At 33.2% G+C, this 57,671-nt stretch carries 47 protein-coding genes (2 of these 47 running past the window's edge); 22 read left to right on the top strand and 25 right to left on the bottom strand.

Annotation, left to right across the window (positions count from 1 at the left end; genetic code table 11):
* On the top strand, positions 1-1,154 hold the 3' portion of the coding sequence (locus Q7C23_RS15325) for a DUF5723 family protein (protein ID WP_375033359.1). The gene continues 169 nt to the left of window position 1, outside the view; the window shows 1,154 of its 1,323 coding nt (coding positions 170-1,323); the start codon falls outside the window, past its left edge; it ends in the stop codon at positions 1,152-1,154.
* A gap of 296 nt (positions 1,155-1,450) precedes the next feature.
* A complete protein-coding gene (gene guaB / locus Q7C23_RS15330; protein WP_072975780.1) occupies positions 1,451-2,923 on the top strand; it encodes an IMP dehydrogenase in 1,473 nt (490 codons plus the stop codon).
* 56 nt (positions 2,924-2,979) lie between these two features.
* On the opposite strand, the gene Q7C23_RS15335 is transcribed toward guaB, so the two are convergent.
* The 21 genes from Q7C23_RS15335 to Q7C23_RS15435 all read right to left on the bottom strand — a co-directional run bounded on the left by Q7C23_RS15335 (position 2,980) and on the right by Q7C23_RS15435 (position 24,325).
* Positions 2,980-3,813, bottom strand: a complete 834-nt coding sequence (locus Q7C23_RS15335; RefSeq protein WP_375033360.1) for a hypothetical protein — start codon at positions 3,811-3,813, stop codon at positions 2,980-2,982.
* A 100-nt stretch (positions 3,814-3,913) separates the two neighbouring features.
* Positions 3,914-4,210, bottom strand: coding sequence for a hypothetical protein (locus Q7C23_RS15340; protein ID WP_375033361.1), 297 nt, complete (start codon positions 4,208-4,210; stop codon positions 3,914-3,916).
* A 38-nt stretch (positions 4,211-4,248) separates the two neighbouring features.
* Positions 4,249-5,133, bottom strand: a complete 885-nt coding sequence (locus Q7C23_RS15345) for a L,D-transpeptidase (protein WP_375033362.1) — start codon at positions 5,131-5,133, stop codon at positions 4,249-4,251.
* 90 nt (positions 5,134-5,223) lie between these two features.
* The gene (locus Q7C23_RS15350; protein WP_375033363.1) at positions 5,224-5,787 is read right to left on the bottom strand and encodes a hypothetical protein; all 564 of its coding nucleotides are present in this window, start codon (positions 5,785-5,787) and stop codon (positions 5,224-5,226) included.
* A 6-nt stretch (positions 5,788-5,793) separates the two neighbouring features.
* Entirely contained in the window at positions 5,794-6,288 is a 495-nt protein-coding gene (locus Q7C23_RS15355) for a hypothetical protein (protein ID WP_375033364.1), read from the bottom strand.
* A 161-nt stretch (positions 6,289-6,449) separates the two neighbouring features.
* Positions 6,450-7,403, bottom strand: coding sequence for an alpha/beta hydrolase (locus tag Q7C23_RS15360; protein ID WP_375033365.1), 954 nt, complete (start codon positions 7,401-7,403; stop codon positions 6,450-6,452).
* Between the two features lie 45 nt (positions 7,404-7,448).
* Positions 7,449-8,030, bottom strand: a complete 582-nt coding sequence (locus tag Q7C23_RS15365) for an NUDIX domain-containing protein (protein ID WP_375033366.1) — start codon at positions 8,028-8,030, stop codon at positions 7,449-7,451.
* A 54-nt stretch (positions 8,031-8,084) separates the two neighbouring features.
* Positions 8,085-9,356 carry an adenylosuccinate synthase gene (locus Q7C23_RS15370; protein WP_375033367.1) on the bottom strand — a complete coding sequence of 424 codons (1,272 nt, stop codon included), beginning with the start codon at positions 9,354-9,356 and terminating at the stop codon, positions 8,085-8,087.
* A gap of 95 nt (positions 9,357-9,451) precedes the next feature.
* Positions 9,452-9,910 (bottom strand): Fur family transcriptional regulator, encoded by a 459-nt coding sequence (locus tag Q7C23_RS15375; protein WP_026981862.1) that lies wholly within the window; start codon positions 9,908-9,910, stop codon positions 9,452-9,454.
* A gap of 184 nt (positions 9,911-10,094) precedes the next feature.
* Positions 10,095-10,637: a hypothetical protein gene (locus Q7C23_RS15380; RefSeq protein WP_375033368.1), complete on the bottom strand. Its 543-nt coding sequence runs from the start codon at positions 10,635-10,637 to the stop codon at positions 10,095-10,097.
* Between the two features lie 14 nt (positions 10,638-10,651).
* Entirely contained in the window at positions 10,652-12,871 is a 2,220-nt protein-coding gene (locus Q7C23_RS15385; RefSeq protein ID WP_072975766.1) for a bifunctional (p)ppGpp synthetase/guanosine-3',5'-bis(diphosphate) 3'-pyrophosphohydrolase, read from the bottom strand.
* Between the two features lie 149 nt (positions 12,872-13,020).
* Positions 13,021-14,559, bottom strand: a complete 1,539-nt coding sequence (locus tag Q7C23_RS15390; protein WP_375033369.1) for a serine hydrolase — start codon at positions 14,557-14,559, stop codon at positions 13,021-13,023.
* A 13-nt stretch (positions 14,560-14,572) separates the two neighbouring features.
* Entirely contained in the window at positions 14,573-15,364 is a 792-nt protein-coding gene (locus tag Q7C23_RS15395) for a TrmH family RNA methyltransferase (protein ID WP_375033370.1), read from the bottom strand.
* Positions 15,365-15,561: 197 nt separating this feature from the next.
* Positions 15,562-16,488 carry a DUF2167 domain-containing protein gene (locus Q7C23_RS15400; RefSeq protein ID WP_375033371.1) on the bottom strand — a complete coding sequence of 309 codons (927 nt, stop codon included), beginning with the start codon at positions 16,486-16,488 and terminating at the stop codon, positions 15,562-15,564.
* 45 nt (positions 16,489-16,533) lie between these two features.
* Entirely contained in the window at positions 16,534-17,619 is a 1,086-nt protein-coding gene (locus Q7C23_RS15405) for a phosphoglyceromutase (protein ID WP_375033372.1), read from the bottom strand.
* A 61-nt stretch (positions 17,620-17,680) separates the two neighbouring features.
* Positions 17,681-18,622: a hypothetical protein gene (locus Q7C23_RS15410; RefSeq protein WP_375033373.1), complete on the bottom strand. Its 942-nt coding sequence runs from the start codon at positions 18,620-18,622 to the stop codon at positions 17,681-17,683.
* Between the two features lie 214 nt (positions 18,623-18,836).
* Positions 18,837-20,165, bottom strand: a complete 1,329-nt coding sequence (locus Q7C23_RS15415) for a DUF58 domain-containing protein (protein WP_375033374.1) — start codon at positions 20,163-20,165, stop codon at positions 18,837-18,839.
* A 71-nt stretch (positions 20,166-20,236) separates the two neighbouring features.
* Positions 20,237-21,250, bottom strand: a complete 1,014-nt coding sequence (locus Q7C23_RS15420; RefSeq protein ID WP_375033375.1) for an AAA family ATPase — start codon at positions 21,248-21,250, stop codon at positions 20,237-20,239.
* 110 nt (positions 21,251-21,360) lie between these two features.
* Positions 21,361-22,566 (bottom strand): DUF4350 domain-containing protein, encoded by a 1,206-nt coding sequence (locus Q7C23_RS15425; protein WP_375033376.1) that lies wholly within the window; start codon positions 22,564-22,566, stop codon positions 21,361-21,363.
* Entirely contained in the window at positions 22,559-23,332 is a 774-nt protein-coding gene (locus tag Q7C23_RS15430) for a DUF4129 domain-containing protein (RefSeq protein WP_375033377.1), read from the bottom strand. Before Q7C23_RS15430 ends, Q7C23_RS15425 begins: the two co-directional genes overlap by 8 nt.
* Before the next feature lie 12 nt (positions 23,333-23,344).
* Entirely contained in the window at positions 23,345-24,325 is a 981-nt protein-coding gene (locus Q7C23_RS15435) for a stage II sporulation protein M (protein WP_375033378.1), read from the bottom strand.
* A gap of 20 nt (positions 24,326-24,345) precedes the next feature.
* On the opposite strand from Q7C23_RS15435, the gene Q7C23_RS15440 reads away from it, so the two are divergent.
* The 7 genes from Q7C23_RS15440 (at position 24,346) to Q7C23_RS15470 (ending at position 31,375) form a co-directional block, all read left to right on the top strand.
* Positions 24,346-25,089, top strand: coding sequence for an RDD family protein (locus Q7C23_RS15440; protein WP_375033379.1), 744 nt, complete (start codon positions 24,346-24,348; stop codon positions 25,087-25,089).
* A gap of 265 nt (positions 25,090-25,354) precedes the next feature.
* Positions 25,355-26,206, top strand: a complete 852-nt coding sequence (locus tag Q7C23_RS15445) for a hypothetical protein (RefSeq protein WP_375033380.1) — start codon at positions 25,355-25,357, stop codon at positions 26,204-26,206.
* 134 nt (positions 26,207-26,340) lie between these two features.
* The gene (locus Q7C23_RS15450) at positions 26,341-26,943 is read left to right on the top strand and encodes a trimeric intracellular cation channel family protein (protein WP_194657611.1); all 603 of its coding nucleotides are present in this window, start codon (positions 26,341-26,343) and stop codon (positions 26,941-26,943) included.
* A gap of 127 nt (positions 26,944-27,070) precedes the next feature.
* On the top strand, positions 27,071-28,021 hold the full coding sequence (locus Q7C23_RS15455) for a FemAB family protein (RefSeq protein ID WP_375033381.1): 951 nt from the start codon (positions 27,071-27,073) through the stop codon (positions 28,019-28,021).
* Entirely contained in the window at positions 28,018-29,136 is a 1,119-nt protein-coding gene (locus tag Q7C23_RS15460) for a DegT/DnrJ/EryC1/StrS family aminotransferase (protein WP_375033382.1), read from the top strand. Before Q7C23_RS15455 ends, Q7C23_RS15460 begins: the two co-directional genes overlap by 4 nt.
* 3 nt (positions 29,137-29,139) lie before the next feature.
* Positions 29,140-30,648, top strand: a complete 1,509-nt coding sequence (locus tag Q7C23_RS15465; protein ID WP_375033383.1) for an oligosaccharide flippase family protein — start codon at positions 29,140-29,142, stop codon at positions 30,646-30,648.
* Positions 30,629-31,375: an acyltransferase gene (locus tag Q7C23_RS15470; protein WP_375033384.1), complete on the top strand. Its 747-nt coding sequence runs from the start codon at positions 30,629-30,631 to the stop codon at positions 31,373-31,375. Before Q7C23_RS15465 ends, Q7C23_RS15470 begins: the two co-directional genes overlap by 20 nt.
* Before the next feature lie 212 nt (positions 31,376-31,587).
* Here the strand turns inward: Q7C23_RS15470 and Q7C23_RS15475 are convergent, their stop codons facing one another.
* Complete coding sequence (locus Q7C23_RS15475) at positions 31,588-32,487, bottom strand: glycosyltransferase family 2 protein (protein WP_375033385.1); 900 nt, start codon at positions 32,485-32,487, stop codon at positions 31,588-31,590.
* Positions 32,488-32,541: 54 nt separating this feature from the next.
* Here Q7C23_RS15475 and Q7C23_RS15480 point away from each other — a divergent pair, with 54 nt between their 5' ends.
* The 3 genes from Q7C23_RS15480 to Q7C23_RS15490 are packed head-to-tail and all read left to right on the top strand — an operon-like array spanning position 32,542 to position 35,132.
* A complete protein-coding gene (locus tag Q7C23_RS15480; protein WP_375033386.1) occupies positions 32,542-33,633 on the top strand; it encodes a glycosyltransferase in 1,092 nt (363 codons plus the stop codon).
* A 3-nt stretch (positions 33,634-33,636) separates the two neighbouring features.
* Complete coding sequence (locus Q7C23_RS15485) at positions 33,637-34,041, top strand: FdtA/QdtA family cupin domain-containing protein (protein WP_375033387.1); 405 nt, start codon at positions 33,637-33,639, stop codon at positions 34,039-34,041.
* Positions 34,038-35,132: a glycosyltransferase family 4 protein gene (locus tag Q7C23_RS15490; protein ID WP_375033388.1), complete on the top strand. Its 1,095-nt coding sequence runs from the start codon at positions 34,038-34,040 to the stop codon at positions 35,130-35,132. Before Q7C23_RS15485 ends, Q7C23_RS15490 begins: the two co-directional genes overlap by 4 nt.
* Here the strand turns inward: Q7C23_RS15490 and Q7C23_RS15495 are convergent.
* Complete coding sequence (locus Q7C23_RS15495; RefSeq protein ID WP_375033389.1) at positions 35,125-35,988, bottom strand: glycosyltransferase family 2 protein; 864 nt, start codon at positions 35,986-35,988, stop codon at positions 35,125-35,127. The genes Q7C23_RS15490 and Q7C23_RS15495 overlap by 8 nt on opposite strands.
* Positions 35,988-36,671 (bottom strand): cell division ATP-binding protein FtsE, encoded by a 684-nt coding sequence (locus Q7C23_RS15500; protein WP_074656568.1) that lies wholly within the window; start codon positions 36,669-36,671, stop codon positions 35,988-35,990. The genes Q7C23_RS15495 and Q7C23_RS15500 overlap by 1 nt, the downstream gene beginning before the upstream one ends.
* 422 nt (positions 36,672-37,093) lie before the next feature.
* On the opposite strand from Q7C23_RS15500, the gene Q7C23_RS15505 reads away from it, so the two are divergent.
* The 10 genes from Q7C23_RS15505 (at position 37,094) to secDF (ending at position 56,986) form a co-directional block, all read left to right on the top strand.
* Positions 37,094-40,108: a tetratricopeptide repeat protein gene (locus Q7C23_RS15505; protein ID WP_375033390.1), complete on the top strand. Its 3,015-nt coding sequence runs from the start codon at positions 37,094-37,096 to the stop codon at positions 40,106-40,108.
* A gap of 92 nt (positions 40,109-40,200) precedes the next feature.
* Positions 40,201-41,064, top strand: coding sequence for a PhzF family phenazine biosynthesis protein (locus Q7C23_RS15510; RefSeq protein WP_375033391.1), 864 nt, complete (start codon positions 40,201-40,203; stop codon positions 41,062-41,064).
* Positions 41,065-41,222: 158 nt separating this feature from the next.
* The gene (locus Q7C23_RS15515; protein WP_375033392.1) at positions 41,223-42,974 is read left to right on the top strand and encodes a TonB-dependent receptor; all 1,752 of its coding nucleotides are present in this window, start codon (positions 41,223-41,225) and stop codon (positions 42,972-42,974) included.
* A gap of 155 nt (positions 42,975-43,129) precedes the next feature.
* On the top strand, positions 43,130-43,579 hold the full coding sequence (locus Q7C23_RS15520; RefSeq protein ID WP_375033393.1) for a hypothetical protein: 450 nt from the start codon (positions 43,130-43,132) through the stop codon (positions 43,577-43,579).
* 319 nt (positions 43,580-43,898) lie between these two features.
* Complete coding sequence (asnB, locus tag Q7C23_RS15525) at positions 43,899-45,575, top strand: asparagine synthase B (RefSeq protein ID WP_375033394.1); 1,677 nt, start codon at positions 43,899-43,901, stop codon at positions 45,573-45,575.
* 310 nt (positions 45,576-45,885) lie between these two features.
* Positions 45,886-47,502: an asparagine synthase B gene (asnB, locus tag Q7C23_RS15530; protein WP_375033395.1), complete on the top strand. Its 1,617-nt coding sequence runs from the start codon at positions 45,886-45,888 to the stop codon at positions 47,500-47,502.
* A 239-nt stretch (positions 47,503-47,741) separates the two neighbouring features.
* A complete protein-coding gene (locus tag Q7C23_RS15535) occupies positions 47,742-50,477 on the top strand; it encodes a M16 family metallopeptidase (RefSeq protein WP_375033396.1) in 2,736 nt (911 codons plus the stop codon).
* A gap of 326 nt (positions 50,478-50,803) precedes the next feature.
* Positions 50,804-52,744 (top strand): DNA topoisomerase (ATP-hydrolyzing) subunit B, encoded by a 1,941-nt coding sequence (gene gyrB, locus Q7C23_RS15540; protein ID WP_375033397.1) that lies wholly within the window; start codon positions 50,804-50,806, stop codon positions 52,742-52,744.
* 107 nt (positions 52,745-52,851) lie between these two features.
* A complete protein-coding gene (gene mdh / locus Q7C23_RS15545; RefSeq protein WP_072975713.1) occupies positions 52,852-53,787 on the top strand; it encodes a malate dehydrogenase in 936 nt (311 codons plus the stop codon).
* Positions 53,788-54,013: 226 nt separating this feature from the next.
* On the top strand, positions 54,014-56,986 hold the full coding sequence (secDF, locus tag Q7C23_RS15550; protein ID WP_375033398.1) for a protein translocase subunit SecDF: 2,973 nt from the start codon (positions 54,014-54,016) through the stop codon (positions 56,984-56,986).
* Positions 56,987-57,494: 508 nt separating this feature from the next.
* Here secDF and lgt read toward each other — a convergent pair.
* Positions 57,495-57,671: the 3' portion of a prolipoprotein diacylglyceryl transferase gene (gene lgt, locus Q7C23_RS15555; protein ID WP_375033399.1), read on the bottom strand. It continues 756 nt past the right edge of the window; 177 of the gene's 933 nt are visible here — the last part of the coding sequence; its start codon lies beyond the right edge, outside the window; it ends in the stop codon at positions 57,495-57,497.

Below are 57,671 nucleotides of genomic sequence, written 5' to 3' on the forward strand. Positions count from 1 at the left end.
ATAAAGTCCGAAAGATTGTAAACAACTCATCAAACAAAGACAAAGCTCAGGTTAATGAACAACTAGAATTATTTTCCGGAGGCTTTAGAATTGGAGGAGAAGACAGTCAGTCTTATATTTCATTCGGAGCCTATCAGGAGTTTGATTTTTTGATGTACGTCCCAAAGGATCCTGCCATATTTGCCTTATACGGAAACAAAGATTATGTCGGAAAATCATTTGATTTGGCTGATATCAATGTGAGGGCCGAAGTGCTTTCTGTTCTTCATGTTGGTTTTCATAAAAAGCTAAGTGAGAAATTTGTTTTAGGAGGTCGTGCCAAGTTGTATTCAAGTGGTGCCAATGCTACCTCTACACGAAATTCCGGGTTTATTTATACAACTCAAATTCCGGGAACTCCAAATCTTTATACACAAGTAATCTCGTCAAATCTGGAACTTAAAACTTCTGGAATTGCCAAATTTACCAAAGATGAATATGAAGGAAATGTTGCAAAAGATATTGCGCATAACACCTTTTTTAACGGTAGTTTAGGTTTGGGTTTAGATGCTGGATTTACTTACTACTTCAGGGATAATTTACAGTTTACGGCCAGTATCATCGATCTCGGATTTGTAAATCAGTCTAAAGATATTGAAACGATAACCTACAAAGGAAATTATAGATACGAGGGTGCAAATCCTATTTTCGAATTTACAGATGATCCCAAAGATGTTTTTGATGATTTCGAAAAAGCTATTCCACGCGATACGCTTTATAATAAATACACTACCTGGCGGCCAACCAAATTGTATTCTTCCATTCAGTATTCCTTTGGAGAATCCCGATCAGATGAAGAGTGCAACTGCAGAGCATCCTCTAAAAGAAGATATGTCAATGCAATTGGAGGACAAATGTTTGCCATGACAATGCCAAACGAGCCTTTTATAGCTTTTACGGTTTTTTACAAAAGAAGCATTTTCGAAAAATTAGATTTCAAGGCCACTTATACATTAGATTCTTATTCAAGTAAAAACATTGGTTTAGGGCTTTCTGGAACGATTGGAAAAGTCAATATCTATGCTCTCGTCGACAATGTTCTTGAATATCGAGATGTCTCGAAGGCGAATAGCCTGGCGTTTCAATTCGGAATCAATTTTATAGTCCCTGAATAATTTTCCACCATATAAGTAATATAAGTTCATTTTATTTTGTTGCGTGATAACATAGCGATCATATAAATAAGAGAAATCATTTCTTATATGATTAAAAAAAAACGCGGATTAAATTGAACTGCCCCCAAAAACTTATATCACTGCTATGAACTTATATGGTTTTAGAAAAAAATAAGACAAAAATCTTATATCACTGCTATGAACTTATATGGTTCAAAAAAAATTAAGAATAAGTTAGTATTCTTGTTTCCAATTTATTCACTATATTTGCACGCAATTCAACTAGAAATTGCAACATGATAGCACACAACTCCAAGATTATCGGCGAAGGTTTAACTTACGATGATGTATTATTAGTACCTAACTACTCGAATGTGCTTCCTCGCGAAGTGAGTATCAAATCAAAATTTTCAAGAAATATAACACTAAACGTTCCTATAGTATCAGCTGCTATGGATACCGTTACAGAGAGTGCAATGGCAATCGCTATGGCGCAGGAAGGCGGAATTGGTGTTTTACATAAAAACATGACCATCGAGCAACAAGCTGGAAAGGTTAGAAAAGTAAAACGTGCAGAGTCCGGAATGATTATCGATCCGGTAACATTACCAATGACTTCGACAATTGCAGATGCAAAAAATGCAATGAAAGAATTCGGAATTGGCGGTATTCCAATTGTTGACGAAAACAAAATTCTAAAAGGTATCGTTACTAATCGTGACTTACGTTTCGAGAAAAACGGTGCAAGACCAATTGCAGAGGTAATGACAAGTACTAACTTAGTTACTGTTGCCGAAGGAACTTCATTAGAACAAGCAGAAGTAGTTTTACAAGGTCACAAAATTGAGAAACTACCGGTTGTAAATGCTAAAAATGAATTGGTTGGTTTAATTACTTTCAGAGATATCACTAAATTGACTCAAAAACCAATCGCAAACAAAGACGTTTACGGACGTTTAAGAGTTGCTGCTGCTATTGGAGTTACAGGTGATGCTGTCGAAAGAGCTGCTGCACTAGTTGCAGCTGGTGTTGATGCTATTATTATCGATACTGCTCACGGACATACTGAAGGTGTTGTAAATACATTAAAAGAAGTAAAATCAAAATTCCCACAAATAGATGTAATTGTTGGAAACATCGCAACTCCTGAAGCCGCTAAATATTTAGTAGCCAATGGTGCTGACGGTGTTAAAGTTGGAATCGGACCTGGTTCTATCTGTACAACCCGTATTGTTGCCGGTGTAGGTTTTCCTCAATTCTCAGCAGTTTTAGAAGTTGCTGCAGCGATTAAAGGAACTGGAGTTCCTGTTATTGCTGATGGTGGAATTCGTTATACAGGAGATATCCCGAAAGCGATCGCTGCCGGTGCTGATTGCGTAATGTTAGGTTCATTACTGGCAGGAACAAAAGAATCTCCTGGAGAAACTATTATTTTCGAAGGAAGAAAATTCAAATCTTACCGCGGAATGGGTTCTGTTGAAGCAATGCAAACTGGTTCAAAAGACCGTTATTTCCAGGACGTTGAAGACGACGTTAAAAAATTAGTTCCGGAAGGAATTGTTGGTCGTGTTCCTTACAAAGGTGAATTAAACGAAAGTATGCTACAATTCATTGGTGGTCTTCGTGCCGGAATGGGATACTGTGGTTCAAAAGATATTCCAACTTTACAGGAAACTGGACGTTTTGTTAGAATCACGTCAAGCGGAATTACGGAAAGTCACCCACATAACGTAACTATCACAAAAGAAGCTCCAAATTATTCAAGATAATTTTTAGTTTTCATTATAAAACAAAGGGCATAAGAGTTTTAACCTTATGCCTTTTTTTATTTGTTTTTCGAGACCTCGGAAGTTTGTTTGAAATCACTTTTTGATTTTAATTGTAAAGTAAAATCGGTACTTTTTAGATCAAGATTAAAATCCATTACTAAAGTATTTCCGGTAATAAAATGATTTGGAATATCATAAATTAAATCCCCTTTTCCTATTCCGGCTCCATTTGTTTCAAATCTACTGTCCGACATTTTCATAGTATAGGTTTGTGTTATATCAAAGAATGCATTTTTTGAATTCATGCTTTTCAAACTGTATGTTGTGGTAATTTGCATTTCAATATTAATACCTGCAATGGGTAATGTTAAAGGGCTTTCCTGAATAAAAGATTCACCTATTTTTAGTTTTTTCTGCGGCATAACCAACTGTGAAAATGTGCTTTTAACGGTTTGGAAAATGATGTTTTTAAAACTTTCTTCCATGCCTTTTGAGACGATAGAATCCATTTCAGGCATAGTAGAAGATGACGTTTTACCATACAACAACGTACCGTTTGGAATTATAGTTTTTCCATTTGCGTCAATCGACTTTAAGTACTCAATTGTTATCGGAAAGTTTCCGCTTTTATCAGTTTTACCCGTTTTAGAAAGTGTTTCTAAATTAAAGCTATTTTTTATTTTCGTTGGATTCACTATTCCATTTTGCTTTAAATTTTCTAAAAATTTTTCGCTGCCGGAATACAAAACTTCGTAATCTGAAGAGTTAGATGTGGTTTGATTGTAAGTAGTTTCAGGTGAAGACCCTGCTTTGAAATCTAAAATTTGATTGGATTGTCCGTAATTAAAAACAGGAAATGAAATAAGAAAAAGTAGAAGTGTATTCTTCATGGTTTTAACCTTAAAACTATTTTGGTTTTAGATGTTTTAAGTGAGACGAAATTAGGAAAATAAAAAGGATCAGAAGTAAAAAAGAGATAGATTTTAAAGTTTAATCTTCTCGAAAGTTTAGACTATGCTTTTTCAATTCTGCTAATAGTTTCGGGATTGAACTTGGGCCAATTCCGTGTAATGACATAATTTCTTGTTTGGAATATTTTGATAAATCATGGGCAGTTTCGATTTCTTTATTTTCTAAAGCTCGTCTTGCCGGAGCTGACAATGAAGATAAAAGTTCGGATTGTGGTTTGCGTTCCTGCTCACAAATTGGACAAGTAGGGCAGTCACTAGTTTTGAAATAGTGATGCCCTTTTTTGCAAGTCCTGTTATTTTTTGAATTAGATTCCATCTGAAAGGTTGAAAATCTAAATTAGAAAAAAAATTTCACTAAAGAGCCGCTGTCTGTTTTTCTGTTTCTCTAATTTTCTGATTTTCTAAGATCTTTTGAATAAAAGGCTGCACCTGAGTTTCAATTTCAGACTCTGAGATATTTAATGCCTTAGGATCGTTTACTAATTCCAGCCATGGCTTTGGTCCATCAAAATTGTAGCTTCCAAAAACGATAACCGGAGTTCCTTTTACTTTTACATTTTCACTGTCTTTCAGAACCCATTCGTCTGCCCATTTATAAAGGTATTTTGCATCTTTTTCTAATAAACGCAAACAAGAATGCGAGGCAGGATAACCAGGTAATTCATATTGGTGAAAACCGACTCCCAGTTTATTCTCGATATTAAAATTCCATTTTAAATCCCATTCGTCATTAAAAGTACTTGTTGTTTTTTCAGCTTTCCAGTTGGTGAAAAACAATCCGGTTGGTGTTGGGTCTTTTTTTCTTCCCATATTGGTTGGTCCGGTATAAACTAGTTCGCCGTTTTCATAAGCGGCAAAAGTCTGCGTAGGGTAGGAGAAAATCAAAACTTTAGAAACATCTTCTAAAGCTGATACGTGTATTGGAAATGGCAAATAATAAACCAAATCGCCACTAAAATCATTCGGAATTACAACCGAGTCCATTTTGGTAATATTTGCTTTATCCGTTCTATTTATAGCATAGGCAATATGAAGTTTGGTTGAATCACCTTTGATGGAATCAAGCCATTGTTTTGTTTTTTCAAATTTAAAAGCAACAGTTGATTCTGGTTTTTTGTATTCAACGGTTTTGCGAATTTTTACTTCAGTTTGTCTTATAGTCTTCTTTTGTTCACAAGAACCTAACAAAACTACAACAAGTAGGCACAAAACATTTGATGTGTAATATAACTTTTTCATAAAAACTGGTTTTTTATATGATGTAAAGTTATTTTATTAATTGTCCAAATTAATTACACAATTTGCTGAATAGTTTATTTGATTATCATTCTAAGAAATTAAATTCATCTGATGTAAGTCGTCTAAAATTAGTTTGAAAAGCTGCAGTAGTGATTTCAAAGCCTCAAAGTCATGAATTTCGCCATCGATGAAATAGGACAATTCGTATTCACTCTCAGGAAGTTTTTCTTCCCAGATTCCCTTCTGATCTGAAATCATTAGATTTACTTCTTCTTGAGATTCAAGAAGAGTTCTAATTTCTTTGTTTTGTAATAATGTTTTTATTTTAAATTTATTATTACTCTTAATGGTAAAAGCTTTGTCAAATTCAGGATATCCAATTTCTACATCTTGTGCCCCAAATATTTTCTCTATTTTTCGAATAAAGCCTTCGCGATATATTTCGAATCTAAAGTTGTTTGATAAAGTAAGCGGAACGATAATTCTTGTAGTTTGACTGCTATATTTCCCTGACCAAACCGTAAAATTATCAAAAGTTATTTTCCATTTTCTGTATTCAATTTCAGTTGAGTCTGATCGCCAGGAATAGCCTTCTTTAAAAGTCCCGCCAGTTTCTTTTGAAAATTCTTGCCAGATGTTAATTTGATTTTTCATAAAACTTTAAGTTGATTGCTCTTTCCATGTTTCTAAAAACCATTTGCCACCAATTTTTTCAAAATAGAAATCTGAATATATTCCATTATCAACACCTCTGATTTCTACAACCGTTATGTTTTTTTTGATTTTTATCTTTTGTGTATAACGATCTAATTCACGAGTCAAAGCATCTTTTGGATAGGTGAAATCTAGTTTTGTGTAATCAGATTTTAAGATAGTTCGCTCTTTAAATTCGGACTTGTTTTTATCTAATTCTACCATAGATTCCAAGTCAATTTCCTTTACTTTTAACGGGAATTTTACTCGGCTAATTTGGAAAACCGAATCACGATTAAATTTAGCTAAAAATGTTTCAAAATTTTCCTCATTGACCATTGGAATTTGTTTTTCAGTCTTTTTACTCTCTTGTTTTAAAACTTCCGGTTTCACAATTTCATTTTTGCAATTGAAAAAAAGAAATGAAATAAGGAAAAGCAGTCCAATCAATTTTTGATTCATATCAAATTAGATAAAGTTCTTGATGTAGTTTTTTTTGAACTAATATACTTATAAAAACTTTAAGTCAATCCTTTTATCTTGGCGTGTTGTAAGAAAATGATAGTTTTTTTTCTACAATTTCGCATTTTCCGATCAAAAAAAGTTTTCTCTTTTTTAATGGTTTAAGTACCAATGGTTATATTTATAAAATCAGAAATGTTTTTAATCCATTCTATTTTGTTTTTCTTGAGATAGTTCTCGTGTCCTGTGTTTTTGTAGATATTAAGCTCCTTTTGTACTTTGAGGTTTGCATAAATTTCATCAATTTCTTTGCGACTAACACTTTTGTCTTTTTCTCCATAAAGAAGTAAAGTAGGACAATTTATATTTTTTGCATATTCAGTTGGATTGTGGCTAAATCCCCAAAATCCATTTTGAACGCCACCCCAGAAAAGTAAAATTCCGGCCATTGGAAAACTGGGTGCATTCATTTTTTTAAATCTGGTACATACAGTTGTGTACATCGAGCCGAACGGGCATTCAATGATTATTCCTTTTGGTTTTATTTTAGTATCACTAATGCATTTCATGATAGCAACAGCTCCCATTGAAGTACCAAATAAGTAAATATTTTTTTCTCCAGTTTGACTTAAGTAATCAAATGAAGTCTTCACTTCTTCGGCTTCATCAAAACCAATCGTGGTCTGATTTCCTTGAGAATTGCCACTTCCCATAAAATCGACAAGCATAGTACTGAAACCTAATTTTAGAAATTCATCCGATTTTGAAAGCATAGAAGATTTTTCTCCTCCATAACCATGAAATAATATAATTGTACCTTTTGAGTTTTGGGTTTTAATAAGCCAGCATTCAATTTCTTTATTACTATGTAGTTTTAAAGTTTCATATTTTTGAGAAGGGAGTTTAGTGTTTTTTGGTTTAGGATTATTCACTCCAAAAAATAAAGTTTTAGCTTTTTCAAAAGAAGATAATTTTTCCGGGCTTTTCGTTTTTTCGGAAATGTTGTCTGAAAAATGAGTGAATTTATATGCATGAAAAAAAGCAACAATATTTATAAGGATAAACACTGTTGCTATTATTATAAAATATATTTTTCGATTTTTAAGTAATTTCATTTGAATACTATTCAGATTTTAGTAACCGAAAATACTTAATTTTTTTTAAATCAACCCCTTTATCTTGGCATGCTGCAACAAAATAATAGTTTTCGCATCTACAATTTCGCCAGATTCAATCATAGCATATGCTTCATCAAAAGTGTATTCTAAAACTTCAATGTTTTCTTGTTCAGAAGCTAATCCGCCACCTTCGCTTACTTTCATGCTTTCATCATATTCGCCTGTAAACAAATATAAAATCTCGGTTACAGCACCTGGGGACATATAGGTTTGAGTAACTTTTTCAACTTTTTTAATGCGATAACCTGTTTCTTCTTCGGTTTCACGAATGATACATTCTTCAGGATTATCTTCATCTAAAAGACCTGCACAAACTTCAATCATCATTCCGGTTTTGTTTCCGTTAAGGAAAGTTGGTAAACGAAATTGCCTTGTTAGGATAACCGTTTTTTTAGTTGAGTTGTATAATAAAATTCCAGCTCCATTTCCGCGATCATAAACTTCGCGAACATGGGTCTGAATTTTTTCATTTTCTTTCTGATAACTGAAAGTAACCTTATTCAGGGTATACCAATTGTCTGATAATAACTTAGTTTCTATAACTTTAATTTCCGGGTTTTTCATGGCGTAAATATTTGTATAAAAAAACGCCCTGATTGTCAGAGCGTTTAGTAATTGTTATTTTGTTATTGTTTGCTTTCTGTCAGGTCCAACCGACACAATTTTGATTGGCACTCCAACTTCTGTTTCAATAAATTCAATATATTCTTTTAGCTCAATTGGCAATTGCTCATAAGTCGTTAAACCAGTTAAATCTGCTTGCCATCCTTTAAATTCTTTATAAACAGGAGTTACATTCTCTGGCTCAATGTTATAAGGAAAGTGAGAAATGATTTGTCCTTTGTAGTTGTATTCAGTACAAACTTTCAAAGTTTCGAATCCTGAAAGAACATCACCTTTCATCATCATTAATTGTGTAACACCGTTTACCTGAACAGCATATTTTAAAGCTACTAAGTCTAACCATCCACAACGTCTTTGTCTTCCTGTTACAGATCCAAATTCGTTTCCAACTCTTGCCATTGTAGCACCAACTTCATCAAAAAGTTCCGTTGGGAAAGGTCCGCTACCAACACGTGTAACGTAAGCTTTAAAAATTCCGTAAACTTCTTTGATTTTGTTAGGAGCAATTCCTAAACCAGTACAAGCTCCGGCAGCAGTAGTATTTGATGATGTAACAAAAGGATAAGTTCCGAAATCAACATCTAATAATGAACCTTGCGCTCCTTCACATAAAATAGATTTACCCGCTTTTTGAGCCTGGTACATGTATTCTTCACTATCAATAAAATCTAATTTTTTTAATTCTTCGATAGCTTCAAAAAACTCTTTTTCAAGTTCAGCTAAATTATATTGAATAGCAACATCATAAAAAGCAATCATTGCTTCATGTTTGTCTGCTAACGCTCTGTATCTTTCTTTGAAATCTTCTAATTCAACATCTCCAACACGCAATCCGTTTCTACCCGTTTTGTCCATATAAGTTGGACCAATTCCTTTTAATGTAGAACCAATTTTTGCTTTTCCTTTTGATGCTTCAGAAGCTGCATCTAATAAACGGTGTGTTGGTAAAATTAAATGTGCTTTTCTTGAAATGATCAATTTGCTTTTGATGTCAAGGTTAAATTTCTCTAAACCTTCAATTTCTTTTTGAAAAACTACCGGATCTATTACAACACCATTTCCAATGATGTTAATTGAATTTTTATGAAAAATTCCAGAAGGAATGGTTCTTAGTACGTGTTTAATTCCATCAAATTCTAATGTATGTCCTGCATTTGGTCCTCCTTGAAAACGTGCAATAATATCATAATTTGAGGTAAGAACGTCAACAATTTTTCCTTTACCTTCATCTCCCCATTGTAATCCTAGTAATAAATCTACGGTCATTCTGTTTTAATTTGCGTTGAGGCAATTTAAGTTGCCCTACTGATTAATGTAGTTAATTTTCTTTTTTTTTATTTTTTGAATAATTCCTTTCCGGATTATTGTTTTTGCTTTTTGTTTCCGTAGAAATAAAGTGAATGATTCGTAATTTCGATATCAAATATTTCTTCGATTGTTTTTTTGATGGTTTGAATTCTTGGATCGCAAAATTCAATTACTTCGCCAGAATCGGTCATAATAATATGATCGTGCTGTTTGTCGAAATACGATTTTTCGTAGTAAGCCTGATTTTGTCCAAATTGATGTTTTCTAACCAAAGCGCAGTCTAACAATAACTCGATCGTGTTGTATAAGGTTGCTCTACTCACACGATAGTTTTTGTTTTTCATTTTAATATAAAGGTTCTCTATATCAAAATGCTCTTCGCTATCGTAAATTTCCTGAAGTATAGCATAACGCTCAGGAGTTTTGCGATGCCCTTTTTGCTCAAGATACATTGTAAAAACATTTTTTACAATTTCTTGATTCTTAGTGTTGTCAGTTGAAATGAGTGTCATATCCGGCAAAGATAAATTTTTATTTTTAATGAATAAAAGTTTCGGGTTTAAAGTTTAACGTTAGAATATCGATTTGATTAATAATAATGTAATAAATACAGGCTTTTGACCCCATTGTTTTTACGAAGTCCAAACAAACTTAATTAACATAATTATTTTTATTTATGATAAAACTAACAAATTTTTATTTGGTTTTTGACATGTACATGTACCAGTTCCATTCCCAGGTTTTTCCTTTATCATCAGACATGGCCTGACTCCAGACGGGATTGTTTTCATCTCTTGCATCCCAGCGAAATACCTGCAATACATTTTTGCCTTCAAAAATATCTTCTGAGAAAAAATGACCTACTTTGTTTTCAAATGAGCCAAAGACTGGTCTGTCTAAAGTTCCTGTAGTGGAATCAGCCCAATAAATACTCCACAATTTTGTTTTCGGATTAAATAATCGAACTGTCATGCCTTCAAAAGGTTCTCCATCAAAAGTGGCAAGGAAATTATCAATATTGCCAATACCGTTTAAAATCTTGTACATTTCCTGGGTTGACGGAAATTCGATCCATTCAGTACAATTCGCAAATCGCTGTTTTAGTTTTTTATTTTTAATAACAGATTTTCCCTGAAAAAAATCGAAATCATCTTTTGACGAAGACTCCGAAGCTACAATTAAAAGTGCTCCATTTTCATCAAACTGTATTTTAGGAATTTCTAAGGAATCTGATTTCATAAATTTAGAAATAATTAGGTTCTATACTCTCGAGTTACTTTATCGACACCGTCAATTTTTTTGATGGCATTGATCATTTTCTTCAAAATTGTATTATTCTTTACAATAACTGCGATCTGTCCGTGAAAAATTCCGGCATCTGTACTCAAAGAAATGCTTTGAATATTTACACTCATATTATTCGAAATAACTCTTGTCAATTGATTAGTAAGCCCCAAAACATCCATTCCGGTAATATTGATAATGGCTTTGAATTCTTCCTGAGAAGAGTCAATCCATTTCGCGCTCATGATACGATAGGCATAGTTAGACTGCATTCCGATGGCGTTTGGACAGTCTTTTTTATGTACTTTAATTCCTTCATTGATGGTTACAAAACCAAAAACATCGTCACCCGGGATTGGGTTACAACATTGCGAAAGTTTATAATCAAGTTTGTCATGTTCTGTTCCAAAAACCAGCATATCATAATTACTGCTGATGACTGGCTTATGAATATCTTCATCGGCAGTATCTTTATTTCTTTTAATTTTATTTTTAAAGAAATTGATAATCGTGTTGCTCTTTTGAGCTGCATAATCTTTTAACTGCTGATTTTCAATGGCACCAATTCCAACTCTGTAAAATAAATCCAGACTGGTTTTTAGTTTGAAGAAGTTTACCAACTCATTGATAACCTGTTCGCTGATGGTTATTTTAAGATGTTTTAATTTTCTTGTAAGTAATTCTTTTCCTTCTTCAGCAATTTTTTTGGTGTTCTCGTTAAGAACGTTTTTAATTTTATTTTTGGCACGTGATGTTGTTACATATTCCAACCAGTTCACTGTTGGTTTTTGGTTGGCTGATGTAATAACTTCAACCTGATCACCACTTTTTAATTCGTAATTTAACGGAACTAAACGTCCATTTACGCGCGTTCCTCTTGTTCTAATTCCGATTTCAGAGTGAATACTAAAAGCGAAATCTAAAGAAGTCGCACCTTTTGGTAATGATTTAATTTCTCCTTTTGGTGTAAAGACGAAGATTTCTTTTGAATATAGATTCATTTTAAAATCTTCCACAAAATCCACCGCATTGGTTTCTTGATTCTCTAACGCTTCACGAAGAAGATTTAGCCAAACATCCAATCCGCTTTCTTCCGTTGCGCCGTTTTTATATTTGTAATGTGCTGCGTAACCTTTTTCGGCAATTTCGTCCATACGCTCGCTTCGCACCTGTACTTCAACCCAACGACCTTTTGGTCCCATAACGGTAATGTGCAAAGCCTCGTAACCAGTTGATTTTGGAGATGAAATCCAATCGCGCAAACGACTCGGGCTCGGTCTATAGTGATCTGTTACAATCGAATAGATTTTCCAGGCCACAAATTTCTCATCATGCGGATCTGCTTTGTAAACGATTCTAAGCGCGAATTTGTCGTATACTTCATCAAAACTTACGTTTTGCGCACGCATTTTTCGGCGGATCGAATAAATAGATTTCGGACGCCCTTTTATGATATAATCAATTTCTTCTTTATCCAGAGAATTCTTCAAAACATCCGAAATATCTTTGATATAAGCATCTTGCTCTTCTTTCGTTTCTCTGATTTTGCTGACAATATCATTGTAAACATTCGGTTCAGTGTATTTTAAACCTAAATCTTCGAGCTTGGTTTTAATGTTATAAAGTCCCAAACGATGGGCAAGTGGGGCATAAATATATAAAGTTTCTGAAGCAATTTTGGTCTGTTTGTATTCTACCATCGAATCCATTGTCTGCATATTATGAAGACGATCGGCCAATTTGATCAGAATAACACGAACATCATCGTTCAGTGTAAGGATCATTTTTCTGAAATTCTCAGCCTGCATAGAGGCATTTAAATCTTTTTGAACCAGCGAAATTTTAGTCAGACCTTCTACTAATTGTGCCACTTTTGGGTTGAATAATCTTTCAATATCTTCAACTGTAATTGGAGTATCTTCGACAACATCGTGCAATAAGGCCGCAGCAATAGAGGTCGCTCCCAAACCAATTTCGGAAGCAACAATTTTTGCAACTGCAATAGGATGAAAGATATACGCTTCGCCAGATTTGCGTCTTTGTTCTTTATGTGCATCAACAGCCACATCAAATGCTTTCCGGATTAGTTTTTTATCAGCGGGTGTTAAAGTCTGGTAACTTATTCGAAGTAATTCTTTGTATTCCTGCGCAATCGCTTTGTTTTCTTTTTCAATATCTATTTCTATCATAACGGCATAGTTCAAGTACTAAAAATAAGCATTAGTTTGAATATACGCAAGGGAAACTAAGAATGAAATTAATTTGTTTCAAGTTTCAGGTTTCAAGTTTTTTACTAGGATTTTCGTCCCAGTTTTCAACCTGAAACTTGAAACAAAACTTATTCTTTAGAAAAATCCAAATCCTGAAAATCGTAACTAAAATCAGTTAATTCAGAAATTGGTAGCATTTTTAAGTTGATTGCTTTTCCGTTTTCATCGTATTTGAAAAGTAGATGAGCATCGGCATGGAAAAATGCATTGTTCCACTTTACCACATAGTTGCCATCTTTGTAGAAAAAAACTTCTCCAACTAATTGAGAAGATCGTTTTGAAGCAAAATAGAGTTTTCCTTTTTTCTCTGTTATCGTAATTTCTCCAAACCAATTGTCTTTGTAAGTTCCGATGATTTTAGCAAAATCAGTTTTTATTTTGTCTTTTTTGTTTTTGGCAACAGTTGCCCAAACTTCATCCGTTACTTTATCTGCAGATGCTTCACTAGCTTTCACTCGATTGCTGTAAACCGTCACATAATCATCTGATTTAACACCTAAATAACTGTCTTTAATGGTGTTGGTAATAGCACTAAATGCAGCTCCGGATTGTTGATTGGTTAATACAATAATTCCCAAACCTATTTCAGGAATCAAAGTCGTTTGTGTCACATTCCCTTCTAATCCTCCGGTGTGTGAAACTTGTTTGTATCCTTTCACATCACTTAAAAACCATCCTAAACCATATCCTGAAAAATGAGTATTGTAAGGAGGTCTTGTTTTGGCTGGAATAATGGTTTGTAATTGCCACATTTCATCGTGTTCCTTCTCTGAAAACAACTGTTTATTATCCCCGTATTTTCCGTTATTGATTTGTACAATCGCCCATTTACTCAAATCGTTTACACTAGAATAAATTCCGGCAGCTCCATCAAAAAGATTATTTTCATAACGTTTGATCGTTTTTAATTTTCCGTCAATCGGAACGTGAGGCGTGATGACATTTGAAGTATCCTTTAAACGTTTTACAGAAGCTACACTTTTATCCATTTCTAATGGTTTCATGATGCGTGTTTCTACAAAATCAGCCCAGGTTTGACCGCTCACAACGTGAACAATTTCACCTGCAATTATATACATCAGGTTATCGTAATCGTATTTAGTCCTAAAACTGGAAACTGGTTTTAAATATCTAAGATTATGAACAATATCTGCTGCTTTAAAATCACTTCCGTCAGGCCAGATCATTAAATCTCCGGCTCCAAGTCCGAGACCGCTTCTATGCGTTAGTAAGTCGCGAATGGTGAATTCTTTTGTAACATAATCATCATGCATTTTAAAATCGGGAAGATATTGAATCACTTTATCATCCCATTTTATTTTTTTCTCATCCACTAACATAGCAAGCGCAGCGGTTGTAAAAGCTTTACTGTTTGATGCAATTCCGAAAAGCGTATTGGCATCTACTTTTTCCTGCGTTGTTATTGATTTTACGCCATAACCTTTTGCTAAAACTACTTTTCCGTCTTTCACAATCGCAACCGCAATTCCGGGAACATCAAAAGCTTTTATGGTTCGATTTACCAATTCATCTACTTCAGTATTGGTTATTTGTGCCGAAAGTGAAAAACTAAATAATAATGCTAAAAAAGATAATTTGTAGTTCATGAGTAGGTGGTGTTTAGTTAAATCCTCTTTGACGTTTAGCTTCAAAAATTAAAATTGCCGCCGCAACCGAAACGTTCATACTGTCGATTTCGCCCTGCATTGGAATAATGATATTTTGTGTAGCTGCATCACGCCATTCCTGTGTTAATCCGGTGGCTTCGGTACCGACAACTAAAGCTGTTGGAGTAGTGAAATTCTGGGTATGATAAGAGGTTGAATTCTGTAATGTAGCGCAATAAAAGTCAATCTTTTTTTCTTTTAAAAAAGCAATGATTTCGTCTGTGGTTCCGGTTGCGATTTGGTTGGTAAACAAACAACCTACGCTTGAACGCACAATATTTGGATTGTATAAATCACTTTTTGGATTGGCAATTAGTACCGCATCAAGATTGGCAGCATCTGCAGTACGCAAAAGCGCTCCGATATTGCCTGGTTTTTCTGGTGCTTCGGCCACTAAAATTAGAGGATTATCAGATAGTTTTAAATCTGACAATTGCATTGATTTGGTTTTGGCAACAGCCAAAATTCCTTCGGTAGTATCGCGGTAAGCCAGTTTTTGATAAACTTCTTTGTTGATTTCGATTAATTGAACGGGTGAATTCACCAATTTATTAATCTGATTTTCAGTAACCAATTCGGGTAAAAACAAAACGGTTTCTAATTCGTAACCACCTTTTAATGCTATTGAAATTTCACGTAAACCTTCAATCAAAAATGCTCCGGTTAGTTTGCGGGCTTTTGCTTTTTCCTGCAGTAAAACAAGTGATTTTATAAACGGATTTTGAATGGAAGTGATTTGTTTCATTTTTTTAAAGGCTCAAAGTTGCAAAGGTTCAAAGGTACAGAGTTTTTTTCTTCCTGCAAGGTTTTCGAAACCTTGTAGGTTTCAGTAATATGAAACAAAAAAGTTTGCCACAAATTAGACGAATTTCCACTAATTTTTATTCGTCTAATACGAAATACTAATTCGTGTAAATCCTTGAAATTCGTGGCAAAAATAATCTATTCTTCAGTAGAAGCAGTTTCCTCTACAAGTTCTTCCTCTTCTTTTGGTCTTGTCATAACCTGATCTTTTTTGCCGAAAAAGAATTTCTTTACGGCTGCAAATGCCGCAATAAGGCCGATGACAATAACTTTTCCAAATTTTGCCAAAATAGCAAAGAAGCCGACTTTTGCCAAAACTTTTCCAGCCACTAAGCCTCCAATAGTCCATGCTGCAACAGTATCAGTATCGGCGTCAAAGTCTAAGTATTTATGTCCGTCATTGAATTCAACGCTTTTCAGGATTCCCGGAATACTAGCTTTTACTTCTGCAAGTTCGCCCATGTTTGAAACGGCTGAAATATTGTACATTCCTTTTCTTCCTAAAACTCTTAAATCGTAGTTTAAGGTATTGACTTCGTCTTTGCCAAATTTTAATTCTTTTGCCCAATGCAATACTTTTAAGTTAGTATCGTAATAAGGTTTTGACGCCCAGCCAATTAATTGAACTTCTGCATAACCACCTTTTTTTCTTTCTTCATTTTCAGCTTTCATGTCTTCCTGCATAGTCTTAAGCAGATCGTCGTAGTCAATATCATTTGCGTCATCGTCTTTTACAAAACCATCGCCTTGATAGCTTATTACAAACAACCAGCTGTTGCTGTGAGTAACGCCTTTCCCGTCCGGAACAAGTGAACCTAAAACGGATTCATCTTTCGGATTTCCCCATAAATCACTTAAAACGTGCTGGGTTTGTGCTCCGTTTAAGAATTTAAATCCTTTAGGAACGTTTACTATTCCTTCTCCTTCAGTTAAAGTAATTTTCCCTGTTTCATATTTCAGGGATTGCTCAATTTTGTCATAATAGGCTGCAGTAGTATCAGCCTGTGCCATCATTTTCGGACTAAAAATAAGACATAGAAAAATACTTAGTAGAATTCTTTTCATTGGTTTTGGTTGGTTTTAATTGGTTGATTATTGGGGTTGTTGAATTTATTTTTGAAGTATTTGCGGAATTTCACTAGCTACAGGATGTGAAGTGGTAAAATTATATCCCATAATTTTAGCAATGGTTTGTGCAAATTGTTTTTGATACAATTGTGCAGCTGTATTCATTTCACCTTTTGCTACAATTTCTGGACCCATCGCGGCAAACCAAATTTCAGATGCACCCACCACATCAGAACCGTGATCTGTCCATTGGGCTTTTGTTTTGTCGCCACGGCCGTGATCTACAGTGATTAGTAAAGTGGTTTTATTTTTGTATTGTGGGTCATTTTGCACGAAATCCCAGATTTCTTTTATCCATTTGTCAACCTGATTGGCAGCGTCAAGATAGGATCTGTAATGTCCGTGATGTGCCCATTCATCTGTTTCGCCATAAGCGATATAAAGTACTTTTGGTCTATTGGTTTTAAGTTCGTTTAGAGCTTGATAATGTGTAAAAACATCCAGACATTCGTCTTCATGAAAAGGTTTATACGAATTATTACGCATGTCATTTAACAACTTTTGAGTTGCTGTAGGTTTGTTTCCTCCAACATTATCATACGCTGAAATAACCGGAAAACCACTTCTTTCTTCATTCAAAATTCGGTCAAAAGCGTCCCAGGCACCGAAAGCCGCTGTTTTTCCTTTAAGTTTTGGCTGTTGATTTAGAAATTCTAAAATATTCACATTTGGATTAGCCTTATAACCATTTGAATTAATGGCTACATCAACATTTCCGGTCATAATTTCACTATATCCGGGATAACTGAACCAATAAGGATTGGATACATCGACTTTGTTCCCAAGATCACGATTGCCATAAATTTGCCCTTTAGAAGCAATTTCTAACCATAAAAAAGGCATTATTTTTTTACGACTTTCTTTAAAATCTGCACTTGAATATTTCTTATAAATATAAGTGCTGTCTCCCTGATTGAATCTTTTATCATTGGCAATTGCCGGATCCATTCCTTTAAACACTTCCTGCCATCTAAAACCGTCTGTGGTAATGATGATGATGTTTTCTGTCTTTTGTGCTGAGGACAAAAAACATGTGAAAACAAGAACAATTAAAATTAGTTTTTTCATATTTTTTGAATTTAAAAGTTGTGAAACAAGATCTTAAAATCTTATTTATTTGATATAAACTTTATTCTACGTCGTTAAATGAATTTACTTTATATATTAATCTAAGTTTAACCGGGTCTTTTTTCGAATTAGGATATTCCTCACTATTAACCCTTTGTTCAAATACTTTCATTATATCTAAATCCAAATCATCTTTAACGGCATAAGTTATTTCGTTTTTTTTCTTTTTTAACTCAAATTCTACCATTAATTTGCCAGATTTCATCGAATTTTTAAATAATTCATCGAATATTTTATCTGTTTTTTTTATCAGCAATTCAATATCTTCAAAGGAGCTATTTTTATTTAACTCTTCATCAGAACTTAAAAGAATAACCTTCTCCAGAGTTGTTTCTTTTATTCCTTTAGAAACAGAATCAATTTCTTTTCCATTTTGATACTGTGTAGTAGCAACATAATTGTTGTTTGTAGATTTTGGAGCTTCATCTAACCACAGTAGTTTTAAATCTTTTTTTAGCAGATTTAAAATATAATTATGCTTTTCTGTTTCTACAATTAATAAAGGTTCCTCAATATCAAATGATATTACAGACCAATAATATTTTAGCTCATTTTCGTTGGCTTTTCGAATGGTGTATTCACTTGAAACTTCATTTTTAAATTCATCCCAAATTATTTTGGAGTCAGTCATATCCTGGCTCATTTTACCATCTAATATTACATCGTCTACATGAAATTGAATTTCTCCACCTTCTATTTTTTGTATTTTTTCATTGGCTTTAAATCTTTTCCAGAGTTCAGGGCCAATGATAAGATTGTTTTGTAGTATTTTATAATCGTTGTTTTCTGATAAATTTTCGCTAATTAGTTTTTTAGCTTTTTCAACGGTTTTCGCATCAGCATATTTATAAACGACACCTTTTGGAATTGAGATCGTTTCATTCTTTTGTGCATGCGATAAAAAACTTATAAAAACGAGAACAATTAGAATTATTTTTTTCATTTTTTATTAGTTTAAAAATACATGGATTGATTTTAATTTTTTCAAAACTAATTAATTTAATTAATCGATTTTTACGTGATACCGTAATGTAACCATAAATTAATAAAAGATAGAAGAAAGTCTTTTAATGATTGCTGTTTAGGGAATAGATCTTTGAGAGTTTATTGAAATTTAACTGAATCTTTTTTTGACTTTGGATGTTTTTCGAAATTAATTATAAAATCCCTCGTGCCTTAATCTCCAAATACTTATTAATAGCATCTAAAGTCAGATTCTCCGGTTGCGTCAAAACCGAATGTATTCCATATTTCTTCAATTCGTTGGCGATTAAGCGTTTTTCGAACATGAATTTTTCAGCTATGACTTTATCATAAATTTCCTGAACAGTATCTGTTTTTTTGTTGATGATGGCATTTAGCTCTGTATTACTAAAGAAAACAACCACTAATAAATGGCTTTTTGCAATTCCTTTTAAGTAAGGTAATTGTCTGTTTAAACCATCCATTGTTTCGAAGTTAGTATACAAAATAATCAAGCTTCTCTGATTGATATTTTTCTTTATATCAACATACAATCGGCTGTAATCACTTTCAAAAAAATCAGTTTTGATGTTGTATAAAGTCTCCAGAATTTTTTGCATTTGTGAAGATCTTCTTTCGGCAAAAACTCTGTTTTCTACCTTTTTAGAGAAAGCAAAAATTCCGGCTTTGTCTTGTTTTTTCAGAATAACATTTGATAAAACCAAAGTCGAGTTTATAGCATAATCCAATAAACTCAAACCATCAAAAGGCATTTGCATCACACGGCCTTTATCAATCGCCATATAAACTGATTGTGATTTTTCATCCTGAAACTGATTTACCATCAGCGCGTTTTTCTTTGCCGTTGCTTTCCAGTTTATGGTTCGCAAATCGTCTCCCTGAACATATTCTTTTATTTGTTCAAACTCCATGGTGTGACCAATTCGACGAATTTTCTTGATTCCGTATTGATACAAATTATTCGAAAAAGCCAGCAAATCGTATTTCTTCAATTGAATGTACGAAGGATAAGTCGGCACCATTTGATCTTTATCGAAAGTAAATCTGCGAGAAATTAATTTTAAAGGGGAAGAAACATAGATATTTAAATTCCCAAAATAATATTCTCCTCGCTCCGTCGGGCGTAAATCATAACCGAATTCTTTTTGAGTAGAAGCCGGAATCGTTTTTATGATTTTGAAATCACGAACCTGGAACTGAAACGGAATTTCATCAATAATTTTAATCGAAATCGGAAAAGTATAACCGTTTTTAATTGTAATCTGAATGGGATTTAAATCGCCGTTTGAAAGCTTTTCTGGTGTTTTTCTTGAACCTTCAATTCCTTTTGATAAATATAAAAGCAATATATCAAGACCCAAAAACGTGGTTAAAACCAAAATAATAAACCAAACACTGTTGTATAAATTCGGTAAAATAAAAGCGCAAACAAACATTCCTATAATCCCTAATAGAATATAGAAAAAGAAGTTATTGAGATAAAGGCTTTTTATGAATTTCATGGTTTTTAGTTTCAAGTTTTTATTGTTTCAGGTTTCAAGTTTCGAGTTAACTTATAACCCATAACTCATATCTACCTGGGAATCTCTACTGTTTCAAGAATTTGCTTGATAATTTCAGAACTGGTAATGCCTTCCATTTCACGTTCAGGAGTTACAATAACACGGTGTTGTAAAACAGGAATTGCCGCTTCTTTGACATCTTCCGGAGTTACGAAATCGCGGCCACGAATGGCTGCAAAACCTTTGGCTGCGTTCAAAATTGCGATTGAGGCACGTGGTGAAGCTCCTAAATATAAAAAAGCATTTTCTCTGGTGTTAACTACAATTCTGGCGATATATTCTAAAAGATTTTGTTCGACTCTGATTTGTTTCACTAAACCTTGATATCCTTTTATTTCTTCAGCAGAAAGTATCGTTTTAATAGCTTCCAGTTTTCCGTGATCCTGCAATAAATGCTCTCTCTGGATGATCAGAATTTCTTCATCTAATTTTGGATAATCTATTGTTATTTTGAATAAAAAACGGTCTAATTGTGCTTCAGGCAAACGGTACGTTCCTTCCTGTTCAATTGGGTTTTGCGTTGCGATAACCAAAAATGGAGTTTCCAATTGAAAGGCTGATCCATCAATTGTAATCTGGCGCTCTTCCATAACTTCAAAAAGGGCAGCCTGTGTTTTAGCAGGAGCACGGTTGATCTCATCAATTAAAATTAAATTGGAGAAGATAGGACCTTTTTTGAATTCAAATTCAGAATTTTTTAAATTGAAAATTGAAGTTCCCAATATATCTGATGGCATTAAATCCGGTGTAAACTGAATTCGGCTAAAGCCAATATTCAATGTTTTGGATAATAATTTTGCCGTAATCGTTTTGGCAACTCCCGGAACACCTTCCAACAAAACATGTCCGTTTGATAAAATCGCAACCAAAAGCTGATCAATCATTTTTTGCTGACCTACAATAACAGTTTCTAATTCTGTTTTAATAGCATTTACATGCTCCAAAAGCGGCGCTAAATTTATTCTGGTTTCAAAATTCACATTTTCATTTGTGATTTCGGTTTCTGGGGTATTGATATCGTCCATGGTTTGGTATGTTTTCTTTTAAATGAATTTTTATTTTTTTTTGCCACAGATTAAAGGATTATTTTTTCTTTAATCTGTGAAAATGATTTAATCTGTCAAATATTTTTTATCTAATGTAAAATTTTCTCGATAGCGTTATTAATTCTGATTAAATCTTCTTCGAGACTTCCGTGATAACTATTTCGATGTTCGTTAATCAGAAAAACCAATTCCTGAATATCGGCTATATCTTTTCCTGTTTTATGATGTAGTTTTTGAATAAAAACATCATCAATTTTCGTTGTGTCGATTAAATATTCATTTCTCATTTTCTCCAGAAAATAAATGATTTTTTTATCAATTAGATTTTCATGATCACCTTCCTGATAATATAAATTCCCAATCGTTTTAGTGAAATCGACTGTTAAATTTGGTAAAGGTTTTAATATCGGAACAATTCTTTGTTTTCGTTTGGCATTAAAAATAATAAAAATCAGAATTCCGATTAAGCTTAAATACCAGGCCCATTTCAGCGCAGGCTGACTGTGAATATAACGCAAAGGAGAATGCGAAATCGATTTGTCGTTTTGCAATTTGGTATACCAAAAAACATCACCTTTTGGTATATAGGACATCACATTTTCAGCATATTGAAAATGGTCTTTTTTTAATAGATGAAAGTTCGTAAACGCCGCTGGCTGAGTATGCAGGTAAAAATTACCATCTTTATAAGGAACTTTTATAAAATTGATGTGTCTTTCTTTTTTCTCATTGCTTTGATATCCTAAAACTGTTGTATTTGCAGTATCGATTTTAGAAAAATAATCTTCTACAGCCTGTTGGAAAACGTATTTTTTAGAACTTACATTCTTATTTGCCATCCAGATTATATTGTTTTTTGGCTGGTGGAATTCAAATTTGGTATCAATTTTCAGGCTGTCCATTAAGGCTTCCGGAAATGTTCTCATGCTTAAAAAAGCATTATTTCCGCGTGAAACAAAATAAAAAAGTTCTTTAATCGATTGTTCATCAATATTTTCAAGATCTGAAATGCTTAAGAAAGTCCCTTGTATTTTGTAATTTTCAACCAAAGTATCAGCATCGTATTTAGAATCTAAATATTCATAAGGTGTTACATTGGCAATTCTTTCAATTTTCTGATTTTTTAAAAGCGGCTTAATTTCTTTGTTCAGAATAAATAATCCGTACGGAATTTTATCGTGTACAGAAAATGTTGGTCGCCAGTCGATAGGTTTTTTCTCGTCGCGGTCTGATATTAGGATTAAGGCTAAAGCAAAAACCAGGATAGCGATATAAATTTTGATCGATTTATTCATTGCTAAAGGTTTTTATAGATTTCTTAAAGCGGTTTTCGGCCTTTGTAAAAGTGGTTTCATCAATTTCAAATTCGCCATACCAAATATAATTGTACAAGTAGGAGAGATAGGTGAAATCTTCTCTGTAAACCGGACTTTTTATTTCGTATAGATAATCAGAATTGGTTTTTTCGATATCCCATTCGATGTAATTATTTTGCGCCATCACTTTTAGTAACCAAAGATAATAGTAACGAATGGCAAGTCTTTTTTCTCCGTTCTGAATACTTTCCTGTATTAATTTTTTAAAATCCAGTAAATGAATATTTTTCTCGATATCAGAATATTGAATGGCCCTTTTACTGGCATTTTTTCCAAAAATCCATTGCCCTTCTTTATTGATTAATGCCTTTACTATTAAATAAATCACCACAATAATTACTAAAACAGCCAATATTCTTAATGTAATAATGGTAACGGTGATAGAAGTTTTTGCATCACTAAAAGAGAAAATTTTTCTCAGTAAGTTGGCAATCCATTCTTTAATATTATCCCAAATACCTCTTTCCGGTGCTTTTGGTTCGTAATTAAATTCCGGATCGCTATATTTTTTTTTGAAGTTTTTTGAAAATGTTCTGGCTTCAATCGTATCTGAATCAATCTGAATATCCTTTTCAGTATATTTTATAGCAGCCACTTTTGGAGGTTCGGCTTCCGCCAAAGTATCCTGAGCATATGAGATACTAAAGCAAAAAAAGAAAGATAAAATAAGAAAAATTCTCTTCATTATTGGATTCTGTTAAGTCAATTTGGCTGATAATTGTTGTGCTTTTTTGTGTACTATAAAAGGGTAAACTAAATAATAATAGGAGATTAAACTCAAGGTTGATAGTATTATAAGAATGCTTAACCAAATAGGCATGTCAATAGAATATCGGGTAATAAAACCTTCCAGAAAACCGGCCATAAAAGTAAATGGAAGTGTGCTTAGGTAGATTTTGAAACTGTTTTTGAATCCAATTTTAAAAGAATTTAATCTCGAAAAAGTCTTAGGAAAAAGGATAGAAGCGCCAAAAATAAACCCGGCTGCCGACTCAATTACAATGGCAAAAATTTCCATAGAACCGTGTATCCAAATTCCGCGAACACTTTTCCAGAAAACACCATGCTCGAAGAAAAAATACTGAAAGGAACCCAGCATAATACAGTTTTGTAACAGGTAATAGAAAGTGCCAAGTCCGCCAAAAATGCCATAAAAATAGCATGCCGCTCCCACCTGAATATTGTTTACCGTAATACCAATAAAAGTTCCCCAGTTGGCAGAAGAACCATAAACAGCCATCGGATTTCCTTTTTTGATGTTTTCCAGCGTCATGTTCACATAATCATCGCCCATAATTAATCTGGTAAAATCAGGATCATAACGGGCAGAAATAGCGCCTATAGCAACGAAAGCAAAAAAGAAAACAAAAGCATATACTAAATACCTTTTGTATTCATAAATAAGCAACGGAACTTCGGTTACAAAAAACTCGAGAAGTCTGTTTTTTTCGGTTCGTTTCGTTTTATATATTTTTTGATAAATCTGAGAAGCAAGATGATTTAAGTAAATAACCGTTTTACTTTTTGGATAATAAGTTTGCGCATAGGCGAGGTCATTCATCATTTGAATGTACAAATTAGCTAACTCATCAGGATTTTTTTTAGCTTTACCAAAAATAGCGAGTTCAAACTCCAGCCATTTTTCTTTATTTTGTTTTATGAAGGCAACTTCTCTCATTGTAGGCTAAAATATAAAATATGTCAGAATTATCTATTAATACAACACAAAATGTTAAAATAAATTTTATTGCTGCCTCTGTTGGCGAGCGATTGGGGTCTTATATTATTGATTTAATCATTAAAGGATCTTATTTACTGGTTGTTGGTTTGGTACTTTTTTATTTTTTTCATTTTGAAAGAGTGCTCGATTCATTGGATACCTGGTCGATCAGAGCGGTTGTTTTTATTATAAGCTTCCCTATTTTGATCTATACGATTACTTTAGAAAGTGTTTTTGAAGGACAAACTTTTGGTAAAAAACTATTAAAAATAAAAGTGGTTAAAATTGATGGTTATCAGGCTGGCTTTGGAGATTATTTTATCCGTTGGTTTTTTAGATTGGTTGATTTTTCGATTATGGGTGGAATGGTCGCTTTGATATCTATAGTTACAAGTAAAAAGTCACAACGATTAGGCGATATGGCAGCGGGAACAGCTGTTATTACTTTAAAAAACAGAATTAATATTAGTCATACAATTCTTGAAGAAATTGGAACTTCTTATGTACCGACCTATCCTCTGGTTATTAAATTATCTGATAATGATATGCGAATCATAAAGGAAACGTTTCAGAAAGCAGTGAAGAAAAATGATCATGAAATTATTTATAAACTGGTTGCCAAAATTGAAAGTGTAACCGGAATTAAAAACCAATCTGGCGATAATAGCGATTTTATTAAAGTGGTTTTGAAAGACTATAATTATTATACTCAGAATATGTAATTCTAAGCTACTAAGTTTCCGAGATTCTGAGTTACTAAGTTTTTTATACTTATGTTTTGTAAATTTTTCTTTTGACTTTTTATAAATCTCCTTTTAAAAATGAATGCCATAGCCCTGATGGGAACGGCATCCTTTTATGGTGGACAGCAGGAATTAGCTCCTGAAAAATCTTATTCTTATTTGTAATCTATAATGGTTTTTGTAAGATGATTTCTTAACTTTGTTAAGAACGTTAATTTTTCAAATTTAATTTAATCTAAATACCATGAAAATAAAGAAAGTTATTGCAGCAATTTTGATGTTGTTTGTATCTGTTTTTGCTTTCGCTCAAGGTGGAAAAAAACTGGATAAAATTATTAAAAAAGATTATACAATTATTGAATGTACAATTGCTAAAATGTCGGATCAAACGGTTGAATATTCATTGCCAGGAGAAACACTACAAATTTCACTAGCTGTTTCGCAAATTGCGAGAATTGATTTTGGAAGTGGCCGTTCACAAACTTTTGATACTTCGTCTGCAAGTAATGCCGCGCCAAGCAGTTCTGGTCAGGCTGTAGCTGCGGCAGAAATGAAACCAAATACAATTGCAGTTTTGCCTGTACCATATGTAAATTCAGATACACAACAAGAATCTGAAGACATGGCGAAATTTGCACAAAACGATATGTATAACAAATTGTTAGATAAATCGGCTAATATTTTTCCGTTAACTGTTCAGGATTTAAGAACAACAAATAGTTTATTGCACAAAGCCGGAATTGATCATACGAATATCGATGAAACGCCAGTTGCAGATCTGGAAAAAATTCTTGGAGTTGATAATATTGTAGCGGCAAAAATTTCGTATACTATGTCAACTAGTTCAACCGCATCTACTTATGGAGGCGGAAGTACGACAATAAGTAACAATGATAAAAAGGTTAAATCGAGTGATTATTCGACTACAACGGCTAATACGCAAATGTATTATTACTATAATGTGTATTTTGATATGTATAAAAATACCACAAAAATTTATTCGCAAACCCGTAAACCTTTCCTTAATTTGAAAGACAGCTGGATCGATTCGATTACCTATTTGTTGAAAAGAAGTCCGATTTATACTAAGAAATAAACTTTAAGAGACAAGAAACAAGAATAAAGAGAATACAATAAAGAGAATACAATAAAGAGTAAAGAAGCAAGAGTAAAGAAGCAATATTGCTACCTTTGCCCCTCTGTTCCTTTGAACCTTTGAACCTAAAAAAAATGTTTCACTTACTAGATATTATCGGTACAATGGCTTTTGCCATGTCTGGCGCATTAACGGCAATGCATAAAAAACTGGATCCGTTTGGAGTTTTTATTATTGCTTTTGTGACGGCCGTTGGTGGTGGAACACTCCGCGATGTTTTAATTGGGAGAACTCCGGTGGGCTGGATGAAAGATTTGCAATACGTTTATGTGATTATTTTAGGTTTTTTTCTTGCGATTCTTTTCCGTAAAAAGTTTGAAAAATTAAGAACCTCTTTGTTTTTATTTGATACAATTGGTTTAGGCGTTTTTACTTTAATTGGACTGGAAAAAGGGATTTCGAAAGGATTACATCCAGTAATTTGTATAGCTTTAGGAACTATGACAGCTTGTTTTGGAGGTGTAATTCGGGATATTTTATGTACCGAGATTCCAACAATTTTTAGAAGAGAAATCTATGCTACGATTTGCATTTTTGGCGGAATCGTGTTTTTCGCATTAAGAAGCCTGAATCTAGATAACGATGTTTTATATTTACTGACTTCGGTTGTGATTATTACCGTACGTTTGCTGGCGGTAAAATTCAAATGGTATTTACCGGCATTCAGTCATAAATAAGATTTTATAAAATAATAATTGAATATTTTAGCCACGAATTAACGAATTTTATTGTTTTTTTGTTAATGATAATTCGTGAATTCGTGGCTATTTTTTCACTTGAAGAAATAATTAACCGGATTTGAGAATGAGTGAATTCTCTATAAAAAAATACGATCAAAACGATTATGCCATCTGGAACGATTTTGTCGCTCTGGCCAAAAATGCTACGTTTTTATTTCATCGTGATTTTATGGAATATCATCAGGATCGTTTTGAAGATTTTTCGCTTTTGGTTTTTGAAAATGGAAAACTAAAAGCAGTTTTGCCCGCCAATATAAAAGGAAAATCGGTGCACTCTCATCAGGGATTAACTTATGGAGGTTTATTGTTTTCGTCTAAATTGAAGGCAGAAAAAGTCGAGTCAATTTTAGATGAAATTTTATCTTTTTTAAAGAAAAATACAATTGAAGCTTTTCATTATAAACCCATTCCGTCTTTTTACTTTTCGAAAGGGAATCAGGAAATAGACTTTTTTTTGCATAACAAAGGCGCTTTTCCAGAAAGAAAGGAAATGAATATGGCAGTTAACCTGCAATTGCCTTTGCACATTTCTAAAAGTAAAATGAAGCATTTTAGAAGGATTGAGAATCTTGATTTGGATATTATAGAAGAAAAGGATTTTGAACCTTTTTGGGAAATAATTCTGGAGCCAAGATTATTGGAGAAATTCAATGCAAAACCCGTTCATACTAAAGAAGAAATAACTTTATTAAAGCAGAAATTCCCTGAAAAGATCAGGCAATATTCTGTTTATCAAAATGATGAGATTATTGCGGGAATAACTATTTTTGAAACGGAGAATGTTGTCAAATCGCAATACGGCGCCACTTCTGAAAAAGGCGAGCAAGTAAGAGCACTAGACTTTTTATTCATTAATTTGATGCATAAATACAAACGTAAAGGCAAGAAGTTTTTTGATATGGGGATTGTAAATTCAGAGGATGAAAAAGGGTATCATCCCGGACTTTTGCAACAAAAAGAAGAATTAGGCTGTGCTGTTTACAATCAGGATTTTTATAAAATCGATATTAAATGATACCATTTCTGGATCTAAAAAAAATAAACGAACCTTATGAAACTGCTTTTCAGGAAAAACTGAAACTGGTTTTAAACAACGGCTGGTATATTTTAGGGAAGGAATTGGAAACTTTTGAAAAGGCTTTTGCCGAATACAACCAAACTAAATATTGCATTGGAGTAGGGAATGGTTTTGATGCCTTAGTCCTGATATTCAAAGGCTACATTCAGTTAGGAAAACTGCAGAAAGGTGATGAAGTTATAGTTCCGGCAAACACTTATATTGCCAGTATTTTGGCTATTTTGCAGGCCGAATTAATTCCCGTTTTGGTCGAGCCAAGATTAGAAACCTACAACATCAATCCCGATTTAATACGGGAGAAAATCACAACAAAAACAAAAGCCATTTTAGCTGTTCATTTATACGGACAATTAGCTGAAATGGAGAAAATAAATGAAATTGCAATTCAAAATAATTTTATTGTTGTTGAAGATGCTGCGCAATCACATGGAGCTGTCTCAAATTCCAAAGATCAAATTCCAAATTCCAAACTTGACGGAAATATAAAATCAGCAAAGGCGCATAGCTTTTATCCAGGAAAAAATTTAGGATGTCTGGGCGATGGGGGAGCGATTACGACAAACGATTCAGAACTCGCTAAAGCCCTTTTCTCACTTCGAAATTATGGATCTGAACAGAAATATCATAACGAATACATCGGTATAAATTCCAGATTAGATGAATTGCAGGCAGCTTTTTTAAATCTAAAATTACCGAATTTAGATACTGATAATGATAACCGTCGTGCGATTGCAAAACGCTATTTATCTGAAATCAAAAATGATAAAATAATACTTCCATTTTGGGATTTTTCGAGTAATCACGTGTTTCATTTGTTTGTGATAAGAACTGAAAACCGTGAAGCTTTAAAGGAATATTTAAGGCAAAATAATATTCAGACTGTCATTCATTATCCAGTTCCGCCACACAAACAAAAGGCGTTTCAGGAGTGGAATAATTTGTCATTTCCAATTACGGAAAAAATCCACAACGAAGTTTTGAGTTTACCAATGAGCCCGATTTTAACGGATACTGAAGTCGATTTTATTATTGAAATTTTAAATCAGTATTAATTCGTGTCCGATAGTAAATCTTCATATCACCAAATTCTAAAAGCGACTTCACTTTTTGGAGGCGTTCAGTTTTTCAATATTTTAATTTCGATTGTCAGAACCAAATTAATAGCAGTTTTTATCGGCCCGGCCGGTCTGGGGATTATTGCTTTGCTGAATTCAACTTTGAGTGTCATAAGCAGTATTTCGGGCTTCGGAATCGAAACCAGCGCTGTAAAAAATATCTCGGAAGAGTATAAAAATGACGATTTAAAAACCGTTTCAAAGACTATTCAAATAGTAAAAAGAATTGTTTTTTTTACTGGCATTCTCGGAATGTTGCTGACGATTCTTTTTTCAAAAGCATTGAGCATCATTACTTTTGGAGATTCGAGCCAGACTTATTCGTTTACATTGATTGCAATAACCGTTTTATTTAAGCAATTATCATCGGGTCAATTAGCCGTTTTGCAAGGTTTAAGACAGATGAAATTGTTGGCCAAAGCCAATTTATGCGGCAATTTATTCGGGCTGCTTTTTTCGATTCCGCTGTATTACTTTTTAAGAGTTGATGCTATAATTCCAACCATAATAATTGCCTCATTATCAGCTTTAATTTTCTCTTTTTATTATTCGAATAAAATCAAAACAGAAAAAGAAAAAGTTTCTAATTTGATGCTTTTATTAGAAGGAAAATCTATTGTAAAATTGGGTTTTATGCTGACGATAAGTAGTGCTTTAGCGCTTTTATCAACGTATTTGGTTCAGATTTATATCGGGAAAAACGGAGGTTTAGAGCAAGTCGGATTTTACAACGCCGGTTTTACGTTGCTGAATTCTTATGTCGGAATAATTTTTACTGTTATGAGTACTGATTATTTCCCGAAATTATCTTCTATTAATTTTGATAATGAGAAGGTTAGAGAAAGTGTTATTCAACAAGCATTCATTTCAATCATTATTATAACGCCGATTATTGTTTTGTTTTTGACTTTCATTTCAGTTATAATTCCAATTATATATACTGCAAATTTTAACGCTATAATTCCTATGGTTTGTTTCGGAATTTTAGGAATGTTGTTTCGTGCCGTTTCCTGGGCTATGGGTTTCATTTTAATTGCAAAAGGTGATTCAAAAATGTTTATTAAAACGGCAATTGGTTTTAATATTTTGTCTTTAGTCATGAATATTTCAGGTTATTATTTTTATGGATTAGGAGGTTTAGGATTTAGCTTTTGTCTTTATTTTTTATTCCATTTTATTGGATTAAAAATCATTACCAAAAATCGTTATGATTTCTATTTTAATGCCGATTTTTATAAAACGTATTTCGTTTGTTTTGTGATTTGCATAAGTACATTTTTACTTCGATATATCGAAATCCCAGTTTTAAAATACAGCTTAATGACTTTGATGATTTTAATTTCGTTTGCTTTCAGTTTTTATCAACTGAATAAAAAGATGAATGTATGCGAAATATTTACGTCATTTGTTCAGCGAAAAAAAGATAAAAATGATTCAGAACGGTTATAGAAAATGTCACTCTTTTTATCATAAGTTCCAGTTTTACTGCAAAGTAAACTGGATCAAAACGCTGTACTTCAATTTTAAGAAATTCCCTTTTGAAACGGCTAAAAAGCTTCCGGTTTTCTTTTATGGAAAAGTAAAATTTGCTTCGATAAAAGGAGAGATCCATATTGAAGGGAAGATCCAAAAAGGAATGATTGGTTTTGGCCAGCCTTACGAACTGAATTCGGCTCATAAAGGTACCGCTGAAATTTTTATATTAGGAAAATTGACTTTCAAAGGAAAGTTCCAATTTGGTAAAGATTGTTTTGTTTTTGTTGGCGAAAATTCCGTTTGCGAACTTGGAAATATGGCTTCAATGGCATCAGGCGGAAAAATAATTTGTACCGAAAAAATTGTTCTGGGAGATTATGCAAGATTTGGTTCTGAAACTCAAATTATCGATACCAATTTCCATGATTTAATTGATACCAAAACTGGCGAAAAACTGCAAAAATCGGCACCCATTTTTATTGGAAATTATAATTTTGGAAGTAACAGGGTTTCGATTATGAAAGGAACTCAAACGCCGGATTTTTGCACGATTGCATCAAATAGCTTGTGTACCAAAGATTATAAAAATTTAGGAGAAAATATTTTGATTGGTGGAGTTCCAGCAAAATTGATTAGAAATAATATTTCAAGAGATTGGGAAGGCGAGAAGCAACAATTGGATGATTTTTTAACGATTTGATTTAAGATTGATATTAAAAGAGAAGTCCCATCGGGACGTCATGTTTATAGAAACATAATTTCATATTTTCCAAAACCCCATCGGGGTGACATGTTAAATTTACACAAAGTAAAGATGTCGCTCCGCTGGAGCTTTAAATCGGAATCAAATAATTTTCTATAAACATTTTGCTCCGCTGGAGCTTTCTCATTTTGATGGCAATTATCTTTGGATTATGAGAAAATTATTCGAAATCTATGTGTTATTTCCAATAAAAGATACTTGCAAAACAACTTATAATCAGCTGTTTTAAAAGCTAAAATCATTTCAAAATGCATTCGTTTTAAAATTGCTTTATGCTCAATTTTAGATTTATTTAAAGCAATCGCTTTCTGAATTATTAAATAGGTCGAATAATTTATTTTCTTAGATCGGGCATCATTTTTAATAAAAAAATGAGTTCCAAATGAAGTGGTCGAAATCCTTTTTTTGATTAAAATTTCATCAATATAATCAAAATCATAAAATCGGGAAGCCCTAATCCAAAGATCTAAATCTTCGTAAGCCAGATTTTCATCATAACCATTCAAAGTATCAAAAATTGATTTTTTGACCATTGATGAAACCGAGCAAATACTATTTCCGCCAGTAATAACATTCAAATAAATATCTCCGGTTGCTCTTTTTTCGATTGTTTTTTTATGGGAACCAACAGGGAAATAATAAAAATAGAAATCACCTTTTTCACTAATTAATTCGGCATTTCCATAAACAACACCTAAGTTTTTAAACGAACTTTCCTGAAAAGCCTTTAGTTGTAAAGAAACGCAATTGGGGAGTAAAATATCATCGCAAGCCAAATCAATGATATAATCGCCTTTAGCTAATTTTAATGCTTTATTGAAGGATTTTGTGCTTCCTAAATTGGTTTCATTCGCGATAAATTGAATTTCAGGATAATCAACAAGCCATTTTTCGATTACTTCTCTTGAATTATCGGTACTAAAATCATCCACAACAATCACTTCAACAAAAGGATAATCCTGGTTTATTGCCGAAAAAAAACTCTCCACAACATACTTTTCCTGATTGTAACACAAGCAAATAATGGTCACTAATGATTTATCTTGCATATTGTTTTTAAAGAGTTATATATTTGATACGAAAATAAGAAATCACGGATGATAATGGCTCACAAAAAAAAGAAAATTGCTTTAATTGGTTATCGCTTAAGCGGAGGCGGGAGCGATAAAGTGATGGCGAATTTGTCTATTTTTTTTGAAAGACAGGATTTTGAAGTGGATATTATTATTGTTTTGGATGAAGTTACTTTTCCGTATTTGGGAAAGCTGGTAAATCTCGGATTACTCAAAAACAAAAGCAACGGATTCTTCAACAAAATCAAAAGATTTTGGGCTTTACGAAAGTATCTGAACGAAAATGAATTTGATTTTATTATAGACTTTCGTTTTCGAACTAAAATGATTCAGGAACTTATTTTAGCGAGGTTTATTTACAATACCAAGACCATTTTTACCGTTCATAGTTTTTTGATCGATCATTATATGCCAAATAATTCGTGGTTAACGAGATTGATGTACAATCATTGTTTAGCTAATGTGGCAATTGTAAATGAAATGAAAACATTGATTGAAAATAAACATCAATTAAAAAATGTAGTTACCATTCACAATCCAATTTATTTGGAGGAAATCCAGGATAAACAGCATGAAAATATAGAATTTGTTTTCGATTTTATAATTGCTGTTGGGCAATATGAAAACGAAATAAAACAGTTTGATAAATTGATTTCAAGTTATGCGAAATCTGATTTAGCTCAGAAACAAATTCACTTGATTATTGTTGGAAACGGTGATGAATCAAAGCTTAGGGAGGTAGTATTAAAAAAGAATATAACCGATTTTGTTCATCTTATTGGGTATCAAAACAACCCTTTTAAATATATAAGCAAAGCTGTTTTTTTAGTTTTGAGCAGTAAAAATGAAGGGTTCCCGAATGTTATTTTGGAATCTTTGGCTTGTGAGACTCCAGTTATTTCTTTCGATTGTGATTTTGGACCAAGAGATATGATTAGTTCATTTGAAAACGGAATTTTGGTCGAAAATCAGAATTGGGAAAAATTGACGGAATCCATGAATTTATTGGTTTCGGATGAAGTTTTATATCAACATTGCAAAGAAAATACACTTGAAAGTATTCAGCCCTTTTTATTAGAAAAAATTGGGCAAGAATGGCTACATTTACTCAAAGCCAATTAAAATATGACGACAATTCAGGACATAGCATTAATAAAAATTCCGGTTGTAGAAGACTTAAGCGGGAATTTGGCTTTTATTCAAAACGATATTTTACCGTTTGAGTTCAAACGGGTTTATTATCTTTTTGATGTGCCGAGCAGTGCTTTTCGTGGTGGCCATTCGCATATTGAACAGCATGAGATTTTGATCGCATTAAGTGGAAGTTTTGAAGTAACTTTAAACGACGGCACTAACAAAAAAAGCTATTTGCTGAACAAACCCAATATTGGTTTGCATCTTCCAAAAGGAATTTGGCGAGAACTGGAAAATTTCTCTTCCGGTGCAGTTTGTCTGGTTTTGGCTTCTGATGTTTTTGAAGAATCCGATTATATTCGGGATTATGATGTTTTTTTGAAATCTAAAAAATGAGACTGCTTTACATTATTCCTAAAATAAAAGTGGCTGGCGGAGTTGCCAGAGTTCTGGCTATTAAGGCCAATTATTTTGTGGAGCATTTTGGTTATGAAATTCATGTTTTATCTCAAAATGAAGAGGGTATTCAACCCTTTTATGATTTTGATTACGATGTCATCTTTCATAATATGATTTTGAAAGGCAATATTTTTAAGTTCTTCAATTCTTTTCAAAAAGAAATTAATCAAAAGATTAGCGAAATAAAACCAGATGTTATTTTGGTTGCTGATAATGGTTTAAAAGCATTTATTTTTCCTTTTATAGCCAAAACTAAAGTTCCAATTGTATTCGAATGTCATGGTTCAAAATTTATTGAAGAAGAAATTCAGGAGACGAATTTTATTTCAAAATCAATTAAAAAATTAAAATATCGATTCAAAGATTTTGGTGCTCAAAAATTTACCAAAATGGTTGCTTTATCTGATGAAAATTTAAAAGAATGGAATGTCAGGAATGTTGTTGTAATTCCGAATCCATCCTGGATAAAAAGCAAAAAAACTGCTGATTTAAAACAGAAAAAAGTAATTGCAGTTGCGCGAAATTCCTACGAAAAAGGTTTAGATCGATTGTTGTTGATCTGGAAGGGAATTGGCGAAAAATACCCTGATTGGACTTTGGATATTTATACGGATGACGTCGATACTTTAGAGCAAGAAGCAATAAAATTGGAGATAGAATCGGGAATTAATTATCTGCATTTTGTAAAAAATATTCAGAAGAAATATCTGAAAGCTTCTATTTGTGCGATGACTTCCAGAACAGAAGGCTTTCCAATGGTTTTATTGGAAGCAATGGCTTCTGGTTTGCCTTGTATCGCATATGATTGTCCGACTGGACCGCGAGCGATAATTACAAATGCCGAAAATGGTTTTTTAATCCCGGATAATAATATTGAAATGTATGTTGGGAAGCTTTCTTTTTTAATTGAAAATGAAGAAGTAAGATTGAAATTTGGTCTGGACGCTAAAGAAACTTCAAAAGAGTATTCAGTCAAAATAATAATGGAGCAGTGGAGGAATTTTTTAGAGGGTTTGAATTCTAATTAAGCTTTTTTAAACTGCAAAAATACCCCAACTTATAAAGATCAAACAAAAACAAAGAAGGGTTTTCAGAAAGTAAATTTTGTTCGATTTTTGTTATATTTTTTTTGAAAAGGAAAACTGAAAATTTCGTTAGTTTTAGTTTTTTCAAAAATTCAAATGCTTTGATAATTTTACTGTCTTCTGAAGAGATTTTCTTTGAATTATAAATAAAAACAAGGTTTTCCAAAGCTATTTTCGTTTTATTCAAAAATACTTCTGAAGTTTCTAAATTCAAATGAAAAGTGGGATTTTCAATTCGGGAGATCTCAAAATTGTTTTTCTTCAAAACAGAGAAAAAACACAAATCTTCATAACCGTATTTTGTAATAGATTCTTCAAAAGGATGTTGCAGAAAAACTTCTTTTTGGATCACTAAATTAGAAGTTAAAAGAGAATAAGTTTCTCTTTTTTGTCCATAAGTCCAACGCAAAAGCTGCTCTTTTTGAGGCTTTTTATCTTCATAAATAATTCCGCCAAAAATTATATTTTTTGATGAATCGGAAATAGTATCAGTATATTTTTGAATGAAATTATCTTCAGCCGGAAAAGTGTCACAATCTAAAATTAGCAACCAATCGTATTTTGTCTTTTGAGCTAAGGAATTAATGTTTTTTCCTCTTCCTAAATTAACTTCATTTATAAAAAATGAACAATTTGAAAGGAGATTAACTTCTTGATTGAGAATATTTTTTGGTGAATTTGACGCGTCATCCTGACAAAGAATTTCATAAGTAATTCCACTATCATTACATTGCTTTACTAACTCATTTACAAGTGGTAAAACAGTATAATTATAAACCGGAATTAAGATGGAAAGCATTACACGGAGCGTTGCACCACTTCGAAGATTCTTTCATCTTCGCACTTTAAAGTTTTAGATGGGAATTTCATTAACAAAGCATAATCGTGCGTTGCCATGATAACCGTTTTGCCAAGTGCATTAATATTTTTCAATACTTCAAGAACTTCGGAACTCGTTTGTGGATCAAGGTTTCCGGTTGGTTCATCGGCTAAAATAAATTCAGGATCATTCAATAAAGCACGTGCAATCGCGACACGTTGTTGTTCACCTCCAGAAAGTTGATGTGGCATTTTATTAACGAAATCTTTCATACCAACTTTATCCAGAACTTCATCGATTTTGTGTTCCATGGCTTCTTTTTCAGTCCATCCCGTTGCCTTCAAAACAAACAACATATTGTCTTTTATAGAACGGTCCGGAAGCAATTTAAAGTCCTGAAATACAATTCCAATTTTACGTCTCAAATACGGGATGTCACTTTCTTTTAGAGTTGCCAGGTCAAACTCAACTATATGACCTTCACCTTCGCTTAAAGGTAAATCTGCGTATAAAGTTTTTAAGAAACTACTTTTTCCGGAACCAGTTTTTCCAATGATGTAGATGAATTCGCCATGCTGAACATCTAAATTAATATGAGATAAAATTTTTCTTCCTTCCTGATATATAGTGACTTCTTTAAGAGACAGTACGGTTTGTGACATAATAAAATTGATTTGATTGGTAAAAGTAAGAAGTTAACGGTTGGATTCAAAATAAATTTCAATCATTTCTGATAAAATATTGAAATGAAAATTTTTCACCATATAAGTGATATAAGGTCATTTTAGCAAATTGTGGAAAAGATTTTATTACGAATAATGTTTAACCATATAAGTGATATAAGTGCATTTTAATGGATTGTGGTAAAAGTTTTTTATTTCGAAAAACTTATATGATCTTCAGAGTTGTATACGTTGATAAAAACCTCTAGCTTATAATTACTTATATCACTAATATGATGGAAAAATACCCGCTCAGAAGCTGTTAAATGTGGTATGTTAAATTTTTTGTTCATAATAAATGCGAGAAACGTTTCGTTATAGACGGTATAAAATGATACATTTGAATACTAAATATAATTACAATGCGTAAACTTTCCTGGTTCTTTTTACTCCAAATAATCCTCATTTCGACCACAGTTTCGGCACAAAAATCAGCTATATATACATACGATTTAAAGGATTTTGACAAAGCACTAGCTTTATATAATGATAAACAATATGCTTCGGCACAACATATTTTTGAATATGTAAAAAACCACGCTACAACTGAAGAAGTTCAGTCAGACTGCGCCTATTACATCGCTAATTGTGCCATCAGAACCAATCAGGCAAATGCCGATGCGTTGATGGAAAAATTTGTGAGCGATTATCCAACAAGTACCAAACAAAATCAGGCTTATATTGAAGTAGCTCAGTTTTTCTTCGAACAGGGAAATTACCCAAAAGCGTTGCAATGGTTTGATAAAGTAGATGAAAGTTACATGAGTAAAGCTGATTCTGATAAATTCAATTTTCAGAAAGGATACAGTTATTTCAATGCTAAAAAGAAAAAAGAAGCAACAACTTATTTCAATAAAGTGGTAAACTCTCCTGAATTTGGTTCTCAGGCCAAATATTACCTGGGATTTATGGCTTATGAAGGTGACGATTATAAAGAAGCTACCAAATATTTTGATGAAGTTTCAGGCGAAGAAAAATACAAAGAAAAGCTATCGTACTATCAGGCAGATATGAATTTCAAGTTAGGAAATTTCCAAAAAGCAATTGATTTAGGCCAGAAAGCAATGGCGAAATCAAATGAAATAGAAAAGTCAGAACTGAATAAAATTATTGGAGAAAGTTATTTCAATCTAAAACAATATGGCAAGGCGATTCCGTTTTTAGAGCAATATGCAGGTAAAAAAGGAAAATGGAATAATACCGATTTCTATCAGTTAGGTTACGCTTATTATGAGCAAAAAGAATACGAAAAAGCAATTTCTCAATTCAATAAAATCATTGAAGGAAAAGATTTCGTAGCGCAAAATGCCTATTATCATTTAGGATTGAGTTATTTAAATACAGGCAAAAAACAAGAAGCTTTAAATGCTTTTAAAAACGCTTCTGAAATGGAATTCAACGCGCAAATTCAGGAAGATGCAGCTTTGAATTATGCTAAATTGAGTTATGAAATAGGAAATGCATATCAAACCGTTCCAGGAATTCTACTTGATTTCTTAAAAAAATATCCAAACAATTCAAGCAAAGCCGAAGTAGAAAAACTTTTGGTTGATTCATATATTTCGTCTAAAAACTATAAAGAAGCTTTGGTTTTATTGGAGAAAAATAGATCTGCTGAGAATAAAGCAGCTTATCAAAAAGTGCTTTTTTACAGAGGATTGGAGTTGTATAATGAATCCAATTATGCAGAAGCCGGAAAAATGTTTAAAAATGCCATCAGCGAACAGAAAACACCTGAGTTTACAGCACGTGCAACTTTCTGGAAAGCGGAAACAGAATATCTTTCAGAGGATTTTCAGAATGCGTTGTTGACCTACAAACAGTTTGCGGATCAGGCAGCAGCAAAATCGACAGAAGAATATAAAAACATCAATTATAATATTGGATACACCTATTTTAAATTGAAGGAATACGATCAGGCTGCAACTTCATTTCAGGCTCAAATTGATAATGCTCCAACTGATAAATCACGTTTGAATGATTCGTATTTACGTTTGGGAGATTGTCGTTTTGTAACTTCAAAATACAGCGCCGCAAATGAAGCATACGCAAAAGCAATTGCAGCAAAAGGTGTTGATGCCGATTATGCTCAATTTCAAAAAGCAATTTCATACGGTTTCATGTCTAAAAATGATAAGAAAGTAGAAGAGTTGAATAATTTTCTTCAGATGTACAAAAAATCAGAGTATCGTGATGACGCTTTGTATGAATTGGGAAATACATATGTGGCCGAGAAAAAGAATGATCAGGCGATTAAAACCTATGATCAGTTGATTTCAGAATATAAAAATGGTTCGTTTACCTCAAAATCAATTCTAAAACAAGGTCTGATTTACTACAATTCAGATCGTGATGAACAGGCTTTGGTGAAATTCAAAAAAGTAGCGGCAGAATTCCCAAAAACGCCAGAAGCTTTAGAGGCTGTTTCTACAGCAAGATTAATTTATGTTGATTCAGGAAAAGTAGATGAATATGCGACTTGGGTACGTACTCTTGATTTTGTGTCGGTTACAGATGCTGAATTGGATAACGATACTTACGACGCTGCTTTCAAACAATACAGTCAAAATAACAGCAAACAAGCGATTACTGGTTTTAGTGGTTATGTGAGTAAATTTCCGTCAGGCTTACACGCACTTGAGGCTAATTTTTATTTGGCACAATTGCTTTATGCAGAAGGTTCAGAGGTTAAATCTATTGCTAGTTATCAATATGTGATTGATCAGCCAAGAAGCGAATTTACTGAGCAATCTTTAAATAAATTAGCTCAGATTTACCTGAAAGCAAAGGATTGTGATAAATCGATTCCGGTATTAGTTCGCTTAGAAAATGAATCCGATTCTGCTCAAAATAAAAACTTCGCACAAGCTAATTTGATGAAATGTTATTATGACAAAAAAGATTATGATAACTCGGTAATTTCAGCTGATAAAGTATTGCAGAATCCAAAAGCAGATGCGAATGTAAAAGCAGATGCCCAGATTATCGTAGCGCGTGCCGCAATGCAGACGGGCGATGAAGACAAAGCTAAAACAGCTTACGCGAAATTATCAACGACTTCTAAAGGAGAATTAGCGGCAGAAGCTTTGTATTACGATGCGTACTTTAAAACTAAAGAAGGAAAATTTGAAGCTTCGAATGTTTCAGTTCAAAAATTAGCTAAAAATTATTCAGGTTATAAATATTACGGAGCGAAGAGTTTGGTCTTAATGGCGAAAAACTTCTACGGATTAAAAGATAGTTATCAGGCAACTTACATTCTGGACAACGTAATCAATAATTTCACAGATTTCCCGGATGTAGTTGAAGAAGCTAAAAAAGAATTAAGTGCGATTAAGTTGGAAGAATCAAAAACGAATTCGTCTATTACAAAATAAGAATTGAGAATAAGAAAAAAGAAGCCAAGAAGAAACAAGCAAGAAATCTATTGTCTTGCATCTTGCATCTTTTCTCTAAAAAAATTAAAGAAATGAGTTTACCTTTTTATATAGTTGATGTTTTTACTGATAAAAAATATGCCGGAAATCAATTGGCTGTTTTTTTAGAGGTTGGCAGTTTGAGTTCAGAAGAAATGCAAAAGATTGCACGTGAAATTAATTTTGCGGAAAGCACATTTATAACAAAACTGGATAGAGCAAACAACAGTGCCGACGTTAAAATTTTTACACCAGCACATGAAATGCAATTTGCTGGTCATCCTATTATTGGAACTTCGTGGGTTTTGATGAATAAAGTCTTTGAGAATTCGCCTGAGAATATAAAATTAAATGTTCCGATAGGACCCATTGCCATTCATAAAACAGAAGAGCTGATTTGGTTAAAAGCAGCTCAGCCTAAATTTTGGGATATTTTTTCGAAAGAAGATTTTACAGGATTCAGCAATCTGAAAAAAGAGGATTTTGAAAATCAATTTCCAATTCAGGAAGTTACAACCGGTAGTGCTTTTGTAATGGTAGGATTAAGTAGTAAAAGAGCGCTGGAAAATTTGGTTTTGGATAAAGACAAAACAGATGAATGGCTAATAAAGCATTGTAAAACAGCACACAGAGGCTTGTATTTCTATTATTTAGAAGATTCAAAATTGTTTAGCAGAATGTTGTGCATTGAGCACAATCAATTGGTTGAAGATGCAGCCACCGGAAGCGCAAGTACATGTCTGCAGGCTTTTCTGCTAAAGTATCATAAACCTGAATTTGAATTGACTAATTATCAGGGAGATTATATTGGTCGTCCGTCTCAGATTTACTTCAAAGGGAAATTAACAGATAATCAATTTGATATTCAGATTGGAGGAAAAGCGCAGTACGTTGCAAAAGGAGAGTGGGAAGCTTAGTTCAGGAGAATAGAGTATAGAAAATAGAAAATAGAAAATAGAAAATAGAAAATAGAGTATAGAATATAGAGTATAGAATATAGAATATAGATTGGAAAGCAAAGATTGGAAGTCTATTCTCTTTTACTCTTTGTTCTTTTCTCTAAAAAAAATAAAGTATGAAAATTAAATGCCAAAATAAAACCATCATTTTACTGCTGTTGTTTGCTGTTCAGCTTTCGTTTGCTCAAAATAAAAATGAAAGCATCGGGACAGAAACAGTGAATGTGGTAAAACCTTATTCGCCAACTATTTCAGATGCTTTTAAAGTGAAAGAAACTCCTTCGCTTGACGATAGCGGAAATCAGCCAAAAGAGACTATTAAATATAGTATTTTGTCGGTTCCGGTGGCATCAACTTTTACGCCTTCAAAAGGAAAGGCAGAAGGGGTTGAAAAATCAAGAAAAGAAAGATTGTTCAATAATTATGCAACGCTGGGAGTTGGAAATTATGGGACTTTGAATGCTGAATTATTTGTAACACAAGAGCTAGGAAACAACGATTATTTGGCAGGAATGTTTCGTCATCATTCTTCGCAAGGCGGAATCAAAGATGTGAATCTGAATGATGAATTTTATGATACGGCTTTGAATGTGGGTTATGGTGTAAATAATCGCGATATGTCCTGGGCAGTAGATTTAGGATATCAAAATCAAGTGTACAATTGGTATGGTTTGCCAACTGATTTTGGAATGACTTTGCCACCAGAAACACAAGAAGATTTAATTAGAGGAATTAACCCAAATCATTCTTATAACACGATTTCGTTAGGTGGAAATATAGAATTCAATGAAGGAATTTTTAATAAAATTGATACAAGATTTACACATTTTTCAGATAGTTTCTCTTCTTCAGAAAATAGATTTTATCTGAAACCTTCTTTCAAGGTGGATGTAATGGATCAATCGATCAATACAAATATTATTGTGGATCACGTAAGTGGATCTTTCGAGAATAATTATGAGCGTACTAATTTAGAACCTGTAAAATACAGCTTAACTAATTTTGGAATCGAGCCAAGTTTTGTAGTTCATGAAAATGATTGGACATTAGAATTAGGAGCAGGATTGTATTACGGGCTAGATTCTGAAAACAGCGGAAACAAGTTTTATATCTATCCAAAAGTAAATGCTTCGTATAAATTAGTGGGCGATTTAATGATTTTCTACACTGGAGTAAATGGTAGTTTAAATCAAAACTCTTATGCTGATTTTGTGACTCAAAATCCATTTTTATCTCCAACTTTAAACATGAGACCGACAAGTAATCAATATAATGTATTTGCTGGTTTAAAAGGGAAATTGGCAAACAATATCAATTATAATTTGACTGGTTCTTATCTAAATGAAAAGGATAAGGCTTTGTTTAAAAGCAATGATTATACAGAGAATTTTAATAACCAGAATTATGCTTTCGGAAACTCTTTTGGAGTGGTTTATGATGACGTAAGAACGCTGCGTTTTTATGCCGAATTAAAAGCTGATTTTTCTAAAAATGTTTCTTTCGGAATCAACGGAACTTTTAACAGTTATAAACAAGATGGTCTAGAGGCATGGAATTTACCTTCAATGAAATTAAGTTCTAATCTTGATGTTAATATTACCAAACAATGGTACGCTGGTTTAAATGTTTTCTATGTGGGAGAACGTAAAGACATGCAGACTAATCTGGATGTTACAACGCTTGGTGTTCCGGTGACTTTAAAAAGCTATTTTGATGCCAATGCACACTTAGGATACAAATACAGCGAACGATTGACTTTCTTCTTAAAATTGAATAATATAGGAAATCAGGCTTACGAGAGATGGTTAAATTACCCGGTTCAGGGATTCCAGGTTTTAGTAGGCGGAAATTATAAATTCGATTTTTAAAAGAAGTTTGCCACGAAGGTGCTAAGGTACAATGTTTATTATTAAATAATTTTTAGCCACGAATTCACGAAGTAAATTAATATTTTATTCGTGAATTCGTGGCTAAGTTTTTTTTACGATCTTTGCGACTTAGCGCCTTCGTGGCAAAAACACGTATGACTTTCAAACTAAAAATACATTCCTATTATTTACAAATGGTTCAGGATCGAATAGATGTTTTTAGAGACATGATTTCGGCTTTGACCGAAGATTCTAAAAACGATGCTAAAGGTTCTGCAGGCGATAAGCATGAAACCGCTTTGTCAATGATGCATATCGAGCAGGAGAAACTAACCAATAAACTAAAAGAAGCTATTACTCAAAAAGCTGTTTTAGATAAAATTGATGCCTCAAAAACAACAGAGAATATTATTTCCGGAAGTTTGGTTAAAGCCAATGGAATTCATTTGTATTTGAGTGTAGCGCTTCCTAAGATTTCAATTGACGGAATTAATGTAATTGCACTTTCTCCGCAATCTCCTTTGGGTTCGCATTTAATGGGGAATAAAGTTGGGTTTCAATTTGAAATTAATAAGACACATTATACTATTGAGACTGTTGAATAATTTAATTGAGGATTGAATAAAGAATAATTTCTGAACAGCTTGTATTCTTCTCGTTGAATACTTTTCAATGTTTCTTTAAAATATCAAAAAATAGTTCAAGGATCTCTTTAAAAACTTGGATTTTGTACTGCATTTATCCCTGAAATTTGAAATTTTAAAGTTTGGGGCTTTTTTTTGTGTTAAAATTTTACTTTTTGTATGTAAAAATTAAATTATGGTTTTAAATTGTAACTGAAATTGATATTTATGTTTTTCAATTGTAATCAATACTGCATCTTTGCCCTATCAAAATAAAATTTACAATTAAAAATATATAATTATGTGCGGAATCGTATGTGCCTTTGATCTAAAACAAAAAGCCGAGACTTTAAGACCTCAAGTATTAGAAATGTCTAAAATTATTCGTCACCGTGGACCAGACTGGAGCGGGATTTATAGTAATGATAAAGCAATTCTTTCTCATGAGCGTTTGGCTATTGTTGATCCAGCGTCTGGGAAACAACCTTTATTTACAGAGGATAAAAAGTTGGTTTTGGCTGCTAACGGCGAAATTTACAACCACAGGGATTTACGTAAACAATTTGAAGGAAAATATAACTTTCAGACTGAAAGTGACTGCGAAGTGATCCTGGCTCTTTACAGAGAAAAAGGACCTCACTTTGTAGATGAAATGAACGGAATCTTCGGATTTGCAATTTATGATGTTGATAAAGACGAGTATTTTATTGCACGTGACCATATGGGAATTATTCCTTTATACATTGGTTGGGATCAACACGGAACTTTTTATGTAGCTTCTGAATTAAAAGCTTTGGAAGGATATTGTACAAAAATTCAATTGTTTCCTCCTGGACACTATATGACAAGCAAAGACGGTGAATTTGTACAATGGTACAAAAGAGACTGGACAGAATATGATGCTGTAAAAGACAATGAAACTAGTATTCCTGAAATCAAAAAAGCGCTTGAAGCAGCAGTTCACAGACAATTAATGAGTGATGTTCCTTACGGAGTTCTACTTTCTGGAGGTTTAGATTCGTCTATTACTTCGGCTGTAGCCAAAAAATTTGCACAAAAACGTATTGAATCAGATGATACTACAGATGCCTGGTATCCGCAATTACACTCTTTTTCAGTTGGATTAGAAGGTTCTCCTGATTTAGCAGCTGCGCAAGTTGTGGCAAAACATATCGGAACAATTCACCACGAAATTAAGTTTACAATCCAAGAAGGATTAGATGCAGTTCGTGATGTAATTTACAACCTTGAAACGTATGATGTGACTACAGTTAGAGCTTCAACTCCAATGTGGTTAATGGCGAGAGTTATTAAATCAATGGGAATTAAAATGGTTCTTTCTGGTGAAGGTGCGGATGAATTGTTCGGAGGATATTTATACTTCCACAAAGCACCAAATGCAAGAGAATTTCACGAAGAAAACGTTCGTAAATTAGGAAAACTTCATATGTATGATTGTTTAAGAGCAAACAAAAGTTTGGCCGCCTGGGGAATCGAAGGTCGTGTTCCGTTTTTAGATAAAGAATTTATGGATGTTGCAATGCGCATCAACCCACAAGATAAAATGATCAACAAAGAACACCCGATGGAAAAATGGGTAGTTCGTAAAGCTTTTGAAGATATGTTGCCGGAAAGTGTAGCATGGAGACAAAAAGAGCAATTTTCTGATGGAGTAGGATACAGCTGGATTGATACTTTGAAAGAAGTAGTAGCGAAAGAAGTTTCAGATGAACAATTGGCAAATGCGAGATTTAAATTCCCATTACAAACACCAACTTCTAAAGAAGAATATTATTACCGTTCTATTTTTGCTGAACATTTCCCAAGTGATGCGGCCGCTTTATGTGTACCTCAGGAAGCAAGTGTTGCTTGTAGTACAAAAATCGCTTTAGAATGGGATGAAGCTTTCAAAAACATGAATGATCCTTCTGGTAGAGCAGTAGCAAGTGTACATGATGATGCTTACGAGAAAGCATAAAAAAATGAATTTTGAATTTAGTATATATTAAGTAAAGACGTTCTCTATTTTTAGAGGACGTTTTTTGTCTCTTAAATTATTTAAGTTCATAATTTCAACTACTTAGGATCTTTTTTTAGTAATATTTTAACTTTCTTTTTTATATTTGACATTTGTTGAAAAAGAGTTAAATCTACAAGATTAAGGAAGGATTTTCAGAGAAAAGCAGGAATAATAATTAGTTTTGCTGAACGTTGAGATAATAATCAACTTTTAAAGTTAATTCACTTCATGAGGGGAGTGAAAAATTAATAATAAAAAATAGAATTTTATGTCTGGATTATTGGCAGTTATTGGTAAAGGAAAAGATCCAAAACTTGTAAAAGAGCTTTCTAAAAGAATGTCGCATCGAGGTCCCGATGAGAATGATATGCGTATAATGGCAAACGGGAGTGTTATTTGTCATGAAAGTTTATCAATTGTTGACTTACACACGGGTAAGCAACCGATTCAGGGAACAAATAATGCATGGATGGTTCATGATGGCGAAATTTATAACTATCAGGAATTAAAAAACACTGTTTTAAAGGAGCATACATTTAGAACAAAATCAGATTCAGAAGTTATTGTCCATTTGTACGAGGAATTTGGATACAATTTCTGTAATATGCTTGATGGTGATTTTGCTTTCGTGGTTAGTGATGGTGATGATTATATTGCTGGAAGAGATCCAATTGGAGTAAAACCGTTGTATTATGGACTGGATGAAAGAGGAAGAATTTATTTTTCTTCAGAAATGAAATCAATTGCCGATCAGTGTAAATCATTTTCAACTTTCCCTCCGGGACATTATTACACTGCTAAAACAGGTTTTGTGAAATATTACCGACCTGAATATGAAGATCATGTAAAAGCGGTAGAAAATCTTAATTTAGATTTGATTCGCGACACTTTAGTCGAGGCTACCCGTAAACGGTTAATGAGTGAAGCTCCTCTTGGTGTTTTGTTATCAGGCGGTTTAGATTCTTCTTTGATTTCGTCAATTGCAGCTAGAATATATGCTGAAAACGGTAAAAGACTACCTTCATTTTCTATCGGATTAGGTGTTGATTCGCCTGATAATATTGCTGCCAGAAAAGCTGCAGAATTTTTAGGAACAGAACATCACGAAATACACTTTTCTGTACAAGAAGCTGTTGAAATAATTGAAAAAGTGATTTATCATATTGAAACTTATGATATTATCTCGGTAAGAGCTGGTGTTCCAATGTATTTGTTATCAAAAGCAATTAGTGAAAAAGGAATAAAAGTGATTCTATCAGGTGAAGGCGCCGATGAGATTTTTGGCGGTCATTTGTATTTTAGAAATGCACCATCTACAGAAGAATTTCAGGATGAAACAATTGAACGAGTTCAGAAATTGTTTACTGCCGATTTATTGCGTGCCGATAAAACAACAATGGCAGTAGGTTTAGAAGCAAGAATTCCATTTTTGGATACAACGTTTTTGGATGTTGCTATCCGCATTAAAACAGAGGAAAAACAACCGAAAACCTACGATGGTATCGAAAAATATATTTTAAGAAAGGCATTTGACACACCCGAAAATCCCTATTTACCAACAGAAGTTTTGTGGAGACAAAAAGAACAGTTTTCAGACGGAGTTGGTTACAATTGGGTTGATGAATTAATTGAATATTGTGCTGAACAGGTTTCAGATGAACAATTGGCCGGAGCGGCGGCGGAATTCCCATACAACTCACCAACAACAAAAGAAGCTTATTTCTATAGATCTATTTTCCATAAATATTATCCACAAGTTAGCGCTGCTCAAACAGTACGTAAATGGATTCCGAAATGGCAGGACAATCAGGATCCGAGTGGTAGGGCAAATTCAGCACACGTAAATGCAGATAAGGAGATTTCGAAAACTAGGGTGGTTGTTTAAAAAAAACAGATTTTGAATTCCAAAAACCAATTTTTGGAACCTAGTAATAATAATATAAAAACTGAAACTAAGCAGTAAATGCTGGTTTCAGTTTTTTTATGATGTCATTGGAATTTAAATTTTGGAATTTTGTTTTTCTATAAATTGCTAAAACTAAGTTAATAAGGTTTTTTGTTATTTAAGAAAAATACTATATTTGATTACCAATAACAATTTATTCTAATAATCAAACACAATCTATGAGAAACCTATTACTAAGTGGAATTTTGTACTGCTCATTCGTTTCGTTGAGTTCAGTTTATGCGCAAAAATCTGAAATGCCCAAATACATCACCAATGTAGAAGGTGTTAAAGAATATTCTTTAAATAACGGATTAAAAGTTCTTTTGATTCCAGATGCTTCTCAAAGCAATATGGTGGTCAATATTGTTTACAGTGTAGGTTCCAGAAACGAAGGTTATGGAGAAAAAGGTATGGCGCATTTATTAGAGCATATGCTATTTAAAAGTACCAAGAACCTGGGTGATATTAAAAAAATGCTTTCTGATAAAGGAGGGGCTGCAAACGGAACTACCTGGTTAGATAGGACTAATTACTACGAAATTTTTCCATCAAACGATGAAAATTTAAAATGGAGTATCGAAATGGAAGCGGATCGAATGATTAATGCAACTATTTTACAAACAGATCTTGATAAAGAGTTTTCAGTAGTACGAAACGAATTTGAAATAGGCGAAAATAATCCGGATGGCGTTTTGCAGGAACGAATTCTTTCAACAGCTTATTTGTGGCACAATTACGGAAATAGTACTATTGGAAGCAAAGAAGATATAGAAAGAGTTAAAGCAAATACGCTTAGAGTTTTTTATGAAAAATACTATCAGCCAGACAATGCAACTTTAATTATCGCAGGTAAATTTGATGAGCAAAAAGCGTTGCAATATGTTGGGCAATATTTAGGAGCTATTCCTAGACCAAAAAGAGTCTTAGATAAAACATATACAATTGAACCAGCTCAGGATGGAGAAAAATTCGTAGAGCTTAACAGAGCTGGAGACAGTAAAAATGTAGGAGCCTTGTATCATACTGTTCCTTATGCAGACAAAGATTTTGCCGCCATTGATGCTTTGGGAGAAATTTTGACCGCTGATCCATCGGGCTATTTGTATAAAACTTTGGTTGAAACTCAAAAAGTTTCAAGTTTATATGTTTGGCAGCCAAATGTTAGAGATGCAAGTTTTATGTATTTTGGTGTTGCGGTTCCTAATGACAAAGATATTAAGGCTACGAGAGATATAGTAAGAACGGAATTAGATAAAATACCGACTACTAAATATACGGATCAGGACGTAAGCAGAGCCAAAGCAAAGATTATTAAACAAATTGAAGGTGTTAAAAACAATACTATTTCTTTTGCAATTAATCTAACAGAAATTATTGGAGCAGGTGACTTTAGATTAGGTTACTTGTATAGAGATGCAGTCGAAAAATTAACAAAAGAAGATATTCAAAGAGTTGCTGAAAAATATTTCAGAAGTAATAACAGAACGGTTGGAATATTTATTCCTTCAAAAGAGGAGCAAAGAGTAAAATCTGTTGAATATACAGATGAGCAAGTGCTTGCTTTAACTAAAGATTACAAAGGGAAGGCTTTAGAGAAAGAAGCAGCTGCATTTGAAGCTTCTATTAAAAATTTAAAGCAGAATTTTGCTGAAGGTAAATTAAGTAATGGAGTAAAATACGGTTTGATCAAAAAGGAAATAAAAGGAGGTAAAGTTCAGGCCAATTTTAAATTTCCAGTGAGTAATGAAAAAGATTTATCAGGTAAAACAGATACTGGCGGAATTCTTGCGCAATTATTAAAGACAGGAACTAAAACCAGAACAAAAGAGCAAATCCAGGACCGATTGGATCAATTAAAGTCTAGTATTTACTTTAACTTTTCAGGACAAACTTTGTCGGTTAACATTAGTACCTATAAAGAAAGTTTTAAAGAGGTGATGGAGATTTTGAATGATTTGCTTGTTAACTCTACTTTCCCGGAAAATGAATTAACAAAAACGATTACTGAATATAATACTTATTTGGAATCGAATCTTAATGATCCTCAAACGGTCGCTTTTACTGAGCTTTCAAGACAAGCTACAAAATATGATAAGTCAAGTATTTTTTATACACCAACTATTCAGGAGCAGATAGATGCTTTTAAAAAGATAAAACAAACTGAGATAGTTGATTTTTACAAAAACATTCTTGGTGGAAATAATGGTATTGGAAGTGTAGTGGGAGATTTGGAAGCAAAATCTACAGTTGAGATTTTAGAAAATACCTTTGGAAAATGGAATTCTAAATCAAAATATGAGTTAGCTAAGCCTACTTATTTTGAAACAAAAGTACTGGATAAGGATTATATCACCCCTGATAAAGAAAATGCAGTAGCGCTTGGTAGGATTGGTTTTAAAATGACCAGAAGCAGTGCCGATTATCCAGCGTTTGTAATGGCTAATGAAATATTAGGAAGTGGAGGTTTTTTAAGTGCAAGAATTCCAATGAGATTAAGAGAAAAAGAAGGAATCAGTTATGGGGCGGGCTCGTTTATTGATGTGCCTATTACAAGTGATGTTGCTTCATGGTCGTATTATGCATTTTTAAATCCGACTAAAAAGAGTGCAGTTGAAATGGCTACAAAAGAAGAAATTTCAAAAGCATTAAAAGATGGGTTTACTGCCGAAGAACTAAAATCAAACCTGGTTAGCTGGCAGAATGAAAGAAAAACGAGATTAGGAAGTGATGACACTTTAATGAATCTTGTAAATACTTATTTGCAATACGGTGTTCCATTGGAAGACTATGATGACTTAGAAAATAAAGTTAAAGCATTAAAAGTAGAAGAAGTTAATGCCGTTTTGAAGAAATATTTAAGTTTAGATAAAATGACGTCTGTTTATGCAGGAGATTTTAATAAAAAACTATAAAGGAGGAAAAATGCAATTTTAGAAAAATCCAAATTCCAATTTGGGTTACATTATAGAATCCGAAATGACATGAAAATGTGGTTTCGGATTTTGTTTTTTCAGGATTGTTTATGGTTTGAAACGGGGCTTTATTTTTTTTAAATTTCATTTAAGATTTAGAATTTCAAAAAAACAGAAATTAAAATCGATTGTTCCTTTTTTAATTGACTTTTTTTGATAATATGTTAATAACTTAAGTGCTTTAAATAGGAATTTAACTGATATATAATTTGCGTTTTTATATATTTGCGTGTTAGACAATAATTACATTTTTTAGAATAAATTATATGAGCGAAGAAATCAAGAAGAACAATTATTCAGCAGATAGTATTCAGGCATTAGAAGGAATGGAGCACGTAAGAATGCGTCCATCGATGTATATAGGAGATGTGGGGGTTCGAGGTCTACATCATTTGGTTTATGAGGTTGTTGATAACTCTATTGATGAGGCGATGGGAGGACATTGTGATACCATTGGTGTTGCAATAAACGAAGACGGTTCGGTAACAGTTGAAGATAACGGTCGTGGTATTCCAGTTGATTTACATAAAAAAGAAGGAGTTTCTGCACTTGAAGTTGTAATGACTAAAATTGGTGCAGGAGGTAAATTTGATAAAGATTCTTATAAAGTTTCCGGAGGTTTGCACGGTGTTGGGGTGTCGGTTGTAAACGCACTTTCTGTTCATATGAAATCTACTGTTTTTAGAGACGGTAAAATCTACGAGCAAGAATACGAAAGAGGAAAATCATTATATCCGGTAAAACAAATCGGAGAAACAGATAAAAGAGGTACGCGTCAGACTTTTTACCCTGATAATACCATTTTTACTCAGACTACAGAGTTCTCTTATGATACTTTGTCAGCTCGTATGCGTGAACTTTCTTTCTTAAATAAAGGAATCACAATTACTTTTACAGACAAAAGAGAAGTTGATGAAAAAGGAGAATTTAAAGTTGAAGTTTTTCATTCTGATGAAGGTCTTAAAGAATATATTCGTTATTTAGATGGTAACCGTGAGCCAATTATTTCTCACGTTATCAGCATGGATAATGAAAAAGGCGAAATTCCGGTTGAAGTTGCCTTGATTTATAATACAAGTTATACAGAGAATATTTTCTCTTACGTAAATAATATTAACACTCACGAAGGAGGAACGCATTTACAAGGTTTTAGAAGTGGTTTGACAAGAACTCTTAAAAAATACGCAGATGCTTCTGGGATGTTGGATAAATTGAAATTCGAAATTGCGGGAGATGACTTCCGTGAAGGACTAACAGCTATTATTTCGGTAAAAGTTGCAGAACCACAATTCGAAGGACAAACAAAAACTAAGCTTGGAAACAGAGAAGTAGTTTCTCCGGTTTCTCAGGCAGTTGGGGAAATGTTAGAGAATTATTTGGAAGAAAATCCAAATGATGCCCGTATCATCATTCAAAAAGTAATTCTGGCGGCTCAAGCTCGTCACGCTGCTAAAAAAGCGCGTGAAATGGTGCAGCGTAAAACCGTTATGGGTGGCGGTGGATTGCCGGGAAAACTTTCAGATTGTTCTGAGCAGGATCCTGCAAGATGTGAGGTTTACCTTGTCGAGGGAGATTCGGCTGGTGGAACAGCAAAACAAGGTCGTGATCGTAACTTTCAGGCGATTTTGCCTTTACGTGGTAAGATTCTGAACGTGGAGAAAGCGATGCACCATAAAGTATTTGAAAACGAAGAGATTCGTAATATATTTACTGCTTTAGGAGTTACAGTAGGAACTGCAGAAGACAGTAAAGCATTAAATCTGGAAAAATTAAGATATCATAAAGTGATTATCATGTGTGATGCCGATGTCGATGGTAGTCACATTTCTACCTTAATATTAACGTTCTTCTTCCGTTTCATGAAAGAGCTTATTGAAGAAGGTCACGTTTATATCGCAGCTCCACCTTTATACTTAGTTAAAAAAGGGAATAAAAAAGAGTATGCATGGAATGATGTTCAACGTGATCAGGCAAATGAGAGAATGGGAGGAAGTGCGGCGATCCAACGTTATAAAGGTCTTGGAGAGATGAACGCGGAGCAATTATGGGAAACTACAATGGATCCGAGTTTCAGAACTTTGCGTCAGGTAACGATTGATAGTTTGGCCGAAGCAGACAGAGTTTTCTCAATGTTAATGGGTGATGAAGTCCCACCGCGTAGAGAATTTATCGAGAAAAATGCTGTTTACGCAAATATCGATGCATAATAAAAAAGTTTAGCCTTCAATTCGTTTAATTGTTTAAATTTACTTAAACGATTAAACGAATTGTCGTTTCTAAAATAAATTAATTAATAACCGATAAAGTATAAAATATGAAAGTTACCATTGTAGGAGCAGGAAATGTTGGAGCTACATGTGCAGATGTTATTTCTTATAGAGGAATTGCCAGCGAAGTAGTGTTGTTGGATATTAAAGAAGGTTTTGCCGAAGGGAAAGCGTTGGATATTATGCAATGCGCTACCAATACAGGTTTTAATACCAAAGTATCAGGTGTAACCAATGATTATTCTAAAACAGCAGGAAGTGATGTAGTAGTAATTACCTCAGGAATTCCAAGAAAACCAGGAATGACACGTGAAGAATTAATAGGTATTAATGCAGGAATTGTAAAAACAGTTGCTGAGAATGTATTAAAGCATTCGCCAAATACTATTATAGTTGTTGTTTCGAATCCAATGGATACGATGACGTATTTAGCTTTGAAATCCACCGGGTTACCAAAAAACAGAATTATTGGTATGGGTGGTGCTTTAGATAGTTCTCGTTTCAGAACTTATTTGTCTTTGGCTTTAGACAAACCGGCAAATGATATTTCAGCAATGGTAATTGGAGGTCATGGTGATACTACAATGATTCCGTTGACGCGTTTAGCATCTTATAATGGAATTCCAGTAACAGAATTTCTTTCAGAAGAGGCGTTGCAAAAGGTTGCTGCTGATACTATGGTAGGAGGAGCAACACTTACAGGTCTTTTAGGTACATCAGCATGGTATGCGCCAGGAGCTTCTGTGGCTTATCTAGTTGATAGTATATTGAATGACCAAAAGAAAATGATTGCCTGTTCTGTTTTTGTTGAAGGAGAATACGGACAAAATGATATATGTATTGGAGTACCTTGTATTATAGGTAAGAATGGTGTAGAAGAAATTTTGGACATTCAGTTAAATGATAATGAAAAGGCTTTATTTGCTAAAAGTGCAGATGCAGTAAGAGGCATGAATGATGCCTTAAAGTCGATTTTAGTATAAAGAATTTGGTAAAAAAAGGAAAAGGCTGCACTTTTGCAGTCTTTTTTTTGAGATTAATTAATAAATAAATTGGTTAATCTTTTCGAGAATTATATATTTGCTCGGTTTAAAAAAAATGTTGTAATTCGTGATCTGGTTTTTTAGTTTTAAAAAATGATGTCAGGGCTTATTTTATGGGACTTTAAAACAAAAACAAACAATAAAACATAATTAATTTTTAGTAATAATGCAGAATAAAGGACTTATTAAATTTTTCGCAATTCTATTTGCATTGGTAAGTATTTACCAACTTTCGTTCACTTTTGTGGCAAACAGCGTCAAAAGTGAAGCTAAAGCTTTTGCAGGAGACAATCCTGATAAAGAGCTAAAATATTTAGATTCTATTGGTAAAGTAGAGGTACTAAATCTTGGTTTTACAAATTTTACTTATGATGAAGTAAAAAACAAACAATTAAATAAAGGTCTTGACTTAGAAGGAGGAATCAACGTAATTCTTCAAATCTCTGTTAAGGATGTATTGAAAGGATTGTCAAACAATTCTAAAAATCCGGTATTTAATAAATCATTAGCTGATGCGACTGCAAATTTAGAAGGAAACAAAACCTATTTAAATAAGTTTTTTGAGGCATTTGAAGCAAACTCAAACGGAACTACAAAATTAGCTTCGCCAGATATCTTTGCAAACAGAAGCTTACAAGGTGAAGGTGGAATTGATTTCCAAATGACTGATGCGCAAGCTCAAAAAGTAATTAAGAAAAAAGTTGATGAGTCTATCGAAAGTGCTTACAAAGTATTAAGAGAGCGTATTGACAAATTTGGTGTAACTCAACCAAACATTCAAAAATTAGGAGAAACTGGAAGAATTTTAGTTGAGCTTCCAGGTGCTAAAGATGTTGATAGAATCAAGAAATTATTAGGTGGAAAAGCTCAATTAGAGTTTTGGGAAACTTATAAAATTGAAGAAATTGGAAACTTCTTAGTTGCTACTAACGAAGCTTTGAAAAAAACTGAAGTTAAAAAAACAGAAACTAAAGCAGTTGCTAAAGATTCATTGAATGCTTTATTGACTGATGCTAAAGATTCTGTTGATGTTAAAAAAGGAAACAACCCGTTATTTGACAAAATATTAGGTCAGGGTGGTGGACCAGTTTTAGCTTACTTTGCTCCAAAAGATACTGCTACTATCAATGCTTATTTTAAAAGACCAGAAATTAGAGTTTTATTGGCTGCTGACCAACACAATGCAAAATTTGTATGGAGTAAACCAACTACTTTAAAAGATGCTAAAGGAAAAGAAGTTGAAGCAGTTGAATTATATGCTTTAAAAGGAAACAGAGATAACGTACCTGCTATGAGCGGTGGTGTTGTTACTGATGCAAAAGATACTTTTGACCAATTAGGAAAACCAGCTGTTTCTATGCAAATGAACAGCCAGGGTGCTAAAGTTTGGGAAGAATTGACAGGTAGAGCTTTTGCTCAAAAAAGTTATATTGCTATTGTTTTAGATAACATTGTATATTCTGCTCCTGGTGTTACTAGTGGTCCAATCGCTGGAGGAAGATCTGAAATTACAGGTTCTTTTGATGTGGCTGAAACTAAAGATTTAGCAAACGTATTGAATGCAGGTAAATTGCCAGCTTCTGCAGATATTATCCAATCAACTGTTGTAGGACCATCTTTAGGTCAGGCTGCAATTGATGCTGGTACAATTTCATCTGTATTAGGATTTTTATTAGTTTGTTTATGGATGGTATTCTATTATGGTAAAGCAGGTTGGTATGCTAACCTTGCGTTATTATTAAACTTACTATTCTTGTTTGGAATTATGGCAAGTTTTGGTTTTGTATTAACATTACCAGGTATTGCAGGTATCGTATTAACATTAGGTACTGCGGTAGATGCTAACATTATTATATTTGAAAGAGCAAAAGAAGAATTGCGTGAAGGAAAATCATTGTCTGAGGCTGTTGTTGCTTCTTACGGATGGCACGGTGCAATGCGTTCTATTATTGATGCAAACGTAACTCACGTTTTAACTGGAGCAATCTTGTTTATTTTTGGAACAGGACCAATTAAAGGTTTTGCTTTAACATTGTTAATTGGTATCGTAACTTCATTGTTTACATCAATTTTTATCGCGAGAATTTTCATTGACAGAAATATTGCTGGAAAAGGTGATTTAACTTTTTCTACTAATATTACTAAAAACTGGTTTACTAATTTCCATTTTGACTTTATCAAAATCAAAAAATTCACTTATATCTTCTCTTCTATTGTAGTTGTGGTAAGTTTGATTTCTATCTTCTTCGTAAACGGATTAGATGAAGGTGTTGATTTTGTTGGAGGAAGAACTTTCCAGGTTAAATTTGAAAAGCCAGTAGATGCTACAGTTGTTTCAGATGAATTATCTACTGCTTTTGGAACTCCTGTTGAAGCTAAAATTTTAGGTGATGATGATCAGTTGAAAATCACTACTAAGTATAAGATTAAAGAAGACGGTGTTGCTGTTGATGAAGAAGTGAACAAAAAATTATATGATGCATTAGCGAAATATTTCCCTAATGTTTCTTATGAGAAATTCACTAACACATTTGATGGTAAAAAAGTTGGAGTATTGCAATCTTCTAAAGTTGGAGCTTCTATCTCTGAAGATATCAAAACAAACTCATACTGGGCTGTTCTTGGTGCGATGGCAGTTATTTTCTTATACTTAATGATTTCTTTCCGTAAATGGCAATATTCATTAGGTGCGATAGCAGCTGTTGCGCATGACGTAATCTTTGTGTTAGGAATCTACTCTTTATGTTATAAATTCATGCCTTTCCATATGGAAATGGATCAGCACTTTATTGCTGCGATTCTTACCGTTATTGGATACTCTATGAATGATACCGTAATTGTATTTGACAGAATTAGAGAGTTTATTATCGGAAACCGTAAAGGTAGTTTTGAAGATATCGTAAACGCTTCTATTAATACTACATTATCAAGAACGTTGAATACGTCATTAATGATGATCATTGTATTATTAACGATGTTTATCTTTGGAGGAGAATCAATCAGAGGATTTATCTTTGCGATGTTAATTGGTATTGTTGTAGGTACTTATTCTTCATTATTTATTGCTACGCCAGTATTGGTTGATACAATTTCTAAAGATGATAAACATACAATCGAAGACAAACATAATCAAGCATAATTAACTGCTAGTTTATATATAAAAAAAGATCCAGTGAAAACTGGATCTTTTTTTTGTTCATTTTTTTAGTTCCAGTATTTAAATGTATTTATTATAGAGGTGGTTTGGTATTGTTCATGCTTTTATTTTATGTATATCGTTAGTTATTATGGATTGAATTAACTTTTTCCGATATAATGGTATCACGATTGATGAGTGGATTTTAATAGTTCTACATTCCTTTTGAAAAATAGATTTCTTATCTAGCCCCGATAGGAGCGATATCTCCCGATTTAGAAAAACAAGTTTCTTTAGTCGTAGTTTTTTTTAATCGGGAATATAGCGGATAGCAGAACTGAACGTTCTTTTGGAAAAGCTACTTTCTGCTCCTGAAAATAAAAATTAGGAGAAGGAACTTCAATAGATCAAAGGTGTTACAAGTTGTAAATGAATTTTCTATTTACTACTAACCCCAAAAAAAATCGCCCAATACTTAGTACTGGGCGATTTTCTATGTTATAATTGTATTTTAAGATGCTGCTAAAGGATTTCTTTGTGCTCTAATGATAAAGAAAAGACCGATAATGATAAAAGGGATGCTTAACCATTGTCCGGTTGAGAAATAGCCTAATTCTTCTTCAATTCCGCCTTGGCTTTCTTTTACGAACTCGACGATGAAACGTATAACAAATAAAAGAACTAGAAA

It is taken from the genome of Flavobacterium sp. LAR06 (genome assembly GCF_041946075.1).
GTDB lineage: Bacteria > Bacteroidota > Bacteroidia > Flavobacteriales > Flavobacteriaceae > Flavobacterium.

Coding starts and splice junctions, on each gene's coding strand:
- Q7C23_RS15500 (WP_074656568.1), bottom strand. CDS start 36,671: ATGTCACAAACCGTACTGTCTCTTAAAGAAGTCACTATATATCAGGAA.
- Q7C23_RS15350 (WP_375033363.1), bottom strand. CDS start 5,787: ATGAAAAATCAAATTAACATCTGGCAAGAATTTTCAAAAGAAACTGGC.
- Q7C23_RS15435 (WP_375033378.1), bottom strand. CDS start 24,325: ATGAGAGAAGTTGCCTTCATAAAACAAAATAAAGAAAAATGGCTGGAG.
- Q7C23_RS15440 (WP_375033379.1), top strand. CDS start 24,346: ATGTCAGAATTATCTATTAATACAACACAAAATGTTAAAATAAATTTT.
- Q7C23_RS15520 (WP_375033393.1), top strand. CDS start 43,130: ATGACTTTCAAACTAAAAATACATTCCTATTATTTACAAATGGTTCAG.
- Q7C23_RS15380 (WP_375033368.1), bottom strand. CDS start 10,637: ATGAAATCAGATTCCTTAGAAATTCCTAAAATACAGTTTGATGAAAAT.
- Q7C23_RS15505 (WP_375033390.1), top strand. CDS start 37,094: ATGCGTAAACTTTCCTGGTTCTTTTTACTCCAAATAATCCTCATTTCG.
- Q7C23_RS15385 (WP_072975766.1), bottom strand. CDS start 12,871: ATGATAGAAATAGATATTGAAAAAGAAAACAAAGCGATTGCGCAGGAA.
- guaB (WP_072975780.1), top strand. CDS start 1,451: ATGATAGCACACAACTCCAAGATTATCGGCGAAGGTTTAACTTACGAT.
- Q7C23_RS15395 (WP_375033370.1), bottom strand. CDS start 15,364: ATGAAACAAATCACTTCCATTCAAAATCCGTTTATAAAATCACTTGTT.
- Q7C23_RS15355 (WP_375033364.1), bottom strand. CDS start 6,288: ATGAATCAAAAATTGATTGGACTGCTTTTCCTTATTTCATTTCTTTTT.
- Q7C23_RS15410 (WP_375033373.1), bottom strand. CDS start 18,622: ATGAAAAAAATAATTCTAATTGTTCTCGTTTTTATAAGTTTTTTATCG.
- Q7C23_RS15515 (WP_375033392.1), top strand. CDS start 41,223: ATGAAAATTAAATGCCAAAATAAAACCATCATTTTACTGCTGTTGTTT.
- Q7C23_RS15360 (WP_375033365.1), bottom strand. CDS start 7,403: ATGAAATTACTTAAAAATCGAAAAATATATTTTATAATAATAGCAACA.
- Q7C23_RS15365 (WP_375033366.1), bottom strand. CDS start 8,030: ATGAAAAACCCGGAAATTAAAGTTATAGAAACTAAGTTATTATCAGAC.
- Q7C23_RS15425 (WP_375033376.1), bottom strand. CDS start 22,566: ATGAATAAATCGATCAAAATTTATATCGCTATCCTGGTTTTTGCTTTA.
- Q7C23_RS15430 (WP_375033377.1), bottom strand. CDS start 23,332: ATGAAGAGAATTTTTCTTATTTTATCTTTCTTTTTTTGCTTTAGTATC.
- Q7C23_RS15415 (WP_375033374.1), bottom strand. CDS start 20,165: ATGAAATTCATAAAAAGCCTTTATCTCAATAACTTCTTTTTCTATATT.
- Q7C23_RS15455 (WP_375033381.1), top strand. CDS start 27,071: ATGAGTGAATTCTCTATAAAAAAATACGATCAAAACGATTATGCCATC.
- Q7C23_RS15450 (WP_194657611.1), top strand. CDS start 26,341: ATGTTTCACTTACTAGATATTATCGGTACAATGGCTTTTGCCATGTCT.
- Q7C23_RS15345 (WP_375033362.1), bottom strand. CDS start 5,133: ATGAAAAAGTTATATTACACATCAAATGTTTTGTGCCTACTTGTTGTA.
- Q7C23_RS15510 (WP_375033391.1), top strand. CDS start 40,201: ATGAGTTTACCTTTTTATATAGTTGATGTTTTTACTGATAAAAAATAT.
- Q7C23_RS15495 (WP_375033389.1), bottom strand. CDS start 35,988: ATGCTTTCCATCTTAATTCCGGTTTATAATTATACTGTTTTACCACTT.
- Q7C23_RS15400 (WP_375033371.1), bottom strand. CDS start 16,488: ATGAAAAGAATTCTACTAAGTATTTTTCTATGTCTTATTTTTAGTCCG.
- Q7C23_RS15370 (WP_375033367.1), bottom strand. CDS start 9,356: ATGACCGTAGATTTATTACTAGGATTACAATGGGGAGATGAAGGTAAA.
- mdh (WP_072975713.1), top strand. CDS start 52,852: ATGAAAGTTACCATTGTAGGAGCAGGAAATGTTGGAGCTACATGTGCA.
- Q7C23_RS15480 (WP_375033386.1), top strand. CDS start 32,542: ATGGCTCACAAAAAAAAGAAAATTGCTTTAATTGGTTATCGCTTAAGC.
- Q7C23_RS15390 (WP_375033369.1), bottom strand. CDS start 14,559: ATGAACTACAAATTATCTTTTTTAGCATTATTATTTAGTTTTTCACTT.
- Q7C23_RS15405 (WP_375033372.1), bottom strand. CDS start 17,619: ATGAAAAAACTAATTTTAATTGTTCTTGTTTTCACATGTTTTTTGTCC.
- asnB (WP_375033394.1), top strand. CDS start 43,899: ATGTGCGGAATCGTATGTGCCTTTGATCTAAAACAAAAAGCCGAGACT.
- Q7C23_RS15485 (WP_375033387.1), top strand. CDS start 33,637: ATGACGACAATTCAGGACATAGCATTAATAAAAATTCCGGTTGTAGAA.
- Q7C23_RS15490 (WP_375033388.1), top strand. CDS start 34,038: ATGAGACTGCTTTACATTATTCCTAAAATAAAAGTGGCTGGCGGAGTT.
- Q7C23_RS15335 (WP_375033360.1), bottom strand. CDS start 3,813: ATGAAGAATACACTTCTACTTTTTCTTATTTCATTTCCTGTTTTTAAT.
- Q7C23_RS15475 (WP_375033385.1), bottom strand. CDS start 32,487: ATGCAAGATAAATCATTAGTGACCATTATTTGCTTGTGTTACAATCAG.
- Q7C23_RS15460 (WP_375033382.1), top strand. CDS start 28,018: ATGATACCATTTCTGGATCTAAAAAAAATAAACGAACCTTATGAAACT.
- asnB (WP_375033395.1), top strand. CDS start 45,886: ATGTCTGGATTATTGGCAGTTATTGGTAAAGGAAAAGATCCAAAACTT.
- Q7C23_RS15420 (WP_375033375.1), bottom strand. CDS start 21,250: ATGGACGATATCAATACCCCAGAAACCGAAATCACAAATGAAAATGTG.
- Q7C23_RS15445 (WP_375033380.1), top strand. CDS start 25,355: ATGAAAATAAAGAAAGTTATTGCAGCAATTTTGATGTTGTTTGTATCT.
- Q7C23_RS15375 (WP_026981862.1), bottom strand. CDS start 9,910: ATGACACTCATTTCAACTGACAACACTAAGAATCAAGAAATTGTAAAA.
- secDF (WP_375033398.1), top strand. CDS start 54,014: ATGCAGAATAAAGGACTTATTAAATTTTTCGCAATTCTATTTGCATTG.
- Q7C23_RS15340 (WP_375033361.1), bottom strand. CDS start 4,210: ATGGAATCTAATTCAAAAAATAACAGGACTTGCAAAAAAGGGCATCAC.
- Q7C23_RS15470 (WP_375033384.1), top strand. CDS start 30,629: ATGATTCAGAACGGTTATAGAAAATGTCACTCTTTTTATCATAAGTTC.
- gyrB (WP_375033397.1), top strand. CDS start 50,804: ATGAGCGAAGAAATCAAGAAGAACAATTATTCAGCAGATAGTATTCAG.
- Q7C23_RS15535 (WP_375033396.1), top strand. CDS start 47,742: ATGAGAAACCTATTACTAAGTGGAATTTTGTACTGCTCATTCGTTTCG.